Here is a 57,214-nt window from a genome sequence, read left to right as displayed (position 1 = left end):
CCACCCCACGGGCCGCATCACGCTCGACGGCACCGACGTGCTCGCGGCCGACGAGCGCAGGCTGCAGCACATCCGCGGCGGCGTCGCCGGGATCGTCTTCCAGGAGCCGATGACCTCCCTCAACCCGCTGCACACCATCCTGCGGCAGGTGGGGGAGGCGATCACCCTGCATCGTCCTATGCCCGAGGGTGCCCTGCGCGACCGGGTGCTGCACCTGCTGCACCAGGCCGGGCTGCCGAATGCCGAGGCGCGGCTCAACGCCTATCCGCACCAGCTCTCGGGCGGCCAGCGGCAGCGGGTGATGATCGCCGCGGCGCTCGCCAACGACCCGAAGCTGCTGATCGCGGACGAGCCGACCACGGCGCTCGACGTCACCATCCAGGCGCAGATCCTCGACCTGCTCGGCGACCTCAAGCGCCGCCTCTCCATGGCCATGCTGCTGATCACCCACGACCTGCAGATCGTCCGCCGCCATGCCGACCGCGTGGTGGTCATGAAGGATGGCGAGGCGGTGGAGCAGGGCGCGACGGCCGCCGTCTTCGCCGACCCGCGGCACCCCTATACGCAGATGCTGCTGGCGACCGAGCCGCGCGGCCGCCCCGCGCCGGTGCCCGATGGCGCCAAGCAGGTCGTCCAGGGCGACGCCGTGAAGGTCCACTTCCCGATCCGCCGCGGCGTCCTCCGCCGCACGGTGGGATTCGTGAAGGCGGTGGACGGCGTCAGCCTGACCATCCGGGAAGGCGAGACGGTCGGCCTGGTCGGCGAGAGCGGCAGCGGCAAGACCACGCTCGGCCTCGCCCTGCTGCGGCTGGAAGGCAGCGAGGGGCAGATCCTCTTCGAGGGGCGCGACATCCAGCCCCTCTCCCGCTCCGCGCTCCGGCCGCTGCGGCGGCGCATGCAGATCGTCTTCCAGGACCCCTACGGCTCCCTCTCCCCGCGCCTCTCGGCCGGGGAGATCATCGGCGAGGGGCTGGAGGTGCACGAGCCCGGCCTCACCCGCGCCCGGCGCGCCGCCGCGGTCGCCGGGGCGCTGGCCGAGGTCGGCCTCGATCCCGCGGTCGCCGAGCGCTACCCGCACGAGTTCAGCGGCGGCCAGCGCCAGCGCATCGCCATCGCCCGCGCCCTGGTCCTGAAGCCGCGCCTCGTGGTGCTGGACGAGCCGACCAGCGCCCTCGACGTCTCGGTCCAGGCCCAGGTGGTGGAGCTGCTGCGCGACCTGCAGGCGCGGCACCGTCTGGCCTATCTGTTCATCTCGCACGACCTCCGCGTGGTGCGCGCCCTGGCGCATCGCATCATCGTCCTCAAGGACGGCCAGGTGGTGGAGGAAGGCGAGGCCGAGCGGCTGACAGCCGCCCCGCAACAGCCCTATACCCGCGCCCTCATGGCCGCGGCATTCGATTTGCGTGCTCTCCGCACGACCGACTTGCGCGCGGAGGAAGGGGCGGCGCGCAGGTGACGGAACTCGAGAGGCTGAAGGCGCTGCTGGACCGCGACCAGGTCAAGCTCGGCGTCCATATCCGCGCCATGAACAGCCCGGGCACGCCGGTCTTCCGCGCGACGGAGAACCTCCTGCCGGCGGGCGCCATCCTCCTCCTCTCCTTCGGCGCGACGGCGCTGGTCCATTTCTATCTCGGCGCCGCCATCCTCGCGGTCGGCTGCTGGTGGTGGGTGACGCGGCACCTGCCGAAGGTGAAGGACGGCGTCTTCGACCGCACCTCGGCGCTGGTCCTCTCCGCCGAGCCGCAATTCGATTTCTGGTGGTCGCGCGGCGTGCTCAGCCTCTATGCGAAGCTGCCGGACGGGACGGAGCGCGCGGCGACCCGGCGCGACGACTGGCGCGCCTGGGTTCGGGCCCTGCCCGCGGCGCTGGAGACCCTGCCGGCCGGGCACATGATGCAGGAGCAGTGATGGCCATCCTCCTCTCGACCAAGGCGAATGCGATGCAGGCCTGGCGCGACGCGCTGCTCGCGCTCGACCCGTCGCTCGAGATCCGGCTGTTTCCGGAAGCCGGCGATCCCGCCGATATCGAGGCGGCGGTGGTCTGGACCTCGCACGACATGGCGGAGCTCCGGCGCTACCCGAATCTCAGGCTCATCGTCTCCATGGGCGCGGGCGTCGACCACCTGCTGCGCCCGCCGGGGCCGCCGCCCGGCATCCCGGTCGCCCGCCTGGTGGACCAGCGGCTGACCACGGGCATGACCGAATGGGTCCTGCTGAACGTGCTGCGCTTCCACCGGCAGGACCCGGACTACCGCGCGCAGCAGGCCGCCCGGATCTGGGAGGAGCTGCCGGCGCCCGAGACCAGCGCGCGCCGCATCGGCATCCTCGGCCTGGGCGAGCTCGGCTCGGCCTCCGCCCGGGCGCTCCTCGCGCTCGGCTTCCCCGTCATGGGCTGGTCGCGCCGGCCGAAGGCAATCCCGGGCGTCGAGAGCTTCGACGGTCCCGCCGGGCTCGCGGCCATGCTGCCGCGCACCGACATCCTGGTCTGCCTGCTGCCGCTGACGCCCGACACGCGCGGCATCATCGATGCCCGCGGCCTCGGCCTGCTGCCGCGCGGCGCCTTCCTGGTGAACGGGGCGCGCGGCGGACATGTGGTGCAGCCGGACCTGCTGGCGGCGCTCGATGCGGGCCAGGTCGCCGGCGCCGCGCTCGACGTCTTCGAGCCGGAGCCGCTGCCGGCCGAGCATCCCTTCTGGGGCCATCCGAAGGTGGTGATGACGCCGCATGCGGCCAGCATCACCATCCCGGCCAGCGCCGCGCCGCAGGTCGTCGAGAATCTGCGCCGCGCCCGGGAGGGGAGGCCGCTGCTCAATCTGGTGGATTTCGCCGCCGGCTACTGACCGCACCGGCCGGCAAGGCCCTCACTGCCGCCGGGGCCCCGGCCTAGAACCCAGGACCCCGCCGGCCATCTCAGCTCGCGCGGCGCCCGGCCTCGCTCGAGGCCGGGTCGTTGGCGCTGGCAGTGCTGCTCGGCACCGCGCCCTCGGCCTCGGCCATGATCTGCCGCATGTCGCGCAGGAAGGCGGTGCCCTTCAGCGTCCGCTGCACGATCACGCTGCGGCGGTCCATCGGGTCCACCTTGCGGCGCGCCAGGTCCAGCTCGCCCAGCCGGTCCAGCGCCCGGGTGATCGCCGGCTTGGAGACGTTCAGCTCCGCCGCCAGGCCGCGCACGGTATGCGGTCCGTCGGTCAGGTAGACCGTCAGGAACACGCCGAGCTGGCGTGCCGACAGGTCCGGGCCGTCCCGCCGCACCAGCGCGACAACCGTGTCCCTCAGGATGCCGACCAGTTGGTCGGGGTTGCTCTGTACCGCCATCGCTTCAATCCCCTCGCCCGAAATTGGGCTTCGTGCTCCTGCCGGCGCGGGCCCTTACCCCCGGCCGGCCCAATCCGTTCCACAGGCACTACAGACGGGTAACGCATCCCGCATCAGTGAGAGCCGCTAGCCCCGAAAAGTTTCCACGGCATCTCGTTGTCGTTACCGGCCCGGCCCCGGTATGCCAGCGAACAGAGTCTCGACGGCCCCCGCGACGGCCCGCATGGCCTGCGCCTCGCCCCCTTCGGGCCGCCCCGGCCTGGCGGAGTCGTTCCAGGCATAGACGTCCAGATGCGCCCAGGGCGTAGTCGGCGGGATGAAACGGCGCAAGAACAAACCACCGATGATCGCCCCCGCCATCGGCCGGCTGGACACATTGTTCAAATCCGCAATGGTGCTGTCCAGCCAGGAATCGTAACCACCATGTAACGGCAGCCGCCACAGCGGGTCGGCGGTGCGCTCCCCTGCCCCGAGCAGCGCCGCGGCCAAGGCCTCGTCGGGCGTGAACAGCGCCGGCAGGTCGGGGCCGAGCGCCGCCCGCGCCGCGCCCGTCAGCGTTGCACAATCGATCAGCAGCGCCGGGTCCTGCTCCGCCGCATAGGTGAGCAGATCGGCCAGCACCAGCCGGCCCTCCGCATCGGTATTGCCCACCTCCACCGTCAGCCCGGCGCGGGTGCGCAGCACGTCCATCGGCCGGAAGGCATTGCCCGCGACCGCGTTCTCCACCGCGCCCACCAGCACCAGCAGCCGCACCGGCAGGCCGGCGCGCATCACCATCTCCGCGATGCCCAGCACGATCGCCGCGCCGCCCATGTCCTTCTTCATGCGCAGCATGGAGGAGGCGGGCTTGAGGTCGAGGCCGCCGCTGTCGAAGCACACGCCCTTGCCGCAGAGCGCGACCAGCGGCGCATCCGGCACGCCCCATTCCAGCACCGCGACCCGCGGGGCGCGCGGGCTGGCCTGGCCCACCGCGGCGAGCGCCGGGAAACCCTCCTGCAGGGCGGCGCCGGCGATGATGGTGCAGCGCGCGCCATAGACCGTGGCGAGGTTCTGCGTGGCCTGGGCGAGTTCCGCCGGGCCCATCAGGTTGGCCGGGGCATTGATCAGGTCCCGCACCCGCCAGGCCGCCTCGGCCGCGTGCTGCGACCGCTCCGTCCCCGGGGGCGCCCGCAGCCGGGCCGGCGCGCGGGAGGCCGCCTTGAATCGGGCGTAGCGATAGGCGCCGAGGCACCAGCCCAGCACGGCCTCCTCGACCAGTGCCTCCTCCGCCAGGTGCCAGGCGCTGCCGGCGGGCAGGGCATTGGCCAGGCCGCCGAAGGACCAGGGCGTGGCCGGGCCTTCCCCGAGGCCGAGCACCGCGCCGGTGATGCCGCCGCCGCCCGGCAGCAGCCGCACCTCCTGCGCCTTGGCCGCGAAGCCCGAGGCGTCGAGGAAGCCTGCCGCCCCCGCCGGCAGCCGCGCGCGCAGGGCCTCCAGGCCCTCGGGCGTCACGCAGTGGAGCGGCAGGGTGGCGGCGTCCGGCGCCGCGAGGCAATCGAGCATCAGGCGATGTCCTGGCATGCCGGCCTCCGGCCGGCCCGGCACGGTGCCGCGACGCCGGACGACCGACGAAATACTTCCGCGGCTTTCATGCACGACTTTCCATGGACAAGTTTGGCAATTTTCATGCCGCCTGCCGGGTATCTTGTCCAGCACTCTCGCGCGGCGGGGCATCCATGATGCCGAGATGCGCCTCGATCGCCGGCACCGGGCAGGGCGCGGCGGGCGGCACCAAGCCGCGCCAGGCCTCGACCCCGGGCAGGCGACCGGGGTTCCGGCGTATCAATTCCGTCTTCAGGTAGGGAAATCCGAGACGCCGCACCAGCGCGCGCCAGAAATGATGCGTCGGGTTCAGCGGCTGGGACAGCAGAAGTGCCTCGCGCGCCGCCGGCGCGAGCGATTCGAGCCCGGCGAGCGCCGGGTGCGAGCGGGCGAGCTGCGCCCGCTCCGCCGCATCGGCCAGGCTCGCCGCGACCAGCCGGCGATAGCCGAAGAGCGCCGAGACCGGATGGCCGCGGCGGCGCATCCAGCGCGCGAGCCGTAATTCGCCCCGGTTCACCACCAGCCACTTCGAATGGCTCATGCGCATGGCGGCGAGGAAGCCGAAGAGGTCGTCCACCGCCGTCCGGCCGCGGGCGAGCAGGAAGTAGCTCTGCAGATGCGGGCCGCCCTGCAGGCTCTCGGTCAGGCCGACGAAGCCGTCGCCGCCGGCGCGCATGGCGGCGAGCATCGGCGCGAAGGGCCGGATCGGGCCGAGCACGCTGTCATTGGCCAGCAGCAGTTCCGTCGCCTCGGGCCAGCGCCGGCGCGCCTCCGCCGCCAGGTCCTGCCAAGCGCCGAAGTCGCGGGCGAAATTCCGCCGCTGCGCGACCAGGGCGCAGTGCTGCCGCGCCGCCTGCCAGTCGGCCTCGGGCACGAAGGGTGCCATGGTGATGAAGACGATGGCGAAGCCGCCCTCGGCGAGCAGCGCAAGCTGGCGGCGCACCATCTCGGAGATCAGGCCCGAGGCGGCGAAATGGACGTAGAGCGCGACCGCGGCGGCGTCGGGCCGCGGGTTCCGCCCCTCCTCCAGCCGCAGCAGGGGCGGGGCGCCGCCGCGGAGCCGGCGCAGCAGGTCGCGCGGCAGGGCCCCCGCGATCTCCAGCGCCACCTCGCCGGCGCGCCAGGCCAGCCGGCGCCAGGTGCCCGCGGTGCTGTAGCCGTGCAGGGCGCGGCGCAGGCCGGGCCGGCCCGACTCGAGCGGCGTCAGGCGATAGGGGGGGTCGGGCGGCGCGGTCATGCGGCGCCGCGGGCAGACATCATGCAGGCGATTCCATCGGTGACGGGCGGCACGAACCCGACCGTCCCTGGCGACCGGACGGTGGCGCCGTCTAAGCAGGCTTTCGCGGGCTGGGCCACAGGTCCTGCGGCCCAAGCCCCTGAGATGAAAGCCTGCCTATGATTCTTGTGCGGCGCAAACCCCGGGGGTTTACCGGGAGCGGATCGCCCGAGGGTGGAATCGGCCGCAGGCGCGACCCTGTCGGCGCCGTCCCCCGCGTGATGCCCCATGGCGGGATCCATGCATGAACATCCTGTGATTGCAGGTGGGCCGGACTGCATCTTTTCAAGGAGTTGGCGCGTCGATGACCTTCCCGCACCCCCAGCCCCATGACTTCCGGGTTCTATACCGGGAATGGGCCGCCTAATCAGGCCAGAAATGGACCTGTTACGACAACGGCTGCACCGTGCCTGGCGCGATGTCTGGGACCGGCTGCCCGATGAGCTCCTGCCGCTCCGGCTTCGCCTCGCCGTGCTGGCCCGGCGGGTGATGGGGGGGCCGCCCACGGGGCGCTACGACCCGGAAGACCGGCGCGGCTATGCCGCCTGGCTGCTGCGCCACGACCGCCTGGGCGCGGCGGACCACGCCGCCATCCAGGCGCATATCGCGGCGATGCCGGCGGGACCGCTGATCTCGCTCGCCATGCCGGTCGGGCCCGGCATCGCGCAGGCGCGGCTCGACCGCGCCATCGAGTCCGTCGCCCGGCAGGCCTGGCCGCGCTGGGAACTGTGCGTCGCGCTCGACCCGGCCGCGGCGCCGCAGATCCGGCAGCGGCTGCGGGGCATCGCGGCGAAGGAGCCGCGGCTGCGGCTGTTCGAGGCCGGAGCGGGTCCCGCGACCGGCCTCGCCAGGGCCGCTTTCGACCTGGCGCGCGGCGACTGGGTGGCGGCCATGGCGCCGGATGCGCGGCTGGCGCCGCAGGCCCTCTACGAGGTCGCCGCGGCGGTCCTGGCCGAACCCGACCTTGCCGTGCTCTACACCGACGAGGACCGGCTGGATGCCGCCGGGACGCGCTTCGATGCGCGGTTCAAGCCGGAATTCGATCCGGACCTCCTGCTCGGCCAGGACCTGCTCGGCCACCTCGCGGTCTACCGGCGCGCGCTGCTGGCGGACCTCGGCGGGCTGCGGGAGGCGATGGGCACGGCCGCGGCGCATGACCTGGCGCTGCGCGCCACCCGGGCGGCGGGCGCGGCGCGGGTGCGGCACATCCCGGCCCTGCTCTACCACGGCGGGGAGGATCCGCCGCCCGATCCGGCGGCGCATCTCCGTGCGGTCGCGGCGGCGCTGGCCGAGGCGGGGCTCGGGGCGCGGGCCGAGCCGGCGCCGCTGCTGCCCGGCGGCGTGCGGGTGGTCTGGCCGGTGCCGGAGCCGGCGCCGACCGTTTCCGTCATCCTGCCCACGCGCGACCGGGCGGCGCTGCTCGCGGCCTGCGCCGAGGGCCTGCTGCACCGGACGGACTACCCGGCGCTCGAGGTCATCATCGTCGACAACGGCAGCGAGGAGCCGGAGACGCTGGCGCTGTTCGACCGGCTGCGGGCGGACCCGCGGGTGCGCATCCTGCCGGTGCCGGGGCCCTTCAACTACTCGGCGCTCAACAACCGCGCGGCGGCCGAGGCACGGGGCGAGATCCTGCTGCTGCTGAACAACGACATCGAGGTGATCGAGCCGGGCTGGCTGCGCGAGATGGTCGGCCATGCGGTCCGCCCGGAGGTCGGCGCGGTGGGCGCCAAGCTGCTCTACGGCGACGGCAGGCTGCAGCATGGCGGCGTGGTGACGGGGGTGGGCGGCGTGGCCGACCACTACCTGCCGCGGGTGGCGCGCGAGGATCCGGGCTATGGCGGCTCGCTCGCCCTGGTGCGGGAGGTGGCGGCGGCGACCGCCGCCTGCCTCGCGCTGCGGCGGGAGGTGTTCGAGGCGGTGGGCGGGCTCGACGAGCAGGACCTGACGGTCGCCTTCAACGACGTCGATCTCTGCCTGAAGATCCGCGGGAAGGGCTGGCGCATCCTCTGGACGCCCTTCGCCGAACTCTACCACCTCGAGAGCGCCTCGCGCGGGCAGGATGTCAGCCCGGAGAAGGCGCGGCGCTTCGCCGGCGAGATCGCGACGATGAAGCGGCGCTGGGGCCCGGTGCTGGCGGCGGATCCCTTCTACAGCCCCTGGCTGAGCCTCGATGGCGCGCATGGGGCCCTGGCCCGCAGGCCGCGGCGGGTGCCGCCCTGGGCACCCTGGATCGGCCTCAGCCCCGCGCCGCCAGCCAGGCCGCCGCGGCCGCAACCGATGGCAGCACCAGCGTCCCCGGCGGCGCCCGTGCCGCCAGCGCCGGGTCCGCGCTGAGGAGGATGCCGGTCCCGACCCCGGCGCGGCGGCCGGCCTCCATGTCCCGCAGCCCGTCGCCGACCAGGATGGAGCCGGCGAGGTCGAGGCCGAGCGCCGCGGCGGCGTCGCGGATCATGCCGGGGCCGGGCTTGCGGCGGTCGCTGTCGCGGCGATAGGGGCCGATGCCCTCGCTGGGGTGGTCGGGGCAGAATTCGATGCGGGCGAGCGGCGTGCCGCGGGCGGCGAATTCCCCGGCGACCCAGGCCATGAGGGCGTGGAAGGCGGCCTCTTCATAGAGGCCGCGGCCGATGCCGGACTGGTTGGTAACGACGACGAGCGCGAGGCCCTGGCGCGTGGCGGCGGCGGCGAGGTCGAAGATGCCGGGGAGGAAGACGAAGTCCTCCCGCCGGTGGACATAGCCGCGGTCCTCGTTGATGACGCCGTCGCGGTCGAGGAAGAGGGCGCGGCGCATCGGGGGACCAGCGGGCGCGGGCGCGCCGCCGCTCACGGCTGGCGGGGGAAGAGGCGCCGCTCGATCGCCGCGCAGATGATGTGGCCGGCGACCTCATGCGCCTCCTGGATCCGCGGCGTCGCCTCGGACGGCGCGCGCAGCAGCAGGTCGCAGAGCGCGGGCATGTCGCCGCCGCCCGCGCCGGTGAAGCCGACCGTCGCCATCCCCTTCGCCCGCGCGGCGCGCAGCGCCGCCAGCACATTGGGCGAGCGGCCGGAGGTGGAGAGGGCGAGGAGCACGTCGCCCGCCGCGCCCAGCGCCTCCACCTGCCGGGCAAAGACCCGCTCATAGCCATAGTCGTTGCCGATGGCCGTCAGGATGGAGCTGTCGGTCGTCAGCGCGATGGCGGCGAGGCCCGGCCGGTCGTAGTGGAAGCGCGAGACCAGTTCGGCCGCCCAGTGCTGCGCATCCGCCGCGCTGCCGCCATTGCCGCAGAGCAGCAGCTTGCGCCCGGCCGCCAGCGCGCCGCAGGCGAGGTCGACGATGCCGGCGATGACGCCGGTCGCCGCCTCGTCCGCGGCGAGGCGCTGCAGGGTCGCGGCGGAGTCGAGGATGGCGGCGCGGATCTCGGTGCTCATCGGGGGCCTTCGGGGCTGCCGGCGCTGTGTAGGCGATGCGCGACGAGGATGCATCGGGCTGCGCCGCCGGCTCGCCTTCTCCCGCCATGCGCTGCGACCGGTGCCGTGCCTATCCCAGCGGGTCGGTGAAGAAGACCGGCGGCGGCCCGCCCTCGCCGAGGCGCTCCAGCGTCGCGGCCGCGGCATCCATCGCCTCGCGGATGGTCACGTCCATGTCGAGGTAGCGGTAGGTTCCGAGCCTCCCGAGGAAGGAGATGCCCCGCGTCCGCCGCGCCAGCGCGACATAGTCGGACAGCATGCGCGTCTCGGCGACCAGCCGGATCGGGTAGTAGGGCGTGTCGCCCGGCCCGGCGAGGCGGCTGCGCTCGCGGAAGCAGACCGTCCGTGCGAAGCGCGCGGCCTCCCAGGGCGCGAAGTGCTTGTGCTCGGAGATGCGGGTCCAGGGCACCGCCTCGTCGCAGTAGTTCATGACAGCCGTGCCCTGGAAGTCGCCCTCGGCGCGGATCTCCTCGAAGTCGAGTGTGCGGTAGCCCAGCCGGCCGAGGCGGTAGTCGAAGAAGCGGTCGAGCGGGCCGGTGTAGAAGACATGCGCCACGTCCTCGGCCAGGTCCTCGAAGCGGCAGCCGAGGCGGAGCGCGATGCCGGGCGCGTCGAGGATGCGGGCGACGAGGGCGGTATAGCCTTCCTCGGGCATGCCCTGGTGCGGGTGGCTGAAGTAGTTGTCGTCGTAGGAGAAGCGCAGCGGCAGGCGCTTCAGGATCGCCGCCGGCAGCGCGGTCGGCTCGAGCCCCCATTGCTTGCGGGTATAGCCGCGGAAGAAGGCGCGGTAGAGCGCCTCGCCCACCATCGACAGCGCCTGCTCCTCGAAATTGGCCGGCGCCGTGATGTCGCCCCGGGCCTGGGCGGCGATGAAGGCGCGCGCCTCCGCCGGGCCCATGGTGGTGCCGAAGAACTGGTTGATCGTGTGCAGGTTGACCGGCAGCGAGTAGACCCGCCCGCCGCTGACCGCCTTCACCCGGTTCACATAGGGCATCATGCGGCCGAAGCGGTTGACGTAGTCCCAGACCTCCCGGTCGGCGGTGTGGAAGATGTGCGGGCCGTAGCGGTGCAGCAGGATGCCACTCTCGGCGTCCCGCTCGGTATGGCAGTTGCCCGCCATGTGCCGCCGCTCGTCCACCACCAGAACAAAATGGCCCGCCTCGGCCAGCCGGCGCGCCAGGACCGCGCCGCTGAAACCCGCACCCACGACAAGAAAACGCATCGACGCCCCATCCCGGCTCGCGCCGCCAGGGCCGCTGCCCGGGCCCGCGCGGCTTCAGCGTGCGGGATGGTCGTCGGATACGCGCCGCGGCGCGCACACTCGCGTCAAAGACCGGCCGGCGGCCGGCCCTGCGCGAATCAGTCGTCGGTGCCCTCGGCCAGAGCGGAGAGCGCGGCGAAGTTCACCAGCTCGACCCGGTGGTGCACCGGCTCGCGGATCCAGCCGCGCTTGCGGAAGGCGGTCAGGCTGCGGCTGACCGTCTCGAGCGTCAGGCCGAGGAAATCGGCGATGTCCGACCGGGTCATCGGCATCTCGAGCACGCTGCAGGGCCGGTTGCGGCGCCGGCTGGCCTCGACCAGCGAGAGCAGGAAGGCGGCGACCCGCGCCTCGGCCGAGCGGCGGCCGACGGTGACGAGCTGCTCCTGCGTCGCCGTCAGCTCCTGCACGCAGAGGTCGAGCATCCGCCGCTCCAGCGTCGGGTAGCGCCGGAGCAGGGCATCGAGCTGCCCGCGATCCAGCCGGCAGAGGCGGCTCTCGGTCAGCAGCTCCGCATCAAAGGGATAGGTCGGCAGGGTGGTGTAGCCGATCACGTCGCCGGCGAAGCGGAAGCCGACCACCTGCTGCTTGCCGTCCGGCAGCAGCCGGGTGAGCTTGGCGAAGCCATCGACCAGGGTGAAGATCCTGCCGGCGGGATCGCCCTCCCGGAAGACCGCCGCGTGCGCAGGCATGGTCATCTGCTGCGCCTCGCTCGAGATCTCGTCCAGCGCCGCGGAGTCGAGCGGCTGGCACAGCCCGGCAACCCGGCTGCCACAGCGGTCGCAGACCTGCGCCGCGGCGGCGAGCTCGGTCTGGCGGGGGGCATCGAACGGGTTCAAGGGCGTCTCCGATCCTCCCGGCCAGGATAGTGTAGCCGACCTGCCAGATACAAGCCGGCGGTGCGGGTCGGGGATGGCGCTGCATCCCCGCGATACGCGCATGCCGCACGATAGTCCAGCCCTGTTGCAGCGCGGCCCCGGTCGGGGCCGCGCCGCCCCCGCGCCGGCCTCAGCTCGGGGTGACCACCAGCGCCGCCGGGTTGACCGTGACGGTGCCGGCGGCGCTCACCGCGGCGGGCTGCGCCAGGGCCGACCAGGTCAGCGGATTGCCGCCGCTCGCCGCATCGAACAGGCCGACATGGGTCAGCGTCCCCGCCGCGGCGGTGAAGGTGAAGCGCACCGCATCGGTATTCTGCTGCGCGCCGGTGCCGGTGAAGGTCACGCGCTGGCGGGCATAGCCATTGCCCGCGGGTTCGCCGGTCAGGCCGGTGCTGTCGCTGCCGCCGGTGCCGAGGCCGAGGAAGACCTGGCTGGGCAGCGCCGGCACCCGGGCGCAGAGCGCGCGGCCGAGCAGGTTCTTCGCGTAGTCGGTCAGGTCGGGCATGCCTCTCTCCTGTCACTGGGGGGATGGGTCGGGGATCGCGGGGCCGCGCGGCCCCGCGGCGTCAGGCGTCCTCGGCATCCGGGAACCAGAGGACGCCGTCCTCGGCCGGGCAGGCGCGGGCCGCGGCGTAGAGCGCGGCGGTGGTCACGGCGTGCAGGTCGGGCAGGCCGAGCTGCGCCGCCGTCAACCGGTAGGCGATGGAGGGCAGCGGCGCCTTGCCGGCCTCGCGCGCCTCCCGGCTCGGGTAGCCGCCGAGGCGGAACTCGGCGACGCCGGCGCCGTGGTCGATCTGGCAATGGGTCAGGCGCCAGTAGGCGGCGAGGAAGCCGGTATTGCGGATCTCGATGGGCTTGATGAGGGCCATGGGGATCTCCCTGCGGGGTCGGGGACGCGGTCAGAGCCGCCGCGCGACGCAGACCGGCGAGCCGGGCGAGGCGGCCGAACGGGTGAGGTCGGTGGCGGCGATGGTCGCGGGCAGCGTGACGGCGCCGCTGCTCCAGGTGAGCGCGGTGGTGCGGGCCAGCCGGGCGAAGCCGGCCGTCGCCGCCAGCAGGTTGGTGCTGGGCAGCCCGCCGCTCTCGTCCTGGCCGATGAAGGGCTGCATGCCGCCGCCATTGGCGGTGCCAGCATTCCAGGTCATCACCGTGGGCGTGCCGTCGAAGGTGCTGGCGATCCAGAGCAGCGTGGGCTGCGTCAGCGCGATGGCGGTGCCCGGCGTCAGGACCAGCATGCCGGCGACGGCGGTCGAGCCGACACCCGTCTCGCTGCCGGCGACCAGGGTGAACTGGCTGCCGGCGGCGTCCCAGCGATAGGCGCCGAGCTTGCAGTTGCCGGTGGCCGCGGTGGAGATGCGCAGCCCGAGGCGGTCGAGCGTCATCGCCTCCTGGATCGGCAGCGGCGAGAGGAGGAGCGTGTTGGCGGGGATCGCCAGGCCGACGATGTTGGTGAAGGGCGGCGACAGCCATTTCTGGCTCTGCACCACCGGCGCCGGCAGGCTGGCGCTGCCCGCGCCATAGCCCTGCGAGCGGACCCAGGCGGTGGTGGCGATGGCCGTGCTGTTGTCGGCCAGCGCCGGCGTGGGCGCGGTCGGGGCGCCGGTGAAGGCCGGCGAGGCCAGCGGCGCGACGCCCGCGACATCGACCGTGGTCAGCGTGATCGCGCCGGTCCGCCCCGCCACGGACTGGACGGGCGAGGCCGCCGCGGCCGCCGTTGCGAAGCCGCCGATATCGGCCGTGGTCAACGTCACCGCGCCCGTCCGGCCCGCCACCGAGGCAACCGGTGCGGCCGCCGCCGCCGCCGTCGCGAAGCCGCCGATGTCCGTCGTGGTCAGCGTCACCGCGCCCGTCCGGCCCGCCACCGAGGCGACCGGCGCCGCTGCCGCCGCCGCCGTCGCGAAGCCGCCGATATCGGCCGTCGACAGCGTTACCGCACCCGTCCGACCCGCCACCGAGGCGACCGGTGCCGCCGCCGCGGCCGCCGCCGCGAAGCCGCCGATGTCCGTCGTGGTGAGCGTCACCGCGCCCGTCCGGCCCGCCACCGAGGCGACCGGTGCGGCCGCCGCCGCCGCCGTCGCGAAGCCGCCGATGTCCGTCGTGGTCAGCGTCACGTCGCCGGTCCGGCCGGCGACGCTGGTGACGGTGGGCGCGCCGGCGCCGCCGAAGCCGTTGATGTAGCCCTGCGCCCGCACCCAGGCCGTGGTCGCGACCGCGCTGGAGGTATCCCCGGCCGCCGGCGCGACGGTGCGCAGCAGCCCGCCCCCCTTGGCGGTGACCCAGAGGTCGATATTGGCGTCCGCCCCCTGCGCCTGCACCGAGACGGCGCTGCCGGAGCCGCCGCCGAAGACGGCCAGGCGATTGGCGCCGCCGATCGGCGTCGCCACCTCCAGCGCATGGCCGCCGGGCGGCGCGCCGAGCTGGATGGCACTGGCGGTCGCGCGCAGGATCTCCGTCCCGCCGGCCGAGGCGGAGAGGGCGCCGCCGAAGGGCTGGAACAGGCCGGTATCCGGCGCGCCGACGGTCACGCCCGGCCGCGCGCCGCGGCCGGCCGGCCCGCCCGCGGAGAGGCCGCCATTGGTATCGGTATTGACCAGCGGGCCGCCATTGCCGGCCTCGAGCAGCGGCGGGCTGCCGAGATAGACGGCATTCGGCGTGGCGCCGCCGCTATCGCCGAGGAAGATCGCGGGCGAGCCGTTGTTGCGGTAGTTGTACCGCACGCAGCGCAGCGAGAAGATGTCGAGCCGGTTGTTCGCGCCATAGAGCCGGATGGCGCTGTCCTCGACCGCGTCGATGCGCAGGTTGCCGGCCTGCACGCGCGTGTTGGAGGCGTTGACCAGCAGCCCGACGCCGCCCGCGAGCGGCGCGCCGCCGGCGTTGAAGATCTCGCCCTGGTGGGTGAAGTTGGCGATCTGGCCGTCGGTGCCGTCAGCCTCGATCACCACGCCGTACTGGGTGAAGTCGGTATAGGCCTGGCCGATGTAGAACTTCGTCGTATTGCCGGCGGCCGAGCCGGAGAAGCGGAACATGCTGCGGTAGCCGAGGGCGAAGGCCTGGTCGATGAAGACGCCGTCGCAGCGGCGGAAGACCATGGCGTCGCCATTGGCCTGCTGCCAGCGGACGACGTTGTTGTTGCCCGACCAGAAGGGCCAGAGATGCACGCTGTGGATGCGCGGGATGTCGTAGCACTGGTCGATCTCGACACCGGTCGTGAAGACCTGGCCGCGCAGCCGCCGGATGTCGAGGCGGCCGGAGTTGCGGGCGTAGATGCCGCGGTTGACGTTGGCCAGGAAGAGATTGTCGAAATCGACGCCGCCGAAGCAGTCCTCCACCCGGAAGACGAAGTCGTAATTGGTCGGCGCCCAGCTGGCGTCCTGCGCCGCGCCATGGACCTGCGTGACGCCGATGTCGCGCACGGCGGAGCCGCGGGCAACGTCGCCGCTGAAGCTGAAGGGCGTGAAGCCGGTGCCGTCGATGCGCAGCCAGGTGCCCTGGCCAGGCCCGAAGCCCTCGGTGAAGCCGGCGCCCTGGAAGCGGATGGTGGCGCCGTTGACGCTGACCGGGGAAGCGATGCGGTAGACCCGCGGGCCGAAGCTCAGCGTGCCGCCGCCCTTCCCCTTCAGGTCGTTGATCGCGGCCTGGATGGCCGGCGCGTCGTTGGCGACGCCGTCGCCGACCGCGCCGTAGTCCCGCACATGCGCCCCGCGATCGGCCAGCACGGCGGTGCGGAGCTGGGAGACGGTGGCGCGGCGCGTCTCGAGGGTGGTGCCGCTGGATTGCACCAGTGGCGCGAGATCCGCATCACCGGGCGTGGCGGCGGCGGGCAGCTCGCTGATCCTGACGTCGGGCATCGGGCTCCGGTCCGAAAGGCGCGCGCCCGGCAGGCAGGGCCGGCCGGGCGCGGGTGGCGGGGATGAGGGGGCGGAGGGCGCGGGGCGGTCAGCGCTTCAGCGTGTCGCCCGATTCGGTGGTCAGCGTGCCGCCGCCCTCGATGAGGAGGTGCGAGACATCCGGCGCGACGGTGAAGCTGCGGGAGGTGGCGGTGATGGCCGGGTCGGCGACGTCCTCCACCCGGATCCGGTAGCCGGCGCCGACCGGCGGCGCGGCGAAGCTGGTGCTGGCGACGCCGCCCTGGACGGGGGCGGTCTGGGCCGGCGGGATGACGGCGCCGGTCGCGTCGCGCAGCGTGAAGACCACCTGGGAGACGGGGCCGGTGACGGTGGCCGAGACGGGGATGGTGCTGCCGGCGAGGATGCCGGCGGCGACCGGCGCGAGCAGGATGGTGCGGACGACGGCGGAGGCCGCCTGGCTCGCGCGCAGGCCGAAGGCGACGCTGCGCAGCAGGTTGATCGGCCCGACCGCACCGTCGAGGGTGACGCCGGTGCCGAGGACGGCATTGCTGCGGAAGGGCACCAGCGCCATGGCGTCGGCGGCCTGCAGGATCATCAGGTCGCCGGCCTTCAGGCTGGACGCGACCGGCGCGAAATAGCCGGCGGCGCTGACCGCGGCGCGGCTGTCGGTGGTGCGGTAGTGCCAGAGGTTGAAGGCGCTGGACTGGATCAGGGCGGTGAGGCTGGCCGGGCTGAAGGGCACGGGGATCTCCGTCTCGGCAGCGTCCGGTCGCGACGGCGCGCCGCGGGGCGCGGGGGCGCTCCTCGGTGCGGTGCGGCGGGCGGGGATGGTGCGGGGGAGCCTCGGGCGCAATGCGGCCGTCGGCAGAGGCGGCATAGCCGACCGAAGGCGGCGGCGTCAAGGAATTTTGTCTTATGGCCTTACCGGACGGTCCCGGACCGCCGCGCGCCGCGGGGCGGCCGAGGGGATTTGCCGGCCGGGGCGTTTCCGCCCCGCGCCGATCCCCCTATGGTTTTCCGGGCGCAGGCCGCGCGGGGCCTGCCCCAGGATCTGCCCACCGAACCGGAGCGGGATGCCGATGGCGCGACGCATTTTCCTGGCCATGCTGCTGCTGCTGCCGGCCCTGCTGATCGCGCGCCTCGCCGCAGCGCAGCCGGTGCTGAACGTCTACAACTGGACCGACTACATCGACCCCTATGTCGTCCAGCGCTTCCAGCAGCAGACCGGCATCCGGGTGCGCTACGACGTCTACGACAGCCTCGAGACGCTCGAGGGCAAGCTCTCCGCCGGGCGCTCGGGCTACGACATCATCGTCCCGACCAGCGAGCCGACTTTTTCGAGGTTGGTGAAGGCGGGCGCCCTCAGGCCACTCGATCTGGCGAGGATCCCGAACTGGAAGAACCTCGACCCGCGGCTGATGCAGCGCGTCGCGCAGGTCGATCCGGGCAACCGGCACGGCGCGATCTATCTCTGGGGCACGGTCGGGCTCGGCATCCGGCTCGACCGCGTCAGGGCGATCTGGCCCGAGGCTCCGATGGACGGCCTCGACCTGCTGCTGAAGCCGGAGAATGCGGCGCGGCTGGCGAAATGCGGCCTCGCGGTCATGGACAGCGCGACGGACGTGCTGCCCTCCGTGCTGAAATGGCTGGGCAAGGACCCCGACACGACCGAGGCCGCCGACTATCGGGCGGCGGAGCAGGCGCTGCTCGCGGTCCGCCCGCATCTGCGCGCCATCCCGGGCTCCGGCGGGCTGCTCGACATGCTGGCGACCGGCGAGATCTGCGTCGCGCTGACCTATAGCGGCGACGTCATCCAGGCCGCGGCGCGGGCGCGGGAGGCCGGGAAGGGTGTCGAGATCGGCTATGTCGCGCCGAGGACGGGCGCGCATCTCTGGTTCGACATGCTGGCGGTCCCGGCCGATGCGCCGAACCCGGAGGCGGCGATGGCCTTCATCGACTTCCTGCTGCAGCCGGAGACCATGGCCGCCATCACCAGCCAGGTGCGCTATCCCAATGCGGTGCCGGCCAGCCGGCCGCTGGTGGCGCAGGCGGTGCGCGACGACCCGAACGTCTATCCCTCGGAGGAGGCGCTGGCGCGCGCCTTCGTCCCGGCGACGCTGCCGCAATCGGCGGAGCGGCTGCGGACGCGGCTCTGGAGCCGGTTCCGGGCGGGCCGCTAGCGCCTTGCCGGCATCGGTCGAGGCCCTCGGCCGCCCGCTGGCCGCGGCGGCCGCCGCCGGGCCGCTGCTGCGGGTCGAGGGCGTCAGCAAGCGCTTCGGCGCGACGACCGCGCTGGACGGGCTGAGCCTCGATGTCATGCCGGGCGAGTTCGTCGCGCTGCTCGGCGGCAGCGGGTCGGGGAAGTCCACGCTGCTGCGCATCGTCGCGGGCTTCGAGACGGCCGACGAGGGCCGCGTGCTGCTGCAGGGCCGCGACATCGCGCCGCTGCCGCCGCATGCGCGGCCGGTCAGCATGGTGTTCCAGAGCTATGCGCTCTTCCCGCATCTCTCGGTCTTCGACAACGTCGCCTATGGGCTGCGGCGCGACGGCGTGGCGAAGCCGGAGATCGCGCGGCGGGTCGCGGAGGCGCTGGCGCTGGTCGGGCTGACGGGGTTCGAGCGGCGGAAGCCCGCGCAGCTTTCGGGCGGGCAGCGGCAGCGCGTGGCGCTGGTCCGCAGCCTGGTGAAGCGCCCGCCCCTGCTGCTGCTGGACGAGCCCCTGGGCGCGCTGGATGCGGGGTTGCGCGAGCGGACGGGCTTCGAGCTGCGCGCCCTGCAGCGGGCGACCGGCGCGGGCTTCGTCATGGTGACGCATGACCAGGAGGAGGCGCTGGCGCTGGCTGACCGGGTGGCGGTGCTGGAGCAGGGGCGGCTCGCGCAATACGACACGCCGCAGGCGCTCTATAACCGGCCGGCGACGCGCAGCGTGGCGGCGTTCCTCGGCGCGGCGAATATCCTGGAGGGGCGCGGGCGGGGTGACGGGGCGGTGGAGTGCGCCGCGGGCTGCCTGCTGCGGCCCTCGGCGCCGGCCGAAGGAGCCGTGGCCTACGCCCTGCGGCCGGAGCGCATCCGGGTGGTCGCGGCGGCGCCGGCGGAGAATGGTGCGACCGCCGTCCTGAAGGACCTCGCCTTCCGCGGCGACTGGTGGATGGCGGTCATGGCGCTGCCGGGCGGCGGCGAGTGGCGGGTGGTGCTGCCAGCCGATGCGCCGCCGCCGCAGCCGGGCGAGGCGGTGGCGCTCGCCTGGAGCCCGGACAGCCTCGTGCCGCTGGCGGGCTGATGCGGCGCCTGCTGGTCCTGCTGCCGCCCTTCCTCTGGCTGCTGCTGCTGGTGGCGGCGCCGGTCGGCATCCTGGCGGGCATCGCGCTGAGCGAGGGCGCGCCGGGCGTGCCGCCCTTCACCCCGCCGGTCTCGCTGAGCGCGGGCTGGCAGGGCACCTTCGAGAACCTGCTGACCTTGGTGCAGGACGGCTACTATGCCGCGGCCTTCCTGCGGTCGGTGGTGGTGGCCGGGGTCTCGGCCTCGCTCTGCCTGGTGCTGGCCTATCCGATGGCGCTCGGCATCGCCGCGGCGCCGGAGCGCTGGCGGGTGCCGCTGCTGGCGCTGGTGCTGCTGCCCTTCTGGACCGGCTTCCTGCCGCGGCTCGGCGCCTGGATCGGGCTGCTGCGGGATGGCGGCTGGGTGAACGGCGTGCTGATGCGCCTCGGGCTGGTCGATGCGCCGGTGCCGCTGCTCTACACCGATGCGGCGATGTATCTCGGCATGGTGCATGCCTACCTGCCCTTCGCCGTGCTGCCGCTGACGGCGACGCTGCTGCGGCGGGACCTGAGCGTGGAGGAGGCAGCGGCCGACCTGGGGGCCGCGCCCTGGACGGTGTTCCGGACGGTGACCCTGCCGCTCTCGGCGCCCGGCGCGGCGGCGGCCTTCCTGCTGGTCTTCATCCCGGCGGCGGGGGAGTTCGTGATCCCGGAGCTGCTGGGACCGCCGGAGGCGCTGCTGGTGGGACGCGTGCTCTGGGGCGAGTTCTTCCAGAACCGCGACTGGCCCTTGGCCTCGGCGCTGGCCGTGGCGTTGCTGGCTTTGCTGATCCTCCCCATCCGCCTGTTCCAGCGCCTGGAGGATGGGGGGTCTCGAAGGGGGGCTTCGCCCCCTTCGCGGGGTCCGGGGCGGAGCCCCGGGATGGTGCCGTGAGACGGGTCGGCTTGGTGCTGGGTTTGTCGTTCCTCTGGCTACCGATCCTGCTGCTGGTCGGCTACGCCTTCAGCGCCGACCGCATTCCCTTCCAATGGGGCGGCTTTTCCCTGCGCTGGTTCGCGGCGCTGGCGGCCAACGAGCGGATGCTCGAGGCGGCCTGGCTGTCGCTGCGCGTCGCCTCCGGCGCGGCAACGCTGGCGGTCCTGCTGGGCGGCATGACGGGCTGGGTGCTGGCGCGGCACGGCCCCTTCCGTGGGCGGGCGCTGTTCGGCGCGTTGGCGGGCGCGCCGCTGGTGCTGCCAGAGGTGGTGACGGGCCTCTCCCTGCTGCTGCTGTTCGTGGTGCTGCAGGGCTGGGCGGAGGTGGCCTTCGGCTGGGTGCTGGACCGCGGCGCCGCGACCGTCCTGCTGGCGCATGCGACGGTCGGGATGGCCTATGCGGCCGTGGTGGTGCAGGCGCGGCTGACGGGGATGGACCCTGCGCTGGAGGAAGCCGCGGCCGATCTCGGCGCCGCGCCCTTCACTGCCTTCCGCACGGTGACACTGCCGCTGATCGCGCCGGCCTTGATCGCGGGCTGGCTGCTGGCCTTCACCCTCTCGCTGGACGACGTCGTGGTGGCGAGCTTCGTCTCCGGCCCGGCGGGGACGACGCTGCCGATGCTGGTCTTCTCGCAGTTGCGGGTCGGGCTGACGCCCGAGATCAATGCGCTGGCGGCCATCATCCTGGCGATTGCCGCCACCGCGCTCGGCCTCGCGGGGCTGCTGCTCGGGCGCGGCGACCGCCGCGGGTGACGGCCCGCTACATCCCCATGCCGTGCTCCATCGGCATCATGTTCCCGTTCAGGTGGTCCATGATCCAGACCGAGCCGCCGACGACGAGGAAGACGATGAAGACGCCGAAGGCCAGCGCCATGACGTTGTTGGTATTGTCCGGCGCGGTGGTGAGGTGGAGGAAGAAGACGAGGTGGATGCCGATCTGCGCGATGGCGAGCACCGCCAGCGCCACCGGCAGGCCCGGGCCGTAGATGAAGTCCGTCCCGGCCAGCCAGAAGGAGCAGACGGTGAGCAGCACCGCGAGCCCGAGGCCGGTGAGGTAGCTGGTGATGCCCTTCGCTACCTGGCTGTCGCCGGGGGCGGCATCGTCCTCGTCGCGGGGCAGGGCGTCATCGGGTGAGGAGGTCATGCGCCGGATCCAATGAGGTAGACGACGGTGAAGAGCGCGACCCAGATGATGTCGAGCGCGTGCCAGAACAGGTTGAAGCAGAGCAGCCGCCGGACGATGTGCGGCTGCCAGCCCTTCACCCAGACCTGCGCCATCATGGTGCCGAGCCAGAGCAGCCCGGCGAAGACGTGCAGGCCGTGGCAGCCGACGAGGGCGAAGAAGGCGGAGAGGAAGGCGCTGCGGTCGGGCCCGGCGCCCTGCTGGATCATGCCGGCGAATTCCTGCAGCTCGAGCAGCAGGAAGCTGGCGCCGAGCAGGCCGGTGGCCAGCAGCCCGGCCTCGGTCCAGAGCCTGTTGCGGGCATCGGCGGCGACGTTCGACAGGCCGCAGGTGAAGCTCGAGAGCAGCAGGAAGCCCGTCTCGATCGCCACCCGCGGCAGCTCGAAGAGGTCGCGGCCGCCCGGCCCCCCCGCGGTGTTGCCGGCCAGCACCGCATAGGCGGCGAAGAAGGCCGAGAACATGACGATGTCGCTGAGCAGGAAGATCCAGAAGCCGTAGCCGACGATGACGCGGGGCGAGGCGGGCCCGCCTTCGCCATGGCCGGTCGCCTCGGAATGGCCGCCATGGCCGCCGCCGCCATGGCGGCCCGCGCCGTGGTCCCGGCGGCCGCCCAGGCGATAGGGGTCGCGGACCCGCGGCGGGGCGAGGGTATCGGCGCCGCTCATGCCAGCTCCCTCATCCGCGCGGCGTTCTCGTGCAGCCAGGCCTGCCGCGCGGCGCGGCGCTCGCGGTCGAGGCGCGCGACCTCCGCCGCCGGGATCTCGTATTCATGCACGTCCCGCCAGGCGAAGACGACGAAGGTGGCGAAGGCGGCGACGAGGCCGGCGATCACCATCCACCAGATCTGCCAGATCAGGCCGAAGCCGGTGACGGTGGAGAAGAAGGCGCAGATGAAGCCGGTAGGCGAGTTGCGCGGCATGTGGATGGGCTTGTAGTCCGGCTCCTGCGCCAGGTTCTGCGTCTCGATGGCGCGCTGCTTGATGGTCCAGTAGGGCTCCTCGCCCTCCACATTCGGCATGGTGGCGAAGTTGAAGGGCGGCGGCGGCGAGGTGGTGGACCATTCGAGGGAGCGGGCATCCCAGGGGTCGCCGGTGACGTCGCGCAGCGCCTCCCGATTGCGGATGCTGACGACGAGCTGGATCACCTGGCAGGCGACGCCGACCAGCATGATGGCCACGCCGACCCCGGCCAGCAGCACCCAGGGGCGCCATTCCGGCACGTCGTAGTGCTGCATCCGCCGCGTCATGCCGAGCAGGCCGGCCATGTAGAGCGGCAGGAAGACGGCCCAGAGCCCGGCGAAGGTGAACCAGAAGGCGCGCTGGCCCCAGGTCTCGTCCAGCTTGAAGCCGAAGGCCTTGGGGAACCAGAAGCTCAGCCCGGCGAAGGCGCCGAAGACGGTGGAGCCGATGATGACGTTGTGGAAATGCGCGACGAGGAAGAGGCTGTTGTGGAGCTGGAAGTCGGCTGGCGGCACCGCCAGCAGCACGCCGGTCATGCCGCCGATGACGAAGGCGACGAGGAAGCCGACGGCCCAGAGCATCGGCGTGGTGTAGCGGATGCGCCCGCCATACATGGTGAAGATGTAGTTGAACACCTTCACGCCGGTGGCGACCGAGATCAGCGCGGTGGAGATGCCGAAGGCGGTGTTCACGCCGGGGCCGGCACCCATGGTGAAGAAGTGGTGCAGCCAGGTCATGAAGCCGTTGATGCAGATCCAGAGCGTCGCCAGCACCATGGAGCGGTAGCCGAAGAGCGGCTTGCCCGCGAAGCAGGAGATGACCTCGGAGAAGATGCCGAGCGCGGGCAGCAGCAGGATGTAGACCTCCGGATGCCCCCAGGCCCAGATCAGGTTCTCGAACATCATCATGTTGCCGCCGGCTTCGTTGGTGAAGAAGTGGAAGCCGAGATAGCGGTCGAGGGTGAGCATCGCGAGCGTGGCCGTCAGGATCGGGAAGGCGGCGATGATCAGCAGGTTGGAGGTGAGCGCGGTCCAGCAGAACATCGGCATTCGGAAATAGCCCATGCCCGGGGCGCGCATCTTCAGGATGGTGGTCACCAGGTTGATGCCCGACATCAATGTCCCGATGCCGGATATCTGCAGCGCCCAGACATAGTAGTCGGGCCCCACCCCGGGCGAGTAGGTAACCTCGGACAGCGGCGGATAGGGAAGCCAGCCGGTGCGGGCGAACTCGCCGACCACGAGGGAGATGTTCACCAGCAGCGCGCCCGAGGCCGTCAGCCAGAAGCTGACCGAGTTCAGCGTGGGGAAGGCGACATCGCGGATGCCGAGCTGCAGCGGGACCACGAAGTTCATCAGCCCGATGACCACCGGCATCGCGCCGAAGAAGATCATGATCACGCCATGGGCGGAGAAGATCTGGTTGTAGTGCTCCGGCGGCAGGTAGCCGTCGGCCTGGTAGGCGAGGGCCTGCTGCGAGCGCATCATCAGCGCATCGACGAAGCCGCGCAGCAGCATCACCAGGCCGAGCAGCGTGTACATCACGCCGATCCGCTTGTGGTCGACGCTGGTGATCCACTCTCGCCACAGATAGGGCAGGTGGCCGCGGGCGACGACCCAGGCGACGACGCCGAGCAGGAGGAGGGCGACGATGCCGCCCGCGACCAGGGGGATGGGCTGGTCCCAGGGGACCGCATCCCAGGTGAGCTTGCCGAGCATCTACCTCTCCGCCTTTTCCATGATGCCCGGTCCGCCGCGGCCGCTCCCCGGGCCGTCTGCGGGCGGGATGCGTTGCGTGGTGACCGATGCGAAGAGGTCCGGCGCGACCGAACGGTAGGTGAAGGGCCTGTCCGGCACGTTCTGCTTCGTCAGCTCCGCATAGGCGGGGCGGTCGAGCGCGGCGCCGGTGCCGCGCACGGCCTCGACCCAGCGGGCGAACTCCTCCCCCGGCACCGCGCGTGCGGTGAAGCGCATGTCGGAAAAGCCGTCGCCGCTGAAATGGCCGGAGCGGCCGTAGAAGGCGCCGGGATGGTCGGCCTGCAGGTTGAGCTGCGTGACCATGCCATTCATGACGTAGATCATGCCGCCGAGCTGCGGGATCCAGAAGGTGTTCAGCACGCTGGCCGAGGTCATGCTGAAATGCACCGGCGCGCCGGCGGGCAGGACCAGCTCGTTGACGCTGGCCACGCCCTGCTCGGGGTAGATGAAGAGCCATTTCCAGTCGAGCGCGACCACCTGCACCTCGGTCACCGGCCTGTCCGAGGGCAGCGGCCGATAGGGGTCGAGGTTGTAGGACCCGGTCCAGATCAGCCCGCCGAGGAAGGTGACGGTCAGGACCGGGATGGACCACATGACGATCTCGACCCGGCCGGAATAGACGAAGTCCGGCCGGCGCTTCGCGCGCGGGTTCGTCTCCCGGAACCACCAGGCGAAGCCGACCGCCGCGGCGATGGTCGGGATCACGATCGCCAGCATGACCGCGAGCGCATTGAAGATGAGCTGCCGCTGCTGCGCGGCGATCGGCCCATGCGGGTCGAGAGGGCCGCCGGAACAGCCGGCGAGCGCTGCCGCGAGCAGCAGGATGCCGGCGAGACGCGCCGTACGCCGGTTCGAGCTTGAAACCATATACCGTCCCCGATCCAGCGGTAGCGTCCTGGCCAGCAACGCGACGGAGTGGCGGCCGATGCCCTGCCAGCCTCGCGATTTGCCTGCCGTATCGGTCCCGCGCCCGGGACATGGCGGCACGCGCATCGCAACGGGTTGAATGCCACTCCACGGGGGGTTAGGGTCCGGGCCTTTCGCCAGTCCTGCAGGACCCCAATGAAGCTGATCGCCGATCGCCTCGACCGCATCTCCCCCTCGCTGACCATCGCCATGACGACCAAGGCGCGGCAGCTGAAGGCGGCGGGGAAGGACGTCATCGGCCTGGCGGCGGGCGAGCCCGACTTCGACACCCCGCAGAACGTCAAGGATGCGGCCATCGCCGCCATCCAGCGCGGCGAGACCAAGTACACCGACGTCGCCGGCACCCCGGCGCTGCGGCAGGCAGTGGCCGCGCGCTTCAAGGCCGACCACGGGATCGACTACAAGGCGGAGGAGATCCTGATCGCCACCGGCGGCAAGCAGGTGATCTTCGACGCCTTCCTCGCCACCATCCAGGCGGGCGACGAGGTGATCATCCCCTCCCCCTGCTGGGTTTCCTACCCCGACATCGTGGAACTCGCCGAGGGCAAGCCGGTGATCGTCCGCGGCGACGAGAACATGGGCTTCAAGCTGCGGCCCGAGCAGCTCGAGGCCGCGATCACGCCGAAGACCAAGTGGTTCCTGCTGAACAACCCGTCCAACCCGACGGGCGCGGCCTATTCGGCCGAGGAGCTGAAGGCGCTGACCGACGTGCTGATGAGGCACCCGGATGTCTGGGTCTTCACCGACGACATCTACAACAAGCTGGCCTATGACGGCTTCCGCCCGGCGACGGTGCTGGAGGTGGAGCCGCGGCTGCGCGACCGCACCGTCACCATGAACGGCTGCTCCAAGGCCTATGCGATGACCGGCTGGCGCATCGGCTTCGCCGGGGCGCCGGCGCACCTGATCAAGCAGATGGACAAGCTGCAGAGCCAGTCCACATCGAATACCAGCAGCATCAGCCAGGCCGCGGCGGTCGAGGCGCTGACCGGGCCGCAGGGCAGCATCGACGTCATGAAGGTGGCCTACAAGCGCCGCCGCGACCTGGTGGTGGAAATGCTGAACGCGGCGCCCGGCATCCGCTGCCACAAGCCGGAGGGCGCCTTCTACGTCTTCCCCTCGATGCAGGGCTGCATCGGCAAGACCACGAAGGGCGGCCGGAAGATCGAGACGGACGAGGATTTCTGCCTCGCCCTGCTCGAGGAGGAGGGCGTCGCCTGCGTGCACGGCGCCGCCTTCATGTATCCCGGCTATTTCCGCATCAGCTACGCCACCAGCGACGAGCAACTGGTCGAGGCCTGCACGCGCATCCAGCGCTTCTGCCAGGGGATGCGCTGAGGGAGGGGGCCGAGGCCCCCTCGGCTACATCCGCAGCACCACCCGCCCGTCGATCTGCCCCGCCTTCATCCGGGCGAAGATGTCGTTAATCTCCTCGAGGCTGGCCCAGCTGAAATGCGGGGCCACCTTGCCCTCGCCGGCGAAGGCCAGCGCCTCCTCCAGGTCCTGGCGCGTGCCGACGATGGAGCCGCGCACGGTGATGCGCTTCAGCACCGTGTCGAAGATCGGCAGCGCCATGCGGCCGGGCGGCAGGCCCACCAGGCTCATCGTCCCGCGGGCGCGCAGCATGCCGAAGGCCTGCTCGAAGGCGGCGGTCGAGACGGCGGTGACCAGCACGCCATGCATGCCGCCCGTGGCGCGCTGCACCTGCTCCACCGCATCGGGCGCCCGCGCATCCACCAGCAGGTCGGCGCCCAGTTGCTTCGCCAGCGCCAGCTTGTCCGCATGCACGTCGACGGCCGCCACATGCAGCCCCATGGCCTTGGCGTATTGCACCGCCATGTGCCCGAGCCCGCCGATGCCGGAGACCGCGACCCATTCGCCCGGCCGCGCCTCGGTCTCCTTCAGCCCCTTGTAGACCGTGACGCCGGCGCAGAGCACGGGCGCGGCCGGGCCGAATTCCAGGCTCGCCGGCAGGTGCCCGACATAGCCGGGATCGGCCAGGACGTATTCGGCGAAGCCGCCGTTGACGGAATAGCCGGTGTTCTGCTGGGACCCGCAGAGCGTCTCCCACCCCGTGCGGCAATGCGGGCAATAGCCGCAGGCGGTGTGCAGCCAGGGCACCCCGACCCGGTCGCCCTCCCTCACCCCCCGCGCCCCGGCGCCCAGCGCCACGACGGTGCCCACACCCTCATGCCCCGGGATGAAGGGCGGCACCGGCCTGACCGGCCAGTCCCCACGGGCGGCGTGCAGGTCCGTGTGGCAGACGCCGGAAGCGGCGACCTTCACCAGCACCTGGCCGGGCCCCGGCTGGGGCACCGGCACCTCCCGGATCTCGAGCGGCGCGCCGAGGGCGGGCACCACGGCGGCGCGCATGGTCCGCGGCATGGGCGGCTTCCCTTCCATCTTCCGCCGGCAGGCTAGGCTGGCGCCGCGGCGCGGCGCCTTGAGGCGTCGCAACCGGCGCCCCGGCCGGGGTGACCCGCCTCACCCGCCAGTTTCGCCGCCCCGGACGGTTCCGCCGCGGGGCGATCTGCTCTAGCTTGCGCGGCTTGTTTCCGCCCCGTGACCGGTAGCCGCATGCCCGAGCTCGCCCAACGCCTCGCCAATGTCCAGGTCTCGCCCTCCGCCGCCATGACGGCGAAGGCGCGGGAGATGCGCGCGCGCGGCATCCCCGTCATCAGCCTGGCGAATGGCGAACCGGATTTCGCAACGCCCCGCCACGCGATCGAGGCCGCCTATCAGGCGGCGCTCGCAGGCGACACCAAATACCCGCCGCAGGGCGGCACGCCGGCGCTGAAGGCGGCCATCGCCCGCAAGTTCAAGCGCGACAACGCCCTGGACTACGGGCCGGACGAGATCATCGTCGGCAATGGCGGCAAGCAGGTCATCTTCAACGCCTTCATGGCGACGCTCGATCCGGGCGACGAGGTGGTGATCCCCTCGCCCTTCTGGGTCAGCTACGCCGACATGGCGAAGGTCGCGGGCGGCGTGCCCGTCACAGTCTCCTGCCCGCAGAACAACGGCTTCAAGCCGCGGCCGGAGGATATCGAGGCCGCCATCACCCCGCGCACCAAATGGGTGATGCTGAACTTCCCGGGCAACCCGACCGGCGCGGTGCCGAGCCGCGCCGAGCTCGCCGCCATCGGCGAGGTGCTGCTGCGCCACCCGCATGTCTGGGTGATGTCGGACGACATGTACGAGCACCTGCTCTACGACGGGCACAGGTTCAGCACGATCGCCGAGGTCACGCCGGGCCTGAAGGACCGCACGCTGACCGTGAACGGCTGCTCCAAGACCTATGCCATGACCGGCTGGCGCATCGGCTTCGGCGGCGCGCCGGCGAAGCTGATCAAGGGCATGTTCAACATGCAGGGCCAGGCGACGGCGGGCGTCTCCACCGTCGGCCAGGCCGCCGCCACGGCCGCGCTGGACGGGCCGCAGGAGCTGGTGGAGGAGCACCGGCAGGCCTATGAGCGGCGCCGCGACATGGTGGTCGAGATGCTGAACGCCGCGCCGGGCCTGACCTGCCACAAGCCGGAGGGCGCCTTCTACGTCTTCCCGAACCTCGCGGGCTGCCTCGGCAAGACGACCAAAGGCGGGCGGAGGATCGGGACGGATACCGACTTCGTCACCGCGCTGCTCGAGGAGAAGCACGTCGCCGCCGTGCAGGGCGCGGCCTATGGCATGTCGCCGCATATGCGCATCTCCTACGCCACCGACACGGCGAGCCTGGTCGAGGCCTGCGGCCGCATCCAGGAGTTCTGCCGGGACCTCACGTGATCCGTCCCGGCCGGGACGAGGATGCGGAGGGCTTCATCGCCCTGATCGGCGCCTGCTGGGCGGAGTATCCCGGCTGCGTCATGGACGTGGATGGCGAGGTACCCGAGCTGCGGGCGCTCGCCACCTACTACGCGCAAGCGGGCGGCGCGCTCTGGGCCGCGGAGCGCGAGGGCCGGGTGGTCGGCATGGTCGCCACCCGGCCGCTCGAGCCCGGTGCCTGGGAGATCTGCAAGATGTATGTCGCGGCGGCGGAGCGCGGCAGCGGCCTCGCCGCCGCGCTGCTGGACGGCGCGGAGGCACATGCCCGCGTCGCCGGCGCCGGGCGCCTCGTCCTCTGGTCCGATACACGCTTCGACCGCGCGCACCGCTTCTACGAGAAGCGCTCCTTCGTCCGGCAGGGGCCGATCCGCGTCCTGGACGACCTCTCGCACTCGCTGGAGTTCCGCTACGCCAAGCCGCTGCGCGGCATCGAGGTGGAGGTGCTGGACGCCGCCGGCGCCGCCAGCGCGGAACGGCGCCTCGCCGAGATGCTGGTCGCCTGCGTCGCGGGCGGCGCCGAGCTCGGCTTCCTGGCGCCCCTGGCGATGGACAAGGCGCGCGCCTACTGGAAGGGCGTGGCGAAGGACGTCGCCACGGGCCGGATGCTGCTGCTCGGCGGCTGGCGGGACGGGTTGCTCGCCGGCACGGTGCAGCTCGGCCTCGCCATGCCGGAGACCCAGGCGCACCGCGCCGATGTCTGGAAGCTGCTGGTCGATCCCGCGGCCCGCCGCGCCGGCCTCGGCCGCGCGCTGATAGGGCGGGCGGAGGAGGAGGCGCGCCGCCTCGGCCGCCGGCTGCTGGTGCTGGACACGCTGGCGGGCGGCGCGGCCGAACCCCTCTACCGCGCCCTGGGCTGGACCGAGGCCGGCGCCATCCCCGGCTTCACCCTGGACGCGGAGGGGGCCGAGCAGGCTACGGTCCTGTTCTGGAAACGCATCCGACCGCCCGGAGCGAGGGCCGCATGATCTCCCCCGACTGGTGCCGCTTGATGGCGGCCTACAATGCCGAGATGAACCGCCGGCTCTATGCCGCCGCGGCGGAACTCCCCGACGCGGCGCGGCGGCAGGAGCGCGGCGCCTGGTTCGGCTCCATCCACGGCACGCTCTGCCACCTGCTCTGGGGCGACCGGCAATGGATGAGCCGCTTCGCCGGCTGGGACCCGCCGCCGCCCGGCATCCCGAACAGCCCGGGGCTGATCCACGACTTCGACGAACTGCGCGCCGCCCGCAGCGAGGCCGATGCGCGCATCGAGGCCTGGGCCGCGACGCTGACGCCGGACTGGCTGGCGGGCGAGCTCACCTGGTTCAGCGGCGCCTCGCAGAAGCAGATGACGGACCGGCGCTGGGTCCTGGTGACGCATCTCTTCAACCACCAGACCCATCACCGCGGCCAGGCACATGACCTGATCACCCAGGCGGGCGTGCGCCCGGCCGCGACCGACCTGCCCTGGATCCTGGACCGCAAGGCACTCGGCCTCTAGGCGATGCGGCCCCGGTCGGGACGGCCCGGGCCGCAGGGGGACCGGTCGCCGCCGGCTCAGAGGAAGCGGTCGAGCCAAGCCAGCACCTCCTCCGGCGCCTCCTCGGCGAGGTAGTGGCCGCTGTTCACGCTGCCGCCGGCGAGATCGCCGCTGGCATAGTCCCGCCAGACCGCCATGGCATCGTACCAGCGCGGGATCGCCCCCTTGCTGCCCCAGAGCACCAGCATCGGGCAGGTCACCTTGACGCCGGCAGCGCGGCTCTCGCGGTCATGCTCGAGGTCAATGGCGGTCGCGGCGCGGTAGTCCTCGCAGATCGCGGCGACGGTGCCCGGCGCCTGCAGCGCGGCGAGGTAGTCGGCGCGGGCCTCCGGATGGAAGAAGCCCTTGTCCTTCGGCTCGCGCGCCGTGTGCAGGTCGAACCAGTCCGCCGTGTCGCGCAGGATCATCCGCTCCGGCCGGTCATGCGGCTGCGCCAGGAAGAACCAGTGGTAGTAGCCGAGCGCGAACTCCATCGTCGTCCGCTCGAAATGCGCGAGCGTCGGGATGATGTCCATGGTGCAGAGCCGCTCCACCGCCTGCGGGTGGTCGAGCGTCAGGCGATGCGCGACCCGCGCGCCGCGGTCGTGCGAGACAAGGCGGAAGCGCTCATGCCCCAGGTCCCGCATCAGCGCGACCAGGTCCTTCGCCATCTCCCGCTTGGCATAGTGCCGGCTGTCCGGCGTGACCGGCGGCTTGGCCGTGAAGCCATAGCCGCGGATGTCGGGCGCGATGACGGTGAAGCGCTTCGCCAGCACGGGCGCCACCTTGTGCCACATGGCATGGGTCTGCGGGTTGCCGTGCAGCAGCAGCAGCGGCGGCCCCTCCCCGCCGCGGCGCAGCCGGATGCGCTGGCCATTCGCCTCGCGGGTCTCGAGCGTGAAGCCTTCGAAGAACATGGCGTGCCTCCTCCCGGCCCATCCTGGACCGGCAGCGGCCGGGGATACAGCCCCGCCCTGCCCTATCCGGCCGGCACCACCGCGACCGAGGGGGTCGCATCCGTCGCCTGCGGCGGCACCGCCGCCCAGCGCGCGCCGTCCCAGGCGCGGGCGAAGACCTCGACCGTGTTGTCCGGGGCGATGCGGATCTCGTTGAAGGCGTTCGGCTCCCCCCGCAGCCGGCGGGAGGTGGTGGTGGAGGACAGCACCACCGTCATCGGCCCCGCCGCCCGCGTCGTCTCGGTCGCCGTGCCATGCGCCACCGCGCCGACCTCCCGCGCCGGCTGGGCGATGTCGCCGACATGCAGGTGGCCCGAGAGCACGAGGCGCACGCCCTGCCGCGCGAAGGTCTCCAGCGCACGCGCTGCGCCGCCCACCAGCCGCGCCTCCGGCGCCGCCCGCGGCGGCAGGAAGGGGTGATGCGCGACGACGATGCGCACCAGGCCGGGCGGCATGGCGGCCAGGCGCTCCTCGCAGCGCGCGAGGCGGCTGTAGCCGACGCGGCCGCGCGACCAGTCGAGGTAGAAGCCGGCCCGCCGCGCGGTGTTCAGCCCCACCACGCCGACGCGGTCGTCCTGGTAGACCGGCTCGGTCTGCGGCGCGACGTGCTCCCGCCAGCGCGCATAGGGGTCGGTGAAGCGCTCCAGCAGGAAGTAGGAGACGATGTCGTGGTTGCCGGGCACCGCCAGCACCGGCGGCCGCAGCCGGTCGATGAAGGCGCGCGCCGCGTGGAATTCCCGCCGGCGGGCGCGCATGGTCAGGTCGCCGCTGATCGCCACCAGGTCCGGCGGGTTGCGGTCCAGCTCCTCGGCCAGCGCCGCCACCACCGCCGGGATCTCGGCGCCGAAATGCAGGTCGGAGAGATGCGCGATGCGATAGGGCCGCGCGGTCATGCCGGGACCTGCAGGGCAGCGGTCTCCGGCAGGCCCTGCTCCGCCGGTGCGGAAGGGACGATGACGCGCAGCGCGCCGGGACGGATGGCGTAGCGCAGCGGCGGTTCCAAGAGCAATGCCTCCCCATCGTTCATCACGCGCAACGTGCGCCGGCGGCTGCCGATCGCCACCTGCCGCGCCGCGCGTTCCTCGATCTCCGGCCGCCGCCGCCAGGCGCCGAGCGCCATGGCCGCCAGCATCCTGACGATCCACCAGGCGCCGAAATGCCGCGCGCGGTAGAGCACGAGTTCGCCGCGGTCCAGGCGCTCCCGCATGAAGAGCGCGCCGAAACCCTCGGCATAGGCGTTGTTCGTCACCGCGAAGGCGCGCGCCCGCAGCGGCTGCGGCGCGCCACCGTCGAGGGCGATGTCGAGCCCCATGGGCCGGTAGCGCCAGAGCGTGCGGAGCGCGCCGAGCGCGAGCCGCAGCCGCGCGCCGATCCCGCCGCCGCGCTGCCTCTCCCGGTGCCGCCCCAGCGCCGTCGGCAGGCCGAGGACCGACATGCAGAGGAAGGCATGGCCGTTCACCTCGGCGACGTCGATGGCGCGGACCTCGCCGCGCGCCAGCACCGCCGAGGCCTCTTCCAGGTCCAGCGGGATGGCCAGGTCCCTGGCCAGCATGTTCATCGTGCCGCAGGGCAGGATGCCGAGCGCGATGCCCGTGCCGGCCAGGCGCTGCGCCGCGGCGGCGATGCTGCCGTCGCCGCCGCCGACGACCACCGCATCGGCGCCGGCAGCGACCGCGCGGTCGAGCCGGGCGCAGAGCTCGGGTTCCTCGGCCTCGTGGATGATGACGGCCTCCAGCCCGGTGGCGGCCAGGTGCTCCGCGACTTCCTCGGCCGCCCGCTCCCGGCCCAGCAGGCCGCCGGAGCGGGCATTGATGACGACGGCGACGCGGCGCATGCGGTCCTCTCCGGCAGGGCGGGGTTGCCGGCGGCGCAGCCGCTGGCGCCCGCCCTGGTTGCAGCGGCGGGAACAGCGGCGCCGCGCATCGGTTCGCCCCGTCCCCGAATCGTCATGGACGCGGGCCCGGCCCGGTTGACCGCCGGCCCGCCCCGCGCGAGCCTCCCGCCCGACGGAGATCAGGAGGAACGCCATGTCCGAGGATAGCGCACTGTTCGACAAGGGCCTGCCGATCCGGCGGGAGGTGCTCGGGCCCGATTACGTCGACTCGTCCATGGCCAAGGCCGACGAGTTCATGATGGCCTTCCAGCGCGCCACCACCGCCTGGGCCTGGGGCTGGGCCTGGGGCGACCCGACGCTGGAGCGGAAGACGCGCTCCATGCTGAACCTCGCGATGCTGACCGCGCTCGGCAAGACGCCCGAGATCAAGCTGCATGTGAAGGGCGCGCTAAACAACGGCCTGACGGTCGAGGAGATCAAGGCCGTCCTGCTGCACGCGACGGCCTATTGCGGCATCCCGGCCGGGCTCGACGCCTTCAAGGCGGCGCATGAGGTGCTGGTCGCCGAGGGCGCATTGCCGGGGAAGAAGTGACCGTGGCCGACATCAAGCGCATCGGCTTCGTCGGCATCGGCAACATGGGCTGGCCGATGGCGGCCAACCTGGTGAAGGCGGGCTTCGAGGTCGCGGTCCGCGACGCCGTGCCCGGCCGCAGCGCGCAATTCGCCGGGGAGGTCGGCGGCACGGCGGTGGCCGATGCCGCCGCCGCGGCCAGGGGTGCCGATGCCGTCGTCACCATCCTGCCGACCAGCAAGCAGGTCGCGCAGGTGGCCGAGCTGATCGCGCCCGTGCTCTCCAAGGGCGCGCTGGTCATCGACATGACCAGCGGCCAGCCGGCGAAGACGCGCGAGATCGCGGCGACGCTCGCCGGGAAGGGCGTCGCGATGATCGACGCCCCGGTCTCGGGCGGCGTGCCGCGGGCAAAGACCGGCGACCTCGCCATCATGCTGGGCGGCGAGGCCGGGGACCTCGACCGCGCCGAGCCGGTGCTGAAGGCCATGGGCAGCAGCCTCTATCGCTGCGGCGGCATCGGCGCCGGCCAGGCGATGAAGGCGCTGAACAACCTCTCCTCCGCCGGCACCTTCCTGATGGGGATCGAGGTGCTGCTGATCGGCCAGCGCTTCGGCCTCGACCCGGCGACGATGGTGGATGTGCTGAACGCCTCCTCCGGCATGTCCAACTCCAGCCAGCGCAAGTTCAAGCAATACGTGCTGAACCGCCGCTTCGACGACGGCTTCGCGCTCGAGCTGATGGTCAAGGACCTCGGCATCGCGCTCGAGGTGGGGCGGGAGACGGAGACGCCGACGCCCTTCTCGGCGCTCTGCCGGGAGATGTGGGCCGCGGCGCTGGCCTCGCTCGGCCCCGGGCACAACCATACCGCGCTCGCCCAGCTCTCGGAGAAGATGGCGGGCGAGATTCTCGGGGGGAACAAATAGATGTCCGCGAACTGGGAGGTGTATGCCATCCGCTACGGCCGGCATGACCGGCCGGCGCAGTCCAACTTCCTCCTGCCGGTGCAGGACCCGCATGAGGCGATGCCGCTGGACTACTTCGTCTGGCTGGTGCGGGACAAGGCGACCGGCCACGACATCGTCGTGGACACCGGCTTCGACCATGCCTGCGCCGAGAAGCGCGGCCGCACCATCAGCCGCAGCGTCGCCGACAGCCTGCTGGCCATGGACTGCGACCCGGCCAAGGTGCGCGACGTGGTCGTCACCCACCTGCACTACGACCATGCCGGCAGCATCGAGATCTTCTCCGGCGCGAAGATCCATATCCAGGACCGGGAAATGGCCTTCGCCACGGGGCGGCACATGTGCACCGCCTGCATCCGCATCCCCTTCGAGGCGGACCATGTCGTCGCCATGGTCCGCGCCCTCTTCGCCGACAAGGTGCAGTTCCATGACGGCGAGGGGCAGATCGCGCCCGGCGTCACGGTCCATCGCGTCGGCGGCCATTCGGACGGGCTGCAGGTGGTGCGGGTGGAGACGGCGCGCGGGCCGGTGGTGCTGGCCTCGGACGCCATGCATTTCTATGCCAATAGCCTGACCGGCAATCCCTTCCCGATCATCTTCGACCTCGGCGCCATGACCCAGGGCTGGCGGATCGCGAAGAAGCTCGCGGGCGGGGACGAGACTCGGGTGATCCCGGGGCACGACCCGGCGGTGCGGGAGAGGTTCCCGAAGGTGCCGGGCCAGGGCGAGGACGTCGTCGCCCTCCATCTGCCGCCGGTGGCGTGACCGGCGCGCCAGGGGATTGAAGGCCGCGCGGCGCCGCGCGTCATTCCGCCTTGATGCCGGCGGCCAGGATCACCTCGCGGGCCTTCGCCGCCTCGTCCCGGATGATCTCCGCCGCCCGCGCCGGCGGGCCGCCGATCGGCACCAGCCCGAGTTCCGCGAGGCGCCGGCGGAAGCCGTCATCGGCCAGCACGCGGTTGGTGTCGCGGTTCAGCCGCGCCACGATCGGCTCCGGCAGGCCGGCCGGGCCGGCCAGGTAGTTGAAGGCGAAGGAATCGAAGCCCGGCAGCGTCTCGGCGATCGTCGGCAGGTCCGGCATCAGGCCGGATTTCTCCGCCCCCGCCACCGCGATCGCCCGCACCGCCCCGCTCGCCCGGTGCTCCGGGAAGAGCAGCAGCGTGTCCACCATGAAGCTGATGCGCCCGGCGATCAGCTCCTGGATCGCCGGCCCGCTGCCGCGGAAGGGCACATGCGTCACCTCGATCCCGGCCCGCAGCTTCAGCGTCTCGCCCGCGAGGTGCGAGGAGGCGCCGACGCCCGAAGTGCCGAAGGTGAGCTCCCCCGGCCGCGCCTTCGCCAGCGCGATCAGCTCCGCGACCGTCCGCACGGGCAGCGAGGGATGCACCACCAGCAGGTTCGGCGCCTTCACCAGGCTGACCACGGGGGTGAAGTCCCGCTCGGCGTCATAGGGCAGGCCGCGCATGAGATAGGGATTCACGATCTGCGGCCCGGGCGTGCCGTAGAGGAGGGTGTATCCATCGGGCTTCGCCTTGGCGACGACATCGGCCCCAAGCGTCGCGCCGGCGCCGGGCCGGTTCTCCACCACGATCGGCTGGCCGAGCAGCGGGGCGAGCCGCTCCGCCAGCAGCCGCGCCAGCAGGTCGGAGGCGCCGCCCGGCGCGAAGGGCACCACCAGCCGGATCGGCCGCGCCGGCCACTCCTCCGCCCGCGCCCGACCCGCCGCCAGCAGCCCGGCTGCGCCCAGCAGGGCGCCGCGTCGCCCGAATTCCATGACCGCTTCCCCCGTATCGTTGCATGGAACCGTCCGGGAGGCCGCGGGGCCTGTCAATCTGCCCAAGGCGAAGGCTGACCTGACGCCAGCGCAGGCAGGCGGGGCGATTCGCCTGGGGATGTTGCGCCGCCACGGGGTCGCCCCCTGGACAAAGCCGGCCTAGGGTCGACATCAAGCCCGACACTCGCGCGAGAGAGACTGCATGCCTGACACCACCCTGCCGGACCTGTCCCGCCTGAAATTCGGCGTCGGCCAGCCGGTGCCGCGCAACGAGGACCCGATCCTGCTGCAGGGCCGCGGCCGCTACACCGACGACATCAGCCTGCCCGGCCAGCTCCACGCCATCATGGTCCGCAGCCCCTATGCCCATGGCGTCATCCGCGGCATCGACATCTCGGCGGCGACCGAGGTGCCCGGCGTCGTCGCGGTCTTCACCGGCCGCGACCTCGAAGGCCATGGCTACGGCTTCATCCGCTGCGTCCTGCCGCTGAAGAACGCGGACGGCACGCCGCTCCGGAACATCGAGCGGCCGGCGCTCGCCACCGACAAGGTCCGCTTCGTCGGCGACCCCGTCGCCATCGTGGTGGCGGAGAGCAGGTCCGCCGCCAAGGACGGGGCCGAGGCGGTCTTCGTCGACATCGACGTGCTGCCCGCGGTGACCGAGGCCTCGGCGGCGGCGGCGGCGGACGCGCCGCAGCTCTACGACCACCTCCCCGGCAACGAGGTGCTGAACTTCCATTACGGCGACGGCGCCAAGGTGGCGGAGGCCTTCGGCAAGGCGGCGCATGTCACGAAGCTGTCCATCCGCAACAACCGCGTCGTGGTCTGCGCCATGGAGCCGCGCAGCGCCCTCGGCGAATACGATGCGGCGACCGGCCGCTACACGCTGCATGTCGGCAGCCAGGGCGTCTTCGGCCTGAAGAACCAGATGGCGAACGACATCCTGAAGGTGCCGCCGGAGAAGGTGCGCATCCTGACCGGCAATGTCGGCGGCAGCTTCGGGATGAAGGCCAGCGCCTATCCGGAATATCTCTGCCTGCTGCACGCGTCGAAGGTCCTCGGCAGGCCGGTGAAGTGGACGGATGACCGCACCGGCAGCTTCCTCTCCGACAGCCATGGCCGCGACCACGAGGTGGATGCGGAACTGGCACTCGACGCCGATGGCCGCGCGCTCGCGGTGCGGCTGACCGCCTATGCCAATATGGGCGGCTTCCTGCAGACCGTCGCGCCGTTGATGGGCACCGGCAATTTCGTCAAGAACGTGCAGTCCAACTACGCCACGCCGCTGATCGAGGTGACCACGAAATGCCTGGTCACCAACACCACCCCCGTCTCCGCCTATCGCGGGGCCGGCCGGCCGGAGGGCAACTACTTCTTCGAGCGGCTGCTGGAGCAGGCGGCGAGGGAGACGGGCCGCAGCGCCATCGAGCTCCGCCGCATCAACCACATCAGGCCGGACGCCTTCCCCTTCAGCGCCCCCTCCGGCTCGGTCTATGACAGCGGCGACTTCACCGCGGTGCTCGAGAAGGCGCTCGAGGCGGCGGACTGGGAGGGCTACGAGCCGCGCAAGGCCGAGAGCCAGGCGCGCGGCCGGCTGCGCGGGCGGGGCATCGGCAACTTCCTGGAATGCACGGCGCCCCCGATGAAGGAGCAGGGCGAGATCCGCTTCGAGGCGGACGGCACCGTCACCATCATCACCGGCACCCTCGACTACGGCCAGGGCCACTGGACGCCCTTCGCCCAGGTGCTGCACCAGACCCTCGGCGTGCCCTTCGAGAGCATCCGCCTGGTCCAGGGCGATTCCGACCTGCTGATCGCCGGCGGCGGCACCGGCGGCTCGAAGTCGCTGATGGCCTCGGGCGCGGCGATCGTCGAGGCCGCCCAGCTCGTCATCGAGAAGGGCCGGCAGGCGGCGGCGCACATGCTGGAAGCCGGCCTCGAGGACATCGAGTTCGAGCGCGACGCGAGCGGCCTCGGCCGCTTCACCATCGCCGGCACGGACCGCAGCATCGGCATCATGGAGCTCGCCGAGCGGATCCGGACGGCGAACAACCCGCCGCCCGAGATGCCGGAGAGCCTGAACGTCCGGCACGTCTTCGGCGAGGCGCCGATGGCCTACCCCAACGGCTGCCATGTCTGCGAGGTGGAGATCGACCCCGACACCGGCCATGTCGATGTCGTGCGCTACGTCTCGGTCAACGACTTCGGCGTCATCGTCAACCCGCTGATGGTCGAGGGCCAGGCGCATGGCGGCATCGTCCAGGGCATCGGCCAGGCGCTGATGGAGCACGTCGCCTATTCCGAGGAAGGCCAGCTCCTCTCCGGCAGCTACCAGGACTATGCCCTGCCGCGCGCCTCCGACGTGCCGAGCTTCGGCTTCCTCAGCCATCCCGCGCCCTGCCGGACCAACCCGCTCGGCGCCAAGGGCTGCGGCGAGGCCGGCTGCGCCGGCTCCCTCCCCGCGGTCATGAACGCCGTGGTGGACGCGCTGTCGGACTACGGCGTCACCCATATCGACATGCCGGCGACGCCGGAGCGGGTGTGGCGCGCCATCGCCGAGGCACAGGCGGCCTGAGCGTGGCGCCGCGGCCGGCGCAGCCCCGCGCCGGCCGCGGCGCCTACACGGCTCTCTGAACCGTGAGTCGCACTCGCCATTTGGTCGTGCAAACTATTCCGTCATGTTAAACATGGTTGCAGGCTTGGCCGGTTGCGGCGAGGGATGACGAGAGGACCGGCCCATCGATGACCATCGAACCCGCACGGCGTTTCCGCATCATGGTCCTGGCCGAAGCTGACGGCGCGCGATCCGGAGCGGACGCAGCCGTCGCCGCCGCGTTCGCCCCGGGCCAGGGAGGAGAGAGATTGCATGACTAGGCTCACCGGACGCCGGGTGCTCGTCGTCGAGGACGAGGCCCTCGTGGCCATGCTGGTCGAGGATGCGCTGCTCGATGCCGGGGCCGCCGTGGTGGGCCCCGCCGCGACCGTCTCCGAGGCGCTGTCGCTGTTGAAGAAGGAGACGCCGGATGTCGCGGTGCTGGACCTGAACCTGGCCGGCGAGACCTCGACGCCCGTCGCCGACCTGCTCGCCGAGCGCGGCGTGCCCTTCGTGGTTGCCACCGGCTATGGGGCGGAAGGGCTGCCGCCCACCCATTCGCATGTGCCCGTGCTGGCCAAGCCCTACGACCCGGACGACCTGACCGCCGCCCTCGGCCGCCTCTGCGCCTGAGGCTGCCGCCCGGCCGGAGCGTTCTCACGCCGATTGCGCGGCGTGGGAATGCTCCAGGCTTTCGATCCGGAGAGCAGATTCGCGCCTCCGGGCGTTTCCACCCTGCAGCGGTATGTCCTGGGGCGATCCGCCGCGGGGCGACACGTCGCCGCCCTCGGCCCTGAGCCGCCTGCCGCGCCGGCGCTGGCTGGATCGCATGCGCCCCGATGCCGGTGCGGCGGGGGGCGGCCCTTCCCGCCGGCGGAGCCGGCGCAGCCCCCGCCTCGGGCAGGTCAGCCCTCCGCCGCAACCTCCAGCGGGACCAGGGCCTCCGCCCGCGGCAGCCGGAGCGTGACCACCGTGCCGCGACCGGGCGCGCTCTCGATCAGCAGGTCGCCGCCGGACTGCCGGGCGAAGCCATGCGCCATGGCGAGGCCGAGGCCGCTGCCGCGGCCGACCTCCTTGGTGGTGAAGAAGGGCTCCGTCGCCCGGGCCAGGGTCGGCGCATCCATCCCCTGCCCGGTATCCGCGACCCGGATGCGGAGATAGGGCCCGGGGGCGAGGCCCTGCCGGTCGTCCTCGCCCACCGCCTCCATCGCCGCCTCGATCCGCAGCCTGCCGCCCTGCGGCATGGCGTCGCGGGCATTCAGCGCCAGGCTGAACAGCACGAGGTCGAGTTGCGCACGGTCCGCCTGCACCGGCGGCAGCGACTCGGGCGCGTCGATCTCCAGCCGGATGCCGGCGCCGAGGGCGCCGTGCAGCAGCGTGGCCAGGCCCTGCATCACCTCGGGCAGCGGGACCGGGCCGGCCTGGAGCTGGTCCTGCCGCGCGAAGGCCAGCATCCGCCGCGTCAGTCCGGCGCCGCGCTCCGCCGCCTCCAGGGCGATGCCGGCATAGCGCTCGACCCGGGTGCGATCGCCGGCATGGCTGCGCAGCATCTGCAGCGCGCCGGTCAGCACCTGCAGCAGGTTGTTGAAGTCGTGCGCCACCCCGCCGGCGATGCGGCCGAGGCCCTCCAGTTTCTGCGCCTCCCGCAGCCGGGCCTCGGCCCGGTTCCGCTCCGTCAGGTCGAGCAGGACGGAGAAGCTGTGCAGGAAGCGGCCTTCGGCGTCGTGCTCGGCGCGGGCCCGCACCAGCACGTCCAGCACCTCCCCATCGGCACGGCGCATGCGGTACTCCACCTCCCGCACCTCGTCGCCGGTTTCGCGCAGCTCGGCCAGCGCCGCCTCCCAGCGCGCGGCGCTCTCGGGCAGCATGAACTCGCCGGTGCGGCGGCCCAGCACCTCCTCCCGCCGGTAGCCGAGGAAGGCGAGCCATTGCTCGCTGACCCGGATCAGCTTCCCCGTCGCGTCCACCGAATGGAAGGCGGCCGGCGTGCGGTCGTAGATCCGCCGCAGCTCATGCTCGCGCGCCGCCAGCTCCGCCGTCCGCTCGGCGACGGCACGCTCCAGCGCCGCCTTGTCGGCCAGCAGCGTCACCTCCGCCCGCTTGCGGTCGGTCAGGTCGAGGATGAAGGCGATGGTCTCCTCGCGCGCCGGGCCGACCAGGGCGAAGCCCACCAGGATCGGCACGCGGCTGCCATCCGGCCGCCAGTATTCCTTCTCGTAGGGGGTGCAGGCGCCCTTCTCCCGCGCCTCGGCGATGCCGGCGGCATCCATGGGCAGCCATTCCGGCGGGGTCATGCTGTCCCAGCGGAGCGTGCCGGCCTCGAGCTCGGCCCGGCTGCGGCCGGCGAGGCGCAGCAGCGCGTCGTTGGCATCGAGGATCCGGCCATGCACGTCGCCGCGCAGCACGCCGAGCGGGTTCGCCTCCAGCATGGCGCGCAGCTCGGCCTCCCGCGCCCGGGCCTCGGTGACGTCGCGGTTGACGCCGAGCATGCGGACGGGGCGCCCGGCCTCGTCGCGCATCACCCGCCCGGTCGCGGCCAGCCAGCGCTCCGCCCCGTCGGAGGCGCGGCGGATGCGGAATTCCGCCGCCAGCGGCCGGTCCGCCCCGGCCAGCGCGGCATCCCGCGCGGCCGACAAGGCCGGCCGGTCCGCCGGATGCACCAGCGCGAACCAGGTGGCCATGTCGGGCGGCGGCAGCGCCGGGTCCAAGCCGAAGAGCGTATATTGCCGCTCCGACCAGACCTGCTTCCCGGTGGCGAGGTCGAGGTCCCAGCTCCCGATCCCGCCCGCCTCCTGCGCCAGGCGCAGCCGCGCCTCGCCCTCCCGCAGCGCATCCTCGGCGGCGCGGCGGGCGGTGACGTCGCGCACGGCGCCGAGGGCGCGGACCGGCCGGCCCGCCGCATCGGCGAAGACCTCGCCCCGGTCGTGCAGCCAGCGGGTCCGGCCGTCCGGCAGCAGGATGCGGTATTCCAGCGCATAGGGGCCGGCCTCGGCCAGGATGCGGCGGATGCGCTCCCGCAGCCGCGGCCGGTCCTCCGGATGCAGCCGGGCCAGCCAGTGCCCGTAGCGGCCGCCCCAGGTCGTGTCCGTCTCCGGCGCCGGCAGCCCGTGCAGGACGGCATATTCCCGCGTCGCCCGGCCGGTATCGGCGGGGATGTCCCATTCATAGGCGCCGATCTGCCCGGCCCGCTGGGCGAGGCGCAGGCGCTGCTCGCTCTCCGCCAGCGCGGCCTCGCCGCGGCGGCAGTCGGAGAGCAGGCCATCGAAGGCGCGGGCGAGCAGCACGGCCTCGGCATAGCCGGTGCCGGGGGGCAGCGGGTCGCGCCCGCCCTCGCGCTGCTGGCGGGCCGCGGCCTCCGCCAGGCGGTGCAGCGGCCGGACCAGCCAGGCGGCGGCGAGCCAGCCCAGCAGCGCGGCGCAGGCGCTGGCCCCGAGGCCGTAGAGCAGGATGTCGCGCCGCAGCGCCTGGGCCGGCGCCATGGCGAGGTCGAGCGGCCGGCGCGCCAGCACCTCCCAGCCCATGCCCGGATAGTCCTGGAAGCCCTGGGTCGGCTGGCGGGAGAGGAGGAATCGGCCCTCGCCGGGAAATTCCGCCTCGCCGCGCCCCGCGATGCCGGCCGGCAGCGGGCGTCCGAGCAGGCCGGGCGGGCCGAGCAGCACCTCCCCCGTGCGGGAGAGGATGAGGATCTCCGGCTCCCCGGCGCGCGGCGTGCCGACCAGCTCGGCCGCCCAGCGCCAGTTCAGATGCGCCGCGACGACGCCGACCAGGCTGCCATCCGCCGCCCGCACCGGCGCGGCGAGGTCGAGCAGGCGGAGCTGCCCGCCATTGCCGAGCTTGCCGGCCAGCATCAGCGCGTCATGGACATCCTCGACCACCGGCCCCTGCATGCCGGCCCGCACGAAGGGCCGACCGGAGGCGTCCTGGCCTTCCAGGAGCTGCAGGCTGTCCGCCACCACACGGCCATCCGGGCCGACGAAGGCCAGCAGCGCGTAGTCGGCGAAGGTCTCGTGCATCTGCCGCAGGATGTCGCGGCGGATCTCGGGCGGCGTCGCCGGGTCGCGCATCAGCGGCAGCCGGCTGGTGACCCTGACGTCGCGCCAGCGGGCCGCCATGTCGCGGTCGAGCCGCTCGGCGAAGCGGCTGGCCAGGCTGTCGAGCATGGCGAGCTGGTTCGCCTCGACGCGGCGCGCGGCGGCATCGCCCGCCAGCAGGCTGGTGGCCAGGGCGGCAAGGAGGGCGATGCCGCCGAAGGCAGCGGCGAGGATGACCCTGAGGGGTGGATGCGACAGCGCCATGACCGGCAGAGGTGATGCGGTCGCTTGTAGCCAGCACCCCTTCGTTGCGCGTTCACATCGCCGTCAGGCCCGGCGCGGGGTCAGACGGCCGCGCTGTGCCGCCCGGCACCGGTCGCGAGATAGGCATCGAAGCGAGCCGCGACATGCCGCACATGCCGCCGCCCGGCCGCGGTGACCCGCAGCAGGTCGGGCGTCAGGTCGATGAGCCCGTCGGCCTCGAGCGGCGCGAGCGCCGGCCGGACCTCGGCGGCGAGCACCGGCGGCAGCGCGGCGAGGTCGAGGGCGAAGTCGCACATCACCCGCTCGATGCAGTGGCGGCGCAGCCGGTCCTCGGCAGTCACGGCGCGGCCGCGGCGGATCGGCAGCTCGCCGGCCTCGACCGCCGCGACCCAGCGGCGCTCGTTCGGCTCGTTCTGGGCATAGCCCGCCGCCTCGATATTGCCGATCGCCGAGGCGCCGAGGCCGAGCAGCACCGGCGCGGCATCGGTGGTGTAGCCCTGGAAATTGCGGCGCAGCCGGCCCTCGCGCGCGGCGACGGCCATCGGGTCCTCCGGCCGGGCGAAGTGGTCGAGGCCGATCGCTTGGTAGCCGGCCGCGGTGAGCACCTGCTCCGCGGTCTCGGCCTGCTGCAGCCGCTCCAGCGCGCCGGGCAGGTCCTCGGCATGGATGGCGTTCTGGTGCGGCTTCATCCAGGGGACATGGGCATAGCCGAAGACCGCGACCCGGTCGGCGCCGAGCGCGGCCGCGAAGCGGGCGGTGGCCGCGACCTGCGCCGTGGTCTGGCCGGGCAGGCCGTACATGATGTCGAGGTTGATCCCACGGATGCCGGCGGCGCGCAGCCAGGCGACGCCGCGCGCGACCGTCTCCTGCGGCTGGATGCGGCCGATGCGGCGCTGCACGGCCGGGTCGATGTCCTGCACGCCGAAGCTGGCGCGGGTGATGCCGGCATCGGCCAGCGCCGCGACGATCGCCTCGTCCACCACCCGCGGGTCGAGCTCGATGGCCAGTTCCGCGTCGCGGCGGATGCCGAAGATGGCGCGCAGCTCGGTGAAGAGGGCGCGCAGCCCCTCGGCGCCGAGCGTGCTGGGCGTGCCGCCGCCGAGATGGACCGAGGCGATGCCGGCATGCGCGGGCAGCGCCTCGGCCAGCAGCCCGGCCTCCTTCCGCAGGGCGGCGCCGTAGCGGGCGATCCGCTCCGCATTGCGGGTGACCGAGGTGTGGCAGCCGCAATACCAGCAGAGCGAGCGGCAGAAGGGGATGTGGAGATAGAGGCTGAGCGGATCCTCCGGCCGGATGCCGGCGAGCCAGCCGCGGTACTCCGCCTCGCCCAGCGGGCCGAATTGCGGCGCCGTGGGGTAGGAGGTGTAGCGCGGAAGATTGGCCAGCGCGTAGCCGATGGGGATGGGCCTGCTCATGCCCCATGCTCGCGCCGGCGCGGGCAGGATGCCTTGCGCGGGATCAAGCGGGCGGCCGTTCCGCCGTCACCGCGGTGGTGGGCGGGTCCTAAACCGCGTCTGGTTCGGAAAAAGACCGATTCCTCCCTCGACCACCCTCTCTGGTAACCATTTGCGTCGGTTGCAGGTGGCAACGAATGCAGTTCTCAAACTGAGCTGTTCAGTCGACGCCGAGCAGCGCCTTGGCCTCATCCCCGGAGACATGCCTGCCGCCGGGGTACTCCTGCAAGGTTTGGTAGGTGTGCGGCCGTGCCCCGAGCCACGCGAAGTACTCCTCGGCGTTCAGCACCTGAACCTTCAGATCAAGTCCATACGCTAGCATGACCTTGGCTGTCTCAGCGTTGGTGCGTTGCCTGTGCTCGAAGTCGTCACCCTCCTCGGGCAGCTTCATCGCGCGGAACGAGCCTTCGTCGGCATAGTAGGTCAAGGTGATCTCATCGACACCCTCTGCGAGCAGCCGGCGGGCCATGTCGCGAGCCAACCCGATGTTCTTCTTGAGTGCGGTCCTTTTTTTCTTGTCCGATAACATTCTCAACCTGCGCTATAGCGTCAAGGCACCGGCCTATGCCGGCGCTCCACCACCGACTAAGCTAGGTATTCTCGGCCGCAACAACCAGCGTTCTGAAGAGCCAGTCCCAAGGCGCTCCCTTGGCGAGGACACTCGCTCCTGCTCGCGCTCCTCCGAAACCACACCTCCCAAACCGGGCGCGGTTTAGTGTGGGGGCAAGTGCACCGCCAGCCACAGCGTCTCCCGCCCCGGGTCGGTCCAGGCCACGCGGTGCCGGCAGCGGGCCGGAATCACCGCCCAGTCGCCCGGCGCCAGGGCGCGCGCCGTCCCCTCCGCGAATTCCAGCCGCGCGGCGCCGGCGAGCAGCAGCACGAACTCGTCCTCCGCCTGGTCGTACCAGGCGCCCTCCGCGTCGGCATGGCCGCGGGAGGCGATCCGCACCACCCGCGCGCCGCCCCCGGCCAGCAACTCGGAGAAGGCCTCGCCGCCCGGCGGCGCGGCCGGCCCCTCGCCGATCCGCCCGAAGCGCGGGGCGCTCACACGGCGCCCGCCGCAAAGGCTGGCGCGACCGGCGCGGCGCAGACGCCCGCCGCCTCCAGCGCCGCCGCGGCGCGGAACAGCAGCGCCTCCGTCCAGGGCCGGCCGATCAATTGCACCCCGATGGGCAGCGCGCCCTCGGCCCTCGGCACCGGCGCGGTCACCACCGGCAAGCCGATGCCGCTGATCGGCTGGGTGAAGAGGCCCATGGAGGGCCTGAGCGGCACCTGCACGCCGTCCAGTTCCAGCATCTCCTGCCCGATCGGCGTCGCCGGCACCGGCGTCGCGGGTGCGAGCAGGATGTCCCAGTCCGCCATCAGCGCCCGCATCGACTCGCGCGCGAGCGCGCGCACGCGCTGCGCCTGGTTGACCCAGGCCGCCGGCAGCAGCGCGCCGGCGAGGAGGCGGTCCTGGATCAGTGGCTCGTATTCCTCCAGCCGCGTCCGCAGCGTCGGCAGGTGCAGCGCCCCGCCCTCCGAACTCGTGATGAGGAAGGCGGCGGCGCGGCTCGCCTCCGCCATCGCCCAGTCGACCGTCGCGGTCGCGCCCAGCGCCTGCGCCACTGCCGTGACCGCGCCGCGCGCCGCCGCGGATTGCTGCCGGCCGAACCAGCCGCCCAGCACCGCGACGCGCAGGCCGCCGATCCCGGCGCCGAGGCCGGGCGTGACCGCCTCCGGCGGCTGCGGCGCCTGCGCCGGATCCTCCGGGTCGAGCCCCTGCAGCGCGTCATAGGCGGCGGCGAGGTCGGCGACGCTGCGCGCGAAGGGCCCGACATGGTCCAACGAATGGACGAAGGGGAAGGAGCCGTGCCGGGACAGCCGGCCATAGGTCGGCTTCACCCCCCAGATCCCGTTCAGCGAGGCGGGCACCCGGATCGAGCCATTAGTGTCCGTGCCGAGCGTGACCGGCACCAGCCCCGCCGCGACCGCCGCGCCCGAGCCGCCCGAGGAGCCGCCGGCGATCCGGGCAGTGTCGTGCGGGTTCCGCGCAGGGCCGTCATGGCTGTTCTCGGTGGTGAAGCCATAGGCGAACTCGTCCATGTTCAGCGCGCCGAGGCAGATCGCCCCCGCCGCCTCCAGCCGCCGGACCAGGAAGGCGTCACGCGTCGCCGGCGGGGCGGTCCGGCGGATCCGGCTGCCCGCGGTGGTCGGAATGCCCTCGAGGTCGAAGAGGTTCTTGGCGGCGAAGGGGACGCCCGCGAGCGGCCCCACCGCCTCCCCCGCCGCGATGCGCGCATCGACGGCATCGGCCCGGGCCAGTGCCCGATCGGCAAGCACGGCGGTGAAGGCGTTCACCTCCGCATTGCGGGCGGCGATGCGGGCCAGCGCCGCCTCCGTCACCGCCCGCGCCGTCGTCTCGCGCGCCCGCAGGCGCGCGGCGATGCCGAGCGCCGGACCGGCGCAGCCATCGGACACGCTCACGGCCGGTACACCGGGGCCGGCTCGGCCGCCTCGTCCAGCGGGACCTGCAGCGCCGGCGCGGCGATCCGCGCCACCAGGGCCAGCGCCGCCGCCACCCGGGCCTGCCGCGCCGCATCGAGGGACAGGCCGACGGCCGGGGCCATGGCCGCGACGATGGCGGCGGGATCGAAGCGGTCGGGGTCGAGCATCCTGATCTCCTCGGGCGGGACGCGCCGCACCATGCCGGAATCGTGCCGCATCCCGCCCGGATCGTCACTCACGCAGCGGTGATGACGCCGAAGCGGCGTCGGGGCGTTTCGCCGCGGGCATGGATACGGGGGTTACCATGGCATCACGACGCGGCGGCAAGCCGAAGGCCACGGCGCGCGCCGTGGTGGAGGAGGTCGTCGCCGCGCCGCCGCCCGCGCCGCCAGTGCCGGCGCCGGAGCCCGCGCCGCTGCCATCCGCCCCGCGCCTCTACTACCTGCACCCGCTGCTGGTCGGGCCGCTGCCGGCCTGGGATGCCGCATTCGCGCGCGTCGCGGCGCTCGGCTTCGATGCCGTCCTCCTCGCCCCGCCCTTCGCGCCGGGGCCGAGCGGCAACCTCTTCCACCTCGCCGACCCGGAGGCGCCGCACCCGATCCTGGAGGCGCCGGGCGATGCGGCCTCCGCCCTCGCCGAGCTGGCCGGCAAGGCCAGGGCGGCGGGGCTCGCGCTGCACCTCGACATCGTCCTCGACCGGGTCGCCGAGGACGGCGCCTTCCGCGCCCGCCACCCCGGCTGGTTCGCCGGCGCCGAGCCCGGCACCGCCCCCGACCCACGCCAGACCCCGCCGGAGCGCGGCACCGCGCGCGCCCGCTGGGAGGACCCGGCGGTCGCCGAGGCGCTCGGCGGCTGGTGGGAGGCGCGGCTGCGCCGCCTTGCCGAGGCGGGCGTCGCCGGCTTCCGCTGCGACGCGCCGCACCGCGTGCCGCCCGCGACCTGGCGCCGGCTGACCGCCGCCCTGCCGGACTGCCGCTTCATGGCCTGGACCGCCGGCATCCCGGCGCCCGACCTGGCGGCGCTGGCCGGCTGCGGCTTCGCCGCGGTTTTCGACAGCCTGGGCTGGTGGGACCTCGAGGGCGCTTGGCTGGTGGAGGAGGCCGCCCGGCTGGCCGCCATCGCCCCGGTGATCTCGACCGTCGAGCCGCCCTTCGGCCCGCGCCTGGCCGCCCGCGACGCCGATGCCTGGACCGCCGAGCGCGCCGCCACCCGCCACCTGCGGCTGGCGAGCGGCATGGGCGCCGGCATCCTGGTGCCCATGGGCTTCGAATACGGCGCCCGCCGGCCGCTCGATGCCGCGCGCGACCGGCCGGGCGACTGGGCCTGGCTGCAGGCGCATGGCGGCTTCGACCTCTCGCCCGCGCTCCGCGCCGCGAATGCGGCGCTGGCCGACCGCGGCCTCGGCCGGGCGGAGCTGCGGCCGCTTTCGGGCTTCGGCGCGCCGGTGACGGCGCTGCTGCGCGCCGGCGCGCCGGATGTGCGGCAGGCGAGCACGGCGACCCTGGTGCTGGCCAATCCGGACCTGCGCGCCGGGGCGGGCGTGGCGATCGCCGCGCTGCTGCCCGGCACGGGCGGCAGCTTCACCCGCTTCCGGCCGCTCTCGCCGCCCGAGGGCGAGGCGCTGACCGCGACCTCCACCGTCCAGCTCGCCCCCGGCGAGGTGCGGCTCTTCGAGGCGGAGGCGGCGCCGCCGGTGCTCGACACCGAGACCGGCCCGGCCGAGGCGGCGGCGCGCGAGGCCGCGGCGCCCGACCGGCGCATCGGGATCGAGGCGGTGACGCCCTCCGTCGAGGGCGGCCGCTTCCCGGTGAAGCGCACGGTCGGCGAGGTGGTGGAGGTCACCTGCGACCTGATCTGCGACGGGCATGAGAAGCTCGGCGCCGCGCTGCTCTGGCGCGCCGCGGACGAGCACGACTGGACCGAGTGCCGCATGACGCCGCTCGGCAACGACCGCTGGATGGCGCGCTTCCCGCTGGAGCGCATGGGCCGCCATGCCTTCGTCATCGAGACCTGGCACGACGCCTTCGCCACCTTCCGCGACGAGCTGGAGAAGAAGCACGCCGCCAATGTCCCGATCGGGCTGGAGCTGGAGGAAGGCCGCATCCTGGTGACCAAGGCCGGGGAGCGGGCAGGCGGCGCGCTCTCGGCGCTCGCCGAGCGGCTGCAGGGCGCCCCGGACCAGGAGCGGCTGACCATCCTGCTCTCGCGCGACATGGCGCGGCTGATGGCGGCCGCCGACGACCGACCCTTTCGCGTCCGCAGCCCGGAGATGCCGCTGGATGCCGAGCGCACCGGCGCCGGCTTCGCGAGCTGGTACGAGCTCTTCCCCCGCAGCCAGAGCGGCGATGCCGCCCGGCACGGCACCTTCGACGACGTCATCGGCCGCCTGCCGCATATCCGGGCGATGGGCTTCGACGTGCTGTATTTCCCGCCGATCCACCCGATCGGCCGCGCCTTCCGCAAGGGCCGCAACAACACCCTGACGCCGGGGCCGGAGGATCCGGGCAGCCCCTATGCCATCGGATCCGAAGAAGGCGGGCACGACGCCATCCATCCGCAGCTCGGCACGCTCGAGGATTTCCGCCGGCTGGTCGATGCGGCGCGGGAGCAGGGGCTCGAGCTCGCGCTCGACTTCGCGGTGCAGTGCAGCCCGGACCATCCCTGGCTGCGCGAGCACAGGGACTGGTTCGACTGGCGACCCGACGGCAGCATCAAGTATGCCGAGAACCCGCCGAAGAAGTACCAGGACATCGTCAACGTCGATTTCTACAATGCCGGCGCCGTCCCGTCCCTGTGGGTGACGCTGCGCAACGTGGTGCAGTTCTGGGTGGACAACGGCGTGCGGCTGTTCCGCGTGGACAACCCGCACACCAAACCCTTTCCCTTCTGGGAATGGCTGATCGGCGACATCCGCTCCCGCCATCCCGACGCGGTCTTCCTGGCCGAGGCCTTCACGCGTCCGAAGGTCATGTACCGTCTCGCCAAGATCGGCTTCAGCCAGTCCTATACCTACTTCACCTGGCGGAACGAGAAGCCGGAGATCACGGAGTACCTGACGGAACTGTCCACCACCGCGCCGCGCGATTTCTTCCGCCCGCATTTCTTCGTCAATACGCCCGACATCAACCCGCCCTTCCTGCAGACCGGCGGCCGCGCGGCGCACCTGATCCGCGCCGCCCTGGCGACGACGCTGTCCGGCCTCTGGGGCATGTACCAGGGCTTCGAGCTCTGCGAGGCGACGCCGCTGCCGGGCCGTGAGGAGTATCTCGACTCGGAGAAGTACGAGATCCGGGTCTGGCCGGACCGGCGGCCGGGCGACATCGTCGACGAGATCACCCGCCTGAACATGGCCCGCCGCGCCAACCCGGCGCTGCAGACGCATCTCGGCGTCGCCTTCCACAATGCCTTCAACGACCAGGTGCTGTGGTATCGCAAGGCGACGCCGGATCGCGGGAATGTGGTCCTCTGCGCCGTGTCGCTCGACCCCTTCAACGTGCAGGAAGCGGCGGTCGAATTGCCGCTATGGGAATGGGGCCTGCCCGACCACGCGGCGCTGGAGGCGGAGGACCTGATGACGGGGCGGCGGTTCACCTGGCGTGGCAAGGTCCAGCGGCTGCGGCTGGACCCGGGGGCCTTGCCCTTCGGATTGTGGCGCGTGCGGCCGGCGGAGGGTGCCTGATGGCCCGCGACAACGGCCTGACAGCCCGCGACAACGGGGAGATCGGGATGCTGCGCGACCCGGATGCGGCGACCCTGCCGCAGCCGGCGCGGCGCGCCGCGCCGAAGCCGACCGTGCCGCCGCGCGACCCGCTGTGGTACCGCGACGCGGTCGTCTACCAGCTCCATGTGAAGAGCTTCTTCGATGCCAATGACGACGGCATCGGCGACTTCGCCGGGCTGCTGCAGAAGCTGGACTACATCGCCGAGCTCGGCGTCGACACGCTCTGGCTGCTGCCCTTCTACCCCAGCCCGCTGCGCGACGACGGCTACGACATCGCCGACTACCGCAGCGTCAATCCCAGCTACGGCACGCTGCAGGATGCCCGCCGCTTCGTGCGGGAGGCGCATGCCCGCGGCCTCAAGGTGATCACCGAGCTGGTCATCAACCATACCAGCGACCAGCATCCCTGGTTCCAGAAGGCGCGCACCGCCCCGCCCGGCTCCGCCGCCCGCAACTACTACGTCTGGTCCGACACCGACCAGAAGTACCAGGGCACGCGCATCATCTTCCTCGACACCGAGAAGTCGAACTGGACCTGGGACGAGCAGGCCAAGGCCTATTTCTGGCACCGCTTCTACAGCCACCAGCCGGACCTGAATTTCGACAACCCGCGGGTCATGTCGGAAGTGCTGAACGTCATGCGCTTCTGGCTCGACATCGGGGTGGACGGGCTGCGGCTGGATGCCGTGCCCTACCTGGTGGAGCGCGAGGGCACGAACAACGAGAACCTCAGCGAGACGCACGAGGTGCTGCGCCGCATCCGCGCCAAGCTGGAGGAAGACTATCACGGCCGCATGCTGCTGGCCGAGGCCAACCAGTGGCCGGAGGACACGCAGCAGTATTTCGGCGCCGGCGACGAATGCCACATGGCCTTCCACTTCCCGCTGATGCCGCGGATGTACATGGGCATCGCGCAGGAGGACCGCTTCCCGATCACCGACATCCTGCGCCAGACCCCGGACATCCCGGAGGGCTGCCAGTGGGCCATCTTCCTCAGGAACCATGACGAGCTGACGCTCGAGATGGTGACCGACCGGGAGCGCGACTATCTCTGGAACACCTATGCCGCCGACAAGCGGGCGCGCATCAACCTCGGCATCCGCCGTCGCCTCGCCCCGCTGCTGGAGCGCGACCGCCGCCGGATCGAGCTGATGAACGGCCTGCTGCTGTCGATGCCCGGGACGCCGGTGATCTACTACGGCGACGAGATCGGCATGGGCGACAACATCTTCCTGCGGGACCGCGACGGGGTGCGGACCCCGATGCAGTGGTCGCCGGACCGCAATGGCGGGTTCAGCAAGGCGGACCCCGCCGCGCTGGTTCTGCCGCCGCTGCAGGACGCGATGTACGGCTACCAGGCGGTGAATGTGGAGACGCAGTCGCGCGACCCGCATTCCCTGCTGAACTGGATGCGCCGCATGCTGGCGGTGCGGAAGCGCAGCAAGGCCTTCGGCCGCGGCTCCATGCGCCTGCTCTATCCGGCCAACCGCAAGGTCCTCGCCTATATCCGGGACCATGAGGACGACACGATCCTCTGCGTCTTCAACCTCTCCCGCTCGGCGCAGGCGGTCGAGCTCGACCTCGCGGGCTGCGCCGGGCGGGTGCCGGTGGAGATGCTGGGCGGCACCAGCTTCCCGCCGATCGGCCAGCTTCCCTACCTGCTGACCCTGCCGCCCTACGGCTTCTACTGGTTCGTCCTGGCCAGCGAGAAGGCGCTGCCGCCCTGGCACTCGCCCTCCCCGGCGCCGCTGCCGGACCTCCGCACCCTTGTCCTGAAGGCCGATGTGAAGGAACTCCTCGGCGTCGCCGTGCGCGGCGATCTCGAACAGAACGTGCTGCCGGAATACCTGCCCAAGCGGCGCTGGTTCTCCGCCAAGGGGGAGAGGCTCGAGGGCGTGCGCATCGGCGCCATCGCCGCCCTGCCGGAGGCCAAGGGCGCGGTCATCATGGCGGAGGTCGAGGCGCGGCTGCCCGGCCGCACCGAACGCTATGCCCTGCCGCTGGCCGGCGTGGAGGAGACGGAGGGCGTCGGCCCGCTCGCCGCGCAGCTTGCCCTGTCGCGCCTCCGCCAGGGCCGGCGCGTCGGCTACCTGACCGATGCCTTCGCGGACGACCGCACGCCACATGCGGTGCTGACCGCGCTGCGGGAAGGCGCCGTGCTGCCGACCGAGGAGGGCCAGATCCGCTTCCGCGCGACGTCCCGCCTCGCCGAGGTGACGCTGCCGGAGAAGCCGGAGATCCGCCGGCTCTCGGCCGAGCAGTCCAACTCCTCGCTCATCTATGGCGAGCAGGTGGTGCTCAAGATCATCCGCCGCCTCACCCCCGGCATCCATCCGGAGGCCGAGGTGACGCGCCACCTGACGGAGCTCGGCTTCACCAATACCGCGCCGCTGCTCGGCGAGGTGGTGCGCATCGCCCCCGACGGCACGCCGAATACGCTGATGCTGGCGCAGGGCTTCGTGCGCAACCAGGGCGATGGCTGGGGCTGGACCTCGGACTGGCTGCACCGCGCGGTGGACGAGGCGGCGCTGACCGACACGCCGCCGGAGGATCCCTTCGCCGGCTATCTCTCCTTCGCCACGGCGCTCGGCCAGCGGCTCGGCGAGCTGCATGCCGCGCTGGCGCGGCCGAGCGAGGATCCGGCCTTCGCGCCGGAGCGCGCGACGGAGGAGGACCGCGCCGGCTGGGCGGCCGGGGCGCTGGCGCAGCTCGAGCCCGCGCTGGAGCTGCTGCGGGGCCGCGCGCTGCCCGAGGACGCGGCGCCGCAGGCGCAGCGCCTGCTGGCCAGGGCCGATGCGCTGCGCGCGGCCTGCCACCGCCTGGCGCAGTCGGCCGAGGGCGCGCTGAAGACCCGCGTGCATGGCGATTTCCACCTGGGCCAGGTGCTGGTCGCGCAGGGCGATGCTGTCATCGTCGATTTCGAGGGCGAGCCGGCCCGGCCGCTCGAGGAACGCCGCGCCAAGGGCAGCCCGCTACGCGACGTCGCCGGCCTGCTGCGCAGCTTCGACTATGCCGCGCATGTCGCGGCGGCGACCGAGGCCTCCGGCGCCTCCGCCGCCGCGCCGACCGAGCGGCGGACGGCGCTGATCCATCGCTGGCAGCAGGAGAGCGAGCGCGCCTTCCTGCGGGCCTACCGGGCGGTGGAGGAGGCAGCCGAGCATCCCTGGGTGCCGACCGATGCGGCGGAGGCGCTGACCGACCTCTTCCTGATCGAGAAGGCAGCCTACGAAATCCGCTATGAAGCGGCGAATCGTCCGGCCTGGATCGGAGTCCCGCTCCGGGGCCTGGCGGCGCTGGCGGAGCGGATCACGGCATGATGCAGGCTTACGAGGCGCTGGCCACCGGGCACCATGGCGACCCCTTCGCGGTGCTCGGCCCGCATGACGGGGAGGTGCGGAGCTTCCAGCCCGGCGCGCGCGGCGTGACGGTGCTGGCGCGCGAGGGCGGGGAGGAGCTGGGGCGGCTGGAGCGCGTGCACCCCGCCGGCCTCTTCGCCGGCCGCGTCTCCCGCCAGGTGCCCTACCGGCTGCGCGTGGAGTGGCCGGGCCTGCCGCAGGAGACGGAGGACCCCTACAGCTTCGGCCTGCTGCTCGGCGACATGGACATCTACCTGTTTGCCGAAGGCCGGCATTTCGAGCTGGCGAAGGTCTTCGGCGCCCAGGCCATGACGGTGGATGGCATCCCCGGCGTGCGCTTCGCCCTCTGGGCACCGAATGCCCGGCGCGTCTCGGTCGTCGGCGACTTCAATGGCTGGGACGGCCGCCGCCACCCGATGCGGCGGCGCGCCGAGGCGGGCGCCTGGGAGCTCTTCATCCCGCGCCTGCTGCCGGGTGCGACCTACAAGTACGAGATCCTCGGCGCCGACGGCCAGGTGCTGCCGCTGAAGGCCGATCCGCTGGCGCTGATGACGGAGCATCCGCCGGCGACGGCCTCGCGCGTCATGGACCCGGCGGAATTCGCCTGGTCCGACCAGGCCTGGATGGCGCGCCGCGGCGCGGCGCAGGCGCCGGACGCGCCGATCTCGGTCTACGAGGTGCATGCCGGGTCCTGGTGGCGCGATGCCGAGGGCGAGGCGCCGGACTGGGACCGCCTCGCCGACCGGCTGATCCCCTATGTCCAGGGCATGGGCTTCACCCATGTCGAGTTCCTGCCGGTCATGGAGCATCCCTTCGGCGGAAGCTGGGGCTACCAGCCGCTGTCGATGTTCGCACCCTCCGCCCGCTTCGGCTCGCCGACCGGCTTTGCGCATTTCGTCGACCGCGCCCATGCCGCGGGGATCGGCGTGATCCTCGACTGGGTGCCGGCGCATTTCCCGACCGACGCGCATGGCCTCTACCGCTTCGACGGCACCGCCCTCTATGAGCATGCCGATCCGCGGGAGGGCTTCCACCGCGACTGGAACACCGCGATCTACAATTTCGGTCGCAACGAGGTGCGCGGCTTCCTGCTGGCCAGCGCGCTGCACTGGCTGGAACACTACCATGTGGACGGTCTGCGGGTGGATGCGGTCGCCTCCATGCTCTACCGCGACTATTCCCGCCCGGCCGGCGAGTGGATCCCGAACCGCCATGGCGGGCGGGAGAACCTCGAGGCCGTGGCCTTCCTGCAGGAGATGAACGCCGTCGTCGCCGAGCGCTGCCCGGGCGCGGTGGTGATCGCCGAGGAGAGCACCGCCTGGCCCGGCGTGACCAGGCCGACGCAGGAAGGCGGCCTCGGCTTCCAGTACAAGTGGAACATGGGCTGGATGCACGACAGCCTCCACTACATGGAGGAGGACCCGGTCAACCGCCGCTACCACCACGACCAGATGACCTTCGGCCTGGTCTATGCCTGGAGCGAGAAGTTCATCCTGCCGCTCAGCCATGACGAGGTGGTCTATGGCAAGGGCTCGCTGCTCGGGAAGATGCCGGGCGACGAGTGGCAGAAATTCGCCAATCTCCGCGCCTATCTCAGCTTCATGTGGACGCATCCGGGCAAGAAGCTGCTCTTCATGGGCGGCGAGATCGCCCAGCCCGCCGAGTGGAATCACGATGCCTCGGTGAACTGGCCGCTGCTCGACGATGCGCGCCACCGCGGCATCCAGCGCCTGCTGCACGACCTGAACGAGGCCTACCGGTCCATCCCGGCACTGCATCGGAGCGACGACGCGCCGGAAGGCTTCCGCTGGGTGATCGGCGACGACCGCGCGCAGAGCGTCTTCGCCTGGCTGCGCCTCGGCGCGGAGGGCGATCCGCCGGCGCTGGTCGTCTGCAACTTCACGCCGGTCCCACGGCACGACTACCGGATCGGCGTGCCGCGCGGCGGTGCCTGGCACGAGGTGTTGAACAGCGACGGCGCCGCCTATGGCGGGACCAACAGCGGCAACGGTGGTTGGATCCAGGCGGAGCCCATCCCGAGTCACGGCTTCGGCGACAGCCTGAACCTCTTCCTGCCGCCGCTGGCCGCGCTGATCCTCACGCCGCAGGGGTAGGGCGTGTCTGCGGTGGGTGAGGCGGAGGGCTGGCGCGTGATCTTTCGTCCTGGCAAGGAAGCGGACGCAGCCGATGCTGGTTGCATCGGCAAGGCCGCTGACGCCGCCGGGGCGGAAGAGAACCGCCGGACCGACCCGAGACCCACCGCAGGCACGCCCTGACATGCCGCCGATACCGACCCGCCTGCTCCCCGGCCGGCCCGATCCGCTGGGGGCGAACTGGGACGGCCTCGGCGTCAATTTCGCGGTCTTCTCGGCCAATGCCGAGCGGATCGACCTCTGCCTCTTCGACCCTTCGGGCCGGCGGGAGGTGGCGCGGCTGCCGCTGCCGGAATGCACCGACGAGGTCTGGCACGGCTACCTGCCGGAGGCGCGGCCGGGCCAGATCTACGGCTATCGTGCCTATGGCCCCTACGAGCCGCGGCGCGGCCACCGCTTCAACCCGCACAAGCTGCTGCTCGACCCCTATGCCAGGCAGATGCATGGCGAGCTGCGCTGGTCCGACGTGCTGTTCGGCTACCGCACAGGCGGCGGCCGCGCCGACCTCTCCTTCGACCGGCGCGACAGCGCGCCGGCCATGCCGAAGGGCGTGGTGGTGGATGACAGCTTCGCCTGGGGCGATGACCGCAGTCCCTGCACGCCCTGGGACCGCACAGTGATCTACGAGGCGCATGTGCGTGGCCTGACCATGCGCCGGGACGATATCGGCCCGCGGGAGCGCGGGACCTTCGCCGCCCTCGCCGACCCGCGCGTCATCGAGCACCTGCAGCGCCTCGGCATCACCGCCATCGAGCTGCTGCCGATCCAGGCCTTCCTGCAGGACCGCTTCCTCGTCGAGAAGGGGCTGCGCAACTACTGGGGCTACTCGACCCTCTCCTTCTTCGCGCCGGAGCCGCGCTACCTCATCGAGTCGTGGATGCGCAACGAGCTGAAGGTGGCCGTCCGCCGCCTGCACGGCGCGGGCATCGAGGTGATCCTCGACGTCGTCTACAACCACACCTGCGAGGGCAGCGAGCTCGGCCCGACGCTCTCCTGGCGCGGGCTCGACAATGCCTCCTACTACCGGCTCGTCCCCGGCGACGAGCGGCACTGCATCAACGACACCGGCACCGGCAACACGGTG

The 57,214-nt window shown here is 72.5% G+C and carries 47 protein-coding genes (2 of these 47 only partly in view); 21 read left to right on the top strand and 26 right to left on the bottom strand.

All coding sequences use genetic code 11. The annotated features are described in order from the left end of the window. The 3 genes in view from Q7A36_RS11850 to Q7A36_RS11840 are tightly spaced (each overlapping or abutting the next) and all read left to right on the top strand, a layout consistent with a single transcriptional unit that may run on beyond the window. Positions 1–1,456, top strand: partial view of an ABC transporter ATP-binding protein gene (locus Q7A36_RS11850; protein WP_305103902.1) — the 3' portion only. 173 nt of this gene lie to the left of the window's left edge; only the last 1,456 of its 1,629 coding nucleotides appear in the window; the start codon falls outside the window, past its left edge; it ends in the stop codon at positions 1,454–1,456. Continuing rightward, positions 1,453–1,908, top strand: a complete 456-nt coding sequence (locus Q7A36_RS11845) for a hypothetical protein (protein ID WP_305103901.1) — start codon at positions 1,453–1,455, stop codon at positions 1,906–1,908. Before Q7A36_RS11850 ends, Q7A36_RS11845 begins: the two co-directional genes overlap by 4 nt. Beyond that, on the top strand, positions 1,908–2,840 hold the full coding sequence (locus Q7A36_RS11840; RefSeq protein WP_305103900.1) for a 2-hydroxyacid dehydrogenase: 933 nt from the start codon (positions 1,908–1,910) through the stop codon (positions 2,838–2,840). Before Q7A36_RS11845 ends, Q7A36_RS11840 begins: the two co-directional genes overlap by 1 nt. Before the next feature lie 70 nt (positions 2,841–2,910). On the opposite strand, the gene Q7A36_RS11835 is transcribed toward Q7A36_RS11840, so the two are convergent. The 3 genes from Q7A36_RS11835 to Q7A36_RS11825 all read right to left on the bottom strand — a co-directional run bounded on the left by Q7A36_RS11835 (position 2,911) and on the right by Q7A36_RS11825 (position 6,133). Next, a complete protein-coding gene (locus Q7A36_RS11835; protein WP_305103899.1) occupies positions 2,911–3,315 on the bottom strand; it encodes a MarR family transcriptional regulator in 405 nt (134 codons plus the stop codon). A gap of 162 nt (positions 3,316–3,477) precedes the next feature. Next, positions 3,478–4,875 (bottom strand): leucyl aminopeptidase family protein, encoded by a 1,398-nt coding sequence (locus tag Q7A36_RS11830; RefSeq protein ID WP_305103898.1) that lies wholly within the window; start codon positions 4,873–4,875, stop codon positions 3,478–3,480. Positions 4,876–4,978: 103 nt separating this feature from the next. After that, the gene (locus Q7A36_RS11825; protein WP_305103897.1) at positions 4,979–6,133 is read right to left on the bottom strand and encodes a hypothetical protein; all 1,155 of its coding nucleotides are present in this window, start codon (positions 6,131–6,133) and stop codon (positions 4,979–4,981) included. Positions 6,134–6,550: 417 nt separating this feature from the next. Here Q7A36_RS11825 and Q7A36_RS11820 point away from each other — a divergent pair, with 417 nt between their 5' ends. Continuing rightward, the gene (locus Q7A36_RS11820) at positions 6,551–8,506 is read left to right on the top strand and encodes a glycosyltransferase family 2 protein (protein WP_305103896.1); all 1,956 of its coding nucleotides are present in this window, start codon (positions 6,551–6,553) and stop codon (positions 8,504–8,506) included. Here Q7A36_RS11820 and Q7A36_RS11815 read toward each other — a convergent pair. From Q7A36_RS11815 to Q7A36_RS11780, 8 genes are all read right to left on the bottom strand, one after another. Further along, a complete protein-coding gene (locus Q7A36_RS11815; RefSeq protein WP_305103895.1) occupies positions 8,409–8,960 on the bottom strand; it encodes a D-glycero-alpha-D-manno-heptose-1,7-bisphosphate 7-phosphatase in 552 nt (183 codons plus the stop codon). The two genes, Q7A36_RS11820 and Q7A36_RS11815, sit on opposite strands and share 98 nt — an antisense overlap. Before the next feature lie 32 nt (positions 8,961–8,992). Continuing rightward, positions 8,993–9,577 (bottom strand): D-sedoheptulose 7-phosphate isomerase, encoded by a 585-nt coding sequence (locus Q7A36_RS11810; RefSeq protein ID WP_305103894.1) that lies wholly within the window; start codon positions 9,575–9,577, stop codon positions 8,993–8,995. 109 nt (positions 9,578–9,686) lie between these two features. Beyond that, positions 9,687–10,838, bottom strand: a complete 1,152-nt coding sequence (glf, locus tag Q7A36_RS11805) for a UDP-galactopyranose mutase (RefSeq protein ID WP_305103893.1) — start codon at positions 10,836–10,838, stop codon at positions 9,687–9,689. A 137-nt stretch (positions 10,839–10,975) separates the two neighbouring features. Beyond that, a complete protein-coding gene (locus tag Q7A36_RS11800; RefSeq protein WP_305103892.1) occupies positions 10,976–11,713 on the bottom strand; it encodes a Crp/Fnr family transcriptional regulator in 738 nt (245 codons plus the stop codon). A 169-nt stretch (positions 11,714–11,882) separates the two neighbouring features. Beyond that, complete coding sequence (locus Q7A36_RS11795; protein WP_305103891.1) at positions 11,883–12,257, bottom strand: phage tail fiber protein; 375 nt, start codon at positions 12,255–12,257, stop codon at positions 11,883–11,885. Between the two features lie 61 nt (positions 12,258–12,318). Beyond that, positions 12,319–12,621 carry a hypothetical protein gene (locus Q7A36_RS11790; protein ID WP_305103890.1) on the bottom strand — a complete coding sequence of 101 codons (303 nt, stop codon included), beginning with the start codon at positions 12,619–12,621 and terminating at the stop codon, positions 12,319–12,321. A 30-nt stretch (positions 12,622–12,651) separates the two neighbouring features. Further along, positions 12,652–15,600, bottom strand: a complete 2,949-nt coding sequence (locus Q7A36_RS11785) for a glycosyl hydrolase family 28-related protein (RefSeq protein ID WP_305103889.1) — start codon at positions 15,598–15,600, stop codon at positions 12,652–12,654. Between the two features lie 88 nt (positions 15,601–15,688). Continuing rightward, positions 15,689–16,342 (bottom strand): hypothetical protein, encoded by a 654-nt coding sequence (locus Q7A36_RS11780; protein WP_305103888.1) that lies wholly within the window; start codon positions 16,340–16,342, stop codon positions 15,689–15,691. 337 nt (positions 16,343–16,679) lie between these two features. Here Q7A36_RS11780 and Q7A36_RS11775 point away from each other — a divergent pair, with 337 nt between their 5' ends. From Q7A36_RS11775 to Q7A36_RS11760, 4 genes are read left to right on the top strand one after another with little or no spacing between them, the layout of a single operon-like run. Further along, positions 16,680–17,780 carry a polyamine ABC transporter substrate-binding protein gene (locus tag Q7A36_RS11775; protein WP_305103887.1) on the top strand — a complete coding sequence of 367 codons (1,101 nt, stop codon included), beginning with the start codon at positions 16,680–16,682 and terminating at the stop codon, positions 17,778–17,780. Between the two features lie 4 nt (positions 17,781–17,784). After that, a complete protein-coding gene (locus Q7A36_RS11770) occupies positions 17,785–18,879 on the top strand; it encodes an ABC transporter ATP-binding protein (RefSeq protein WP_305103886.1) in 1,095 nt (364 codons plus the stop codon). Next, positions 18,879–19,790: an ABC transporter permease gene (locus Q7A36_RS11765; protein WP_305103885.1), complete on the top strand. Its 912-nt coding sequence runs from the start codon at positions 18,879–18,881 to the stop codon at positions 19,788–19,790. The genes Q7A36_RS11770 and Q7A36_RS11765 overlap by 1 nt, the downstream gene beginning before the upstream one ends. Then, a complete protein-coding gene (locus Q7A36_RS11760) occupies positions 19,787–20,584 on the top strand; it encodes an ABC transporter permease (protein ID WP_305103884.1) in 798 nt (265 codons plus the stop codon). The genes Q7A36_RS11765 and Q7A36_RS11760 overlap by 4 nt, the downstream gene beginning before the upstream one ends. A gap of 7 nt (positions 20,585–20,591) precedes the next feature. Here Q7A36_RS11760 and cyoD read toward each other — a convergent pair whose 3' ends face one another. The 4 genes from cyoD to cyoA are packed head-to-tail and all read right to left on the bottom strand — an operon-like array spanning position 20,592 to position 24,597. Then, the gene (gene cyoD / locus Q7A36_RS11755; RefSeq protein ID WP_305103883.1) at positions 20,592–20,975 is read right to left on the bottom strand and encodes a cytochrome o ubiquinol oxidase subunit IV; all 384 of its coding nucleotides are present in this window, start codon (positions 20,973–20,975) and stop codon (positions 20,592–20,594) included. Then, the gene (locus tag Q7A36_RS11750) at positions 20,972–21,679 is read right to left on the bottom strand and encodes a cytochrome (ubi)quinol oxidase subunit III (RefSeq protein ID WP_305103882.1); all 708 of its coding nucleotides are present in this window, start codon (positions 21,677–21,679) and stop codon (positions 20,972–20,974) included. The genes cyoD and Q7A36_RS11750 overlap by 4 nt, the downstream gene beginning before the upstream one ends. Continuing rightward, complete coding sequence (locus tag Q7A36_RS11745) at positions 21,676–23,691, bottom strand: cbb3-type cytochrome c oxidase subunit I (RefSeq protein ID WP_305103881.1); 2,016 nt, start codon at positions 23,689–23,691, stop codon at positions 21,676–21,678. The genes Q7A36_RS11750 and Q7A36_RS11745 overlap by 4 nt, the downstream gene beginning before the upstream one ends. After that, positions 23,692–24,597: a ubiquinol oxidase subunit II gene (cyoA, locus tag Q7A36_RS11740; protein WP_305103880.1), complete on the bottom strand. Its 906-nt coding sequence runs from the start codon at positions 24,595–24,597 to the stop codon at positions 23,692–23,694. 195 nt (positions 24,598–24,792) lie between these two features. Here cyoA and Q7A36_RS11735 point away from each other — a divergent pair, with 195 nt between their 5' ends. Further along, positions 24,793–25,995, top strand: a complete 1,203-nt coding sequence (locus tag Q7A36_RS11735; RefSeq protein ID WP_305103879.1) for a pyridoxal phosphate-dependent aminotransferase — start codon at positions 24,793–24,795, stop codon at positions 25,993–25,995. 24 nt (positions 25,996–26,019) lie between these two features. On the opposite strand, the gene adhP is transcribed toward Q7A36_RS11735, so the two are convergent. Then, positions 26,020–27,042, bottom strand: a complete 1,023-nt coding sequence (gene adhP, locus Q7A36_RS11730; protein ID WP_305103878.1) for an alcohol dehydrogenase AdhP — start codon at positions 27,040–27,042, stop codon at positions 26,020–26,022. Between the two features lie 192 nt (positions 27,043–27,234). Here adhP and Q7A36_RS11725 point away from each other — a divergent pair, with 192 nt between their 5' ends. The 3 genes from Q7A36_RS11725 to Q7A36_RS11715 are packed head-to-tail and all read left to right on the top strand — an operon-like array spanning position 27,235 to position 29,956. Further along, on the top strand, positions 27,235–28,437 hold the full coding sequence (locus tag Q7A36_RS11725; RefSeq protein ID WP_305103877.1) for a pyridoxal phosphate-dependent aminotransferase: 1,203 nt from the start codon (positions 27,235–27,237) through the stop codon (positions 28,435–28,437). Next, positions 28,434–29,441, top strand: coding sequence for a GNAT family N-acetyltransferase (locus tag Q7A36_RS11720; RefSeq protein ID WP_305103876.1), 1,008 nt, complete (start codon positions 28,434–28,436; stop codon positions 29,439–29,441). Before Q7A36_RS11725 ends, Q7A36_RS11720 begins: the two co-directional genes overlap by 4 nt. Then, positions 29,438–29,956 (top strand): DinB family protein, encoded by a 519-nt coding sequence (locus tag Q7A36_RS11715; RefSeq protein ID WP_305103875.1) that lies wholly within the window; start codon positions 29,438–29,440, stop codon positions 29,954–29,956. The genes Q7A36_RS11720 and Q7A36_RS11715 overlap by 4 nt, the downstream gene beginning before the upstream one ends. Before the next feature lie 56 nt (positions 29,957–30,012). Here Q7A36_RS11715 and Q7A36_RS11710 read toward each other — a convergent pair whose 3' ends face one another. The 3 genes from Q7A36_RS11710 to Q7A36_RS11700 form a co-directional block, all read right to left on the bottom strand. Next, complete coding sequence (locus tag Q7A36_RS11710) at positions 30,013–30,891, bottom strand: alpha/beta fold hydrolase (RefSeq protein WP_305103874.1); 879 nt, start codon at positions 30,889–30,891, stop codon at positions 30,013–30,015. Between the two features lie 62 nt (positions 30,892–30,953). Continuing rightward, positions 30,954–31,823, bottom strand: a complete 870-nt coding sequence (locus tag Q7A36_RS11705; protein ID WP_305103873.1) for a metallophosphoesterase family protein — start codon at positions 31,821–31,823, stop codon at positions 30,954–30,956. After that, positions 31,820–32,764 (bottom strand): diacylglycerol/lipid kinase family protein, encoded by a 945-nt coding sequence (locus Q7A36_RS11700; RefSeq protein ID WP_305103872.1) that lies wholly within the window; start codon positions 32,762–32,764, stop codon positions 31,820–31,822. Before Q7A36_RS11700 ends, Q7A36_RS11705 begins: the two co-directional genes overlap by 4 nt. A gap of 193 nt (positions 32,765–32,957) precedes the next feature. On the opposite strand from Q7A36_RS11700, the gene Q7A36_RS11695 reads away from it, so the two are divergent. From Q7A36_RS11695 to Q7A36_RS11685, 3 genes are read left to right on the top strand one after another with little or no spacing between them, the layout of a single operon-like run. Then, positions 32,958–33,356, top strand: a complete 399-nt coding sequence (locus Q7A36_RS11695; RefSeq protein ID WP_305103871.1) for a carboxymuconolactone decarboxylase family protein — start codon at positions 32,958–32,960, stop codon at positions 33,354–33,356. Positions 33,357–33,358: 2 nt separating this feature from the next. Beyond that, positions 33,359–34,258 (top strand): NAD(P)-dependent oxidoreductase, encoded by a 900-nt coding sequence (locus Q7A36_RS11690; protein WP_305103870.1) that lies wholly within the window; start codon positions 33,359–33,361, stop codon positions 34,256–34,258. Beyond that, the gene (locus Q7A36_RS11685; protein WP_305103869.1) at positions 34,259–35,062 is read left to right on the top strand and encodes an N-acyl homoserine lactonase family protein; all 804 of its coding nucleotides are present in this window, start codon (positions 34,259–34,261) and stop codon (positions 35,060–35,062) included. It begins immediately after the preceding gene. 40 nt (positions 35,063–35,102) lie between these two features. Here Q7A36_RS11685 and Q7A36_RS11680 read toward each other — a convergent pair whose 3' ends face one another. Then, a complete protein-coding gene (locus tag Q7A36_RS11680) occupies positions 35,103–36,071 on the bottom strand; it encodes a Bug family tripartite tricarboxylate transporter substrate binding protein (protein ID WP_305103868.1) in 969 nt (322 codons plus the stop codon). A 202-nt stretch (positions 36,072–36,273) separates the two neighbouring features. On the opposite strand from Q7A36_RS11680, the gene Q7A36_RS11675 reads away from it, so the two are divergent. Together Q7A36_RS11675 and Q7A36_RS11670 are read left to right on the top strand one after the other, a co-directional pair. Further along, entirely contained in the window at positions 36,274–38,646 is a 2,373-nt protein-coding gene (locus Q7A36_RS11675) for a xanthine dehydrogenase family protein molybdopterin-binding subunit (protein ID WP_305103867.1), read from the top strand. 291 nt (positions 38,647–38,937) lie between these two features. Continuing rightward, a complete protein-coding gene (locus Q7A36_RS11670) occupies positions 38,938–39,297 on the top strand; it encodes a response regulator (RefSeq protein WP_305103866.1) in 360 nt (119 codons plus the stop codon). Positions 39,298–39,569: 272 nt separating this feature from the next. Here the strand turns inward: Q7A36_RS11670 and Q7A36_RS11665 are convergent, their stop codons facing one another. The 6 genes from Q7A36_RS11665 to Q7A36_RS11640 form a co-directional block, all read right to left on the bottom strand. Next, complete coding sequence (locus Q7A36_RS11665; RefSeq protein ID WP_305103865.1) at positions 39,570–42,959, bottom strand: PAS domain-containing protein; 3,390 nt, start codon at positions 42,957–42,959, stop codon at positions 39,570–39,572. Positions 42,960–43,039: 80 nt separating this feature from the next. Further along, the gene (gene hemN / locus Q7A36_RS11660; protein WP_305103864.1) at positions 43,040–44,374 is read right to left on the bottom strand and encodes an oxygen-independent coproporphyrinogen III oxidase; all 1,335 of its coding nucleotides are present in this window, start codon (positions 44,372–44,374) and stop codon (positions 43,040–43,042) included. Between the two features lie 199 nt (positions 44,375–44,573). Further along, a complete protein-coding gene (locus Q7A36_RS11655; protein ID WP_305103863.1) occupies positions 44,574–44,942 on the bottom strand; it encodes a hypothetical protein in 369 nt (122 codons plus the stop codon). 183 nt (positions 44,943–45,125) lie between these two features. Beyond that, positions 45,126–45,461, bottom strand: a complete 336-nt coding sequence (locus Q7A36_RS11650) for a cupin domain-containing protein (protein ID WP_305103862.1) — start codon at positions 45,459–45,461, stop codon at positions 45,126–45,128. Then, positions 45,458–46,879: an AtzE family amidohydrolase gene (locus Q7A36_RS11645; protein WP_370655661.1), complete on the bottom strand. Its 1,422-nt coding sequence runs from the start codon at positions 46,877–46,879 to the stop codon at positions 45,458–45,460. The genes Q7A36_RS11650 and Q7A36_RS11645 overlap by 4 nt, the downstream gene beginning before the upstream one ends. Further along, the gene (locus Q7A36_RS11640; protein ID WP_305103861.1) at positions 46,876–47,139 is read right to left on the bottom strand and encodes an AtzG-like protein; all 264 of its coding nucleotides are present in this window, start codon (positions 47,137–47,139) and stop codon (positions 46,876–46,878) included. Before Q7A36_RS11640 ends, Q7A36_RS11645 begins: the two co-directional genes overlap by 4 nt. A gap of 65 nt (positions 47,140–47,204) precedes the next feature. On the opposite strand from Q7A36_RS11640, the gene Q7A36_RS11635 reads away from it, so the two are divergent. The 4 genes from Q7A36_RS11635 to glgX all read left to right on the top strand — a co-directional run. After that, positions 47,205–50,579, top strand: coding sequence for a maltotransferase domain-containing protein (locus tag Q7A36_RS11635; RefSeq protein WP_305103860.1), 3,375 nt, complete (start codon positions 47,205–47,207; stop codon positions 50,577–50,579). Positions 50,580–50,626: 47 nt separating this feature from the next. Next, a complete protein-coding gene (gene treS, locus Q7A36_RS11630) occupies positions 50,627–53,938 on the top strand; it encodes a maltose alpha-D-glucosyltransferase (RefSeq protein WP_370655663.1) in 3,312 nt (1,103 codons plus the stop codon). Next, entirely contained in the window at positions 53,935–56,091 is a 2,157-nt protein-coding gene (glgB, locus tag Q7A36_RS11625) for a 1,4-alpha-glucan branching protein GlgB (RefSeq protein WP_370655660.1), read from the top strand. Before treS ends, glgB begins: the two co-directional genes overlap by 4 nt. A gap of 163 nt (positions 56,092–56,254) precedes the next feature. Further along, on the top strand, positions 56,255–57,214 hold the start of the coding sequence (gene glgX, locus Q7A36_RS11620) for a glycogen debranching protein GlgX (protein ID WP_305103858.1). Its footprint extends 1,140 nt past the window's final position; 960 of the gene's 2,100 nt are visible here — the first part of the coding sequence; it begins with the start codon at positions 56,255–56,257; its stop codon lies off the right edge, out of view.

It is taken from the genome of Paracraurococcus lichenis, from assembly GCF_030657435.1.
GTDB lineage: Bacteria > Pseudomonadota > Alphaproteobacteria > Acetobacterales > Acetobacteraceae > Paracraurococcus > Paracraurococcus lichenis.
Note: the sequence above shows the minus strand (reverse complement) of the source record. Positions and strands in the feature narration are given on the sequence as shown.

Coding starts and splice junctions, on each gene's coding strand:
- Q7A36_RS11665 (WP_305103865.1), bottom strand. CDS start 42,959: ATGGCGCTGTCGCATCCACCCCTCAGGGTCATCCTCGCCGCTGCCTTC.
- Q7A36_RS11680 (WP_305103868.1), bottom strand. CDS start 36,071: ATGGAATTCGGGCGACGCGGCGCCCTGCTGGGCGCAGCCGGGCTGCTG.
- treS (WP_370655663.1), top strand. CDS start 50,627: ATGCTGCGCGACCCGGATGCGGCGACCCTGCCGCAGCCGGCGCGGCGC.
- glgB (WP_370655660.1), top strand. CDS start 53,935: ATGATGCAGGCTTACGAGGCGCTGGCCACCGGGCACCATGGCGACCCC.
- Q7A36_RS11735 (WP_305103879.1), top strand. CDS start 24,793: ATGAAGCTGATCGCCGATCGCCTCGACCGCATCTCCCCCTCGCTGACC.
- Q7A36_RS11825 (WP_305103897.1), bottom strand. CDS start 6,133: ATGACCGCGCCGCCCGACCCCCCCTATCGCCTGACGCCGCTCGAGTCG.
- Q7A36_RS11685 (WP_305103869.1), top strand. CDS start 34,259: ATGTCCGCGAACTGGGAGGTGTATGCCATCCGCTACGGCCGGCATGAC.
- cyoA (WP_305103880.1), bottom strand. CDS start 24,597: ATGGTTTCAAGCTCGAACCGGCGTACGGCGCGTCTCGCCGGCATCCTG.
- Q7A36_RS11790 (WP_305103890.1), bottom strand. CDS start 12,621: ATGGCCCTCATCAAGCCCATCGAGATCCGCAATACCGGCTTCCTCGCC.
- Q7A36_RS11725 (WP_305103877.1), top strand. CDS start 27,235: ATGCCCGAGCTCGCCCAACGCCTCGCCAATGTCCAGGTCTCGCCCTCC.
- glf (WP_305103893.1), bottom strand. CDS start 10,838: ATGCGTTTTCTTGTCGTGGGTGCGGGTTTCAGCGGCGCGGTCCTGGCG.
- adhP (WP_305103878.1), bottom strand. CDS start 27,042: ATGCCGCGGACCATGCGCGCCGCCGTGGTGCCCGCCCTCGGCGCGCCG.
- Q7A36_RS11675 (WP_305103867.1), top strand. CDS start 36,274: ATGCCTGACACCACCCTGCCGGACCTGTCCCGCCTGAAATTCGGCGTC.
- Q7A36_RS11655 (WP_305103863.1), bottom strand. CDS start 44,942: ATGTTATCGGACAAGAAAAAAAGGACCGCACTCAAGAAGAACATCGGG.
- Q7A36_RS11695 (WP_305103871.1), top strand. CDS start 32,958: ATGTCCGAGGATAGCGCACTGTTCGACAAGGGCCTGCCGATCCGGCGG.
- Q7A36_RS11795 (WP_305103891.1), bottom strand. CDS start 12,257: ATGCCCGACCTGACCGACTACGCGAAGAACCTGCTCGGCCGCGCGCTC.
- Q7A36_RS11670 (WP_305103866.1), top strand. CDS start 38,938: ATGACTAGGCTCACCGGACGCCGGGTGCTCGTCGTCGAGGACGAGGCC.
- Q7A36_RS11840 (WP_305103900.1), top strand. CDS start 1,908: ATGGCCATCCTCCTCTCGACCAAGGCGAATGCGATGCAGGCCTGGCGC.
- Q7A36_RS11820 (WP_305103896.1), top strand. CDS start 6,551: ATGGACCTGTTACGACAACGGCTGCACCGTGCCTGGCGCGATGTCTGG.
- Q7A36_RS11635 (WP_305103860.1), top strand. CDS start 47,205: ATGGCATCACGACGCGGCGGCAAGCCGAAGGCCACGGCGCGCGCCGTG.
- hemN (WP_305103864.1), bottom strand. CDS start 44,374: ATGAGCAGGCCCATCCCCATCGGCTACGCGCTGGCCAATCTTCCGCGC.
- Q7A36_RS11765 (WP_305103885.1), top strand. CDS start 18,879: ATGCGGCGCCTGCTGGTCCTGCTGCCGCCCTTCCTCTGGCTGCTGCTG.
- Q7A36_RS11835 (WP_305103899.1), bottom strand. CDS start 3,315: ATGGCGGTACAGAGCAACCCCGACCAACTGGTCGGCATCCTGAGGGAC.
- Q7A36_RS11750 (WP_305103882.1), bottom strand. CDS start 21,679: ATGAGCGGCGCCGATACCCTCGCCCCGCCGCGGGTCCGCGACCCCTAT.
- Q7A36_RS11830 (WP_305103898.1), bottom strand. CDS start 4,875: ATGCCAGGACATCGCCTGATGCTCGATTGCCTCGCGGCGCCGGACGCC.
- Q7A36_RS11785 (WP_305103889.1), bottom strand. CDS start 15,600: ATGCCCGACGTCAGGATCAGCGAGCTGCCCGCCGCCGCCACGCCCGGT.
- Q7A36_RS11710 (WP_305103874.1), bottom strand. CDS start 30,891: ATGTTCTTCGAAGGCTTCACGCTCGAGACCCGCGAGGCGAATGGCCAG.
- Q7A36_RS11715 (WP_305103875.1), top strand. CDS start 29,438: ATGATCTCCCCCGACTGGTGCCGCTTGATGGCGGCCTACAATGCCGAG.
- Q7A36_RS11775 (WP_305103887.1), top strand. CDS start 16,680: ATGGCGCGACGCATTTTCCTGGCCATGCTGCTGCTGCTGCCGGCCCTG.
- Q7A36_RS11745 (WP_305103881.1), bottom strand. CDS start 23,691: ATGCTCGGCAAGCTCACCTGGGATGCGGTCCCCTGGGACCAGCCCATC.
- cyoD (WP_305103883.1), bottom strand. CDS start 20,975: ATGACCTCCTCACCCGATGACGCCCTGCCCCGCGACGAGGACGATGCC.
- Q7A36_RS11705 (WP_305103873.1), bottom strand. CDS start 31,823: ATGACCGCGCGGCCCTATCGCATCGCGCATCTCTCCGACCTGCATTTC.
- Q7A36_RS11700 (WP_305103872.1), bottom strand. CDS start 32,764: ATGCGCCGCGTCGCCGTCGTCATCAATGCCCGCTCCGGCGGCCTGCTG.
- Q7A36_RS11815 (WP_305103895.1), bottom strand. CDS start 8,960: ATGCGCCGCGCCCTCTTCCTCGACCGCGACGGCGTCATCAACGAGGAC.
- Q7A36_RS11810 (WP_305103894.1), bottom strand. CDS start 9,577: ATGAGCACCGAGATCCGCGCCGCCATCCTCGACTCCGCCGCGACCCTG.